The 57,671-nt window shown below is 43.4% G+C and carries 54 protein-coding genes, 1 tRNA gene and 1 pseudogene (2 of these 56 running past the window's edge); 36 read left to right on the top strand and 20 right to left on the bottom strand.

Going from position 1 to position 57,671, the window contains the following annotated elements:
• From MUK70_RS26125 to MUK70_RS26095, 7 genes are all read right to left on the bottom strand, one after another.
• Positions 1-975: the 5' portion of a c-type cytochrome gene (locus MUK70_RS26125; RefSeq protein WP_234657225.1), read on the bottom strand. The gene continues 51 nt to the left of window position 1, outside the view; 975 of the gene's 1,026 nt are visible here — the first part of the coding sequence; it begins with the start codon at positions 973-975; the stop codon falls past the left edge of the window.
• Positions 968-1,297: a DUF3817 domain-containing protein gene (locus MUK70_RS26120; RefSeq protein WP_234605335.1), complete on the bottom strand. Its 330-nt coding sequence runs from the start codon at positions 1,295-1,297 to the stop codon at positions 968-970. Before MUK70_RS26120 ends, MUK70_RS26125 begins: the two co-directional genes overlap by 8 nt.
• A 13-nt stretch (positions 1,298-1,310) precedes the next feature.
• Positions 1,311-1,775, bottom strand: a complete 465-nt coding sequence (locus MUK70_RS26115) for a hypothetical protein (protein ID WP_234657226.1) — start codon at positions 1,773-1,775, stop codon at positions 1,311-1,313.
• Between the two features lie 237 nt (positions 1,776-2,012).
• Positions 2,013-2,618 carry a DinB family protein gene (locus MUK70_RS26110; protein WP_234657228.1) on the bottom strand — a complete coding sequence of 202 codons (606 nt, stop codon included), beginning with the start codon at positions 2,616-2,618 and terminating at the stop codon, positions 2,013-2,015.
• A gap of 235 nt (positions 2,619-2,853) precedes the next feature.
• Positions 2,854-3,288: a RidA family protein gene (locus MUK70_RS26105; RefSeq protein WP_234657230.1), complete on the bottom strand. Its 435-nt coding sequence runs from the start codon at positions 3,286-3,288 to the stop codon at positions 2,854-2,856.
• A 145-nt stretch (positions 3,289-3,433) separates the two neighbouring features.
• A complete protein-coding gene (locus MUK70_RS26100) occupies positions 3,434-4,246 on the bottom strand; it encodes a helix-turn-helix domain-containing protein (protein ID WP_234657232.1) in 813 nt (270 codons plus the stop codon).
• Positions 4,247-4,452: 206 nt separating this feature from the next.
• On the bottom strand, positions 4,453-5,223 hold the full coding sequence (locus tag MUK70_RS26095; RefSeq protein WP_234657233.1) for an isocitrate lyase/PEP mutase family protein: 771 nt from the start codon (positions 5,221-5,223) through the stop codon (positions 4,453-4,455).
• Positions 5,224-5,440: 217 nt separating this feature from the next.
• Here MUK70_RS26095 and MUK70_RS26090 point away from each other — a divergent pair, with 217 nt between their 5' ends.
• The 3 genes from MUK70_RS26090 to MUK70_RS26080 all read left to right on the top strand — a co-directional run bounded on the left by MUK70_RS26090 (position 5,441) and on the right by MUK70_RS26080 (position 10,100).
• Positions 5,441-7,018, top strand: a complete 1,578-nt coding sequence (locus MUK70_RS26090) for a carboxylesterase/lipase family protein (protein ID WP_234657234.1) — start codon at positions 5,441-5,443, stop codon at positions 7,016-7,018.
• 222 nt (positions 7,019-7,240) lie between these two features.
• Positions 7,241-7,729 (top strand): GtrA family protein, encoded by a 489-nt coding sequence (locus MUK70_RS26085; RefSeq protein ID WP_234657235.1) that lies wholly within the window; start codon positions 7,241-7,243, stop codon positions 7,727-7,729.
• 103 nt (positions 7,730-7,832) lie between these two features.
• Positions 7,833-10,100: a transglycosylase domain-containing protein gene (locus MUK70_RS26080; protein WP_234657236.1), complete on the top strand. Its 2,268-nt coding sequence runs from the start codon at positions 7,833-7,835 to the stop codon at positions 10,098-10,100.
• Positions 10,101-10,529: 429 nt separating this feature from the next.
• On the opposite strand, the gene MUK70_RS26075 is transcribed toward MUK70_RS26080, so the two are convergent.
• The 3 genes from MUK70_RS26075 to MUK70_RS26065 all read right to left on the bottom strand — a co-directional run bounded on the left by MUK70_RS26075 (position 10,530) and on the right by MUK70_RS26065 (position 14,081).
• Positions 10,530-11,993 (bottom strand): hypothetical protein, encoded by a 1,464-nt coding sequence (locus MUK70_RS26075; protein WP_234657237.1) that lies wholly within the window; start codon positions 11,991-11,993, stop codon positions 10,530-10,532.
• Between the two features lie 332 nt (positions 11,994-12,325).
• Positions 12,326-13,054 carry a LytR/AlgR family response regulator transcription factor gene (locus MUK70_RS26070; protein WP_234657238.1) on the bottom strand — a complete coding sequence of 243 codons (729 nt, stop codon included), beginning with the start codon at positions 13,052-13,054 and terminating at the stop codon, positions 12,326-12,328.
• 7 nt (positions 13,055-13,061) lie between these two features.
• Entirely contained in the window at positions 13,062-14,081 is a 1,020-nt protein-coding gene (locus MUK70_RS26065) for a sensor histidine kinase (protein WP_244784545.1), read from the bottom strand.
• Between the two features lie 238 nt (positions 14,082-14,319).
• On the opposite strand from MUK70_RS26065, the gene MUK70_RS26060 reads away from it, so the two are divergent.
• Positions 14,320-15,723, top strand: a complete 1,404-nt coding sequence (locus MUK70_RS26060) for a carcinine hydrolase/isopenicillin-N N-acyltransferase family protein (protein ID WP_234657240.1) — start codon at positions 14,320-14,322, stop codon at positions 15,721-15,723.
• Positions 15,724-15,733: 10 nt separating this feature from the next.
• Here MUK70_RS26060 and MUK70_RS26055 read toward each other — a convergent pair whose 3' ends face one another.
• The 6 genes and pseudogenes from MUK70_RS26055 to MUK70_RS26030 all read right to left on the bottom strand — a co-directional run bounded on the left by MUK70_RS26055 (position 15,734) and on the right by MUK70_RS26030 (position 21,014).
• The gene (locus MUK70_RS26055; RefSeq protein WP_244784543.1) at positions 15,734-17,908 is read right to left on the bottom strand and encodes a T9SS type A sorting domain-containing protein; all 2,175 of its coding nucleotides are present in this window, start codon (positions 17,906-17,908) and stop codon (positions 15,734-15,736) included.
• 434 nt (positions 17,909-18,342) lie between these two features.
• Positions 18,343-18,620, bottom strand: a pseudogene (locus MUK70_RS31300) (transposase); the annotation flags it as partial.
• Between the two features lie 139 nt (positions 18,621-18,759).
• Positions 18,760-18,833 (bottom strand) — tRNA-Asn (locus MUK70_RS26045).
• An 84-nt stretch (positions 18,834-18,917) separates the two neighbouring features.
• A complete protein-coding gene (locus MUK70_RS26040) occupies positions 18,918-19,199 on the bottom strand; it encodes a hypothetical protein (protein WP_234605358.1) in 282 nt (93 codons plus the stop codon).
• 22 nt (positions 19,200-19,221) lie between these two features.
• Positions 19,222-19,842: a 16S rRNA (guanine(527)-N(7))-methyltransferase RsmG gene (gene rsmG / locus MUK70_RS26035; RefSeq protein WP_234605360.1), complete on the bottom strand. Its 621-nt coding sequence runs from the start codon at positions 19,840-19,842 to the stop codon at positions 19,222-19,224.
• Positions 19,833-21,014 (bottom strand): glycosyltransferase, encoded by a 1,182-nt coding sequence (locus MUK70_RS26030; protein ID WP_234657243.1) that lies wholly within the window; start codon positions 21,012-21,014, stop codon positions 19,833-19,835. The genes rsmG and MUK70_RS26030 overlap by 10 nt, the downstream gene beginning before the upstream one ends.
• 59 nt (positions 21,015-21,073) lie before the next feature.
• On the opposite strand from MUK70_RS26030, the gene tgt reads away from it, so the two are divergent.
• The 12 genes from tgt (at position 21,074) to MUK70_RS25970 (ending at position 37,105) form a co-directional block, all read left to right on the top strand.
• A complete protein-coding gene (gene tgt / locus MUK70_RS26025; RefSeq protein ID WP_234657245.1) occupies positions 21,074-22,207 on the top strand; it encodes a tRNA guanosine(34) transglycosylase Tgt in 1,134 nt (377 codons plus the stop codon).
• A gap of 224 nt (positions 22,208-22,431) precedes the next feature.
• Positions 22,432-23,886, top strand: coding sequence for an OmpA family protein (locus MUK70_RS26020; protein WP_234605366.1), 1,455 nt, complete (start codon positions 22,432-22,434; stop codon positions 23,884-23,886).
• A gap of 104 nt (positions 23,887-23,990) precedes the next feature.
• Positions 23,991-25,094, top strand: coding sequence for a UDP-galactopyranose mutase (gene glf, locus MUK70_RS26015; protein ID WP_234657247.1), 1,104 nt, complete (start codon positions 23,991-23,993; stop codon positions 25,092-25,094).
• A 143-nt stretch (positions 25,095-25,237) separates the two neighbouring features.
• The gene (locus MUK70_RS26010) at positions 25,238-27,574 is read left to right on the top strand and encodes a GumC family protein (RefSeq protein WP_234657248.1); all 2,337 of its coding nucleotides are present in this window, start codon (positions 25,238-25,240) and stop codon (positions 27,572-27,574) included.
• 18 nt (positions 27,575-27,592) lie between these two features.
• Positions 27,593-28,597, top strand: a complete 1,005-nt coding sequence (locus MUK70_RS26005) for an N-acetylneuraminate synthase family protein (protein ID WP_234657250.1) — start codon at positions 27,593-27,595, stop codon at positions 28,595-28,597.
• A 140-nt stretch (positions 28,598-28,737) separates the two neighbouring features.
• The gene (neuC, locus tag MUK70_RS26000; protein WP_234657251.1) at positions 28,738-29,733 is read left to right on the top strand and encodes a UDP-N-acetylglucosamine 2-epimerase; all 996 of its coding nucleotides are present in this window, start codon (positions 28,738-28,740) and stop codon (positions 29,731-29,733) included.
• Positions 29,733-30,458, top strand: a complete 726-nt coding sequence (locus tag MUK70_RS25995; protein WP_234657253.1) for an acylneuraminate cytidylyltransferase family protein — start codon at positions 29,733-29,735, stop codon at positions 30,456-30,458. Before neuC ends, MUK70_RS25995 begins: the two co-directional genes overlap by 1 nt.
• Positions 30,398-31,813 carry a CDP-glycerol glycerophosphotransferase family protein gene (locus MUK70_RS25990; protein ID WP_234657255.1) on the top strand — a complete coding sequence of 472 codons (1,416 nt, stop codon included), beginning with the start codon at positions 30,398-30,400 and terminating at the stop codon, positions 31,811-31,813. The genes MUK70_RS25995 and MUK70_RS25990 overlap by 61 nt, the downstream gene beginning before the upstream one ends.
• Positions 31,801-33,204: an O-antigen ligase family protein gene (locus MUK70_RS25985; protein WP_234657256.1), complete on the top strand. Its 1,404-nt coding sequence runs from the start codon at positions 31,801-31,803 to the stop codon at positions 33,202-33,204. Before MUK70_RS25990 ends, MUK70_RS25985 begins: the two co-directional genes overlap by 13 nt.
• Complete coding sequence (locus MUK70_RS25980) at positions 33,197-34,183, top strand: glycosyltransferase family protein (protein WP_234657257.1); 987 nt, start codon at positions 33,197-33,199, stop codon at positions 34,181-34,183. Before MUK70_RS25985 ends, MUK70_RS25980 begins: the two co-directional genes overlap by 8 nt.
• A gap of 342 nt (positions 34,184-34,525) precedes the next feature.
• A complete protein-coding gene (gene dnaG, locus MUK70_RS25975) occupies positions 34,526-36,529 on the top strand; it encodes a DNA primase (RefSeq protein WP_234657258.1) in 2,004 nt (667 codons plus the stop codon).
• A gap of 24 nt (positions 36,530-36,553) precedes the next feature.
• Positions 36,554-37,105 (top strand): DUF4136 domain-containing protein, encoded by a 552-nt coding sequence (locus MUK70_RS25970; RefSeq protein WP_234657259.1) that lies wholly within the window; start codon positions 36,554-36,556, stop codon positions 37,103-37,105.
• A gap of 55 nt (positions 37,106-37,160) precedes the next feature.
• Here the strand turns inward: MUK70_RS25970 and MUK70_RS25965 are convergent, their stop codons facing one another.
• On the bottom strand, positions 37,161-37,463 hold the full coding sequence (locus tag MUK70_RS25965; RefSeq protein WP_234605400.1) for a YtxH domain-containing protein: 303 nt from the start codon (positions 37,461-37,463) through the stop codon (positions 37,161-37,163).
• A 57-nt stretch (positions 37,464-37,520) separates the two neighbouring features.
• Between MUK70_RS25965 and MUK70_RS25960 the strand changes: the two genes are divergently transcribed.
• On the top strand, positions 37,521-38,648 hold the full coding sequence (locus MUK70_RS25960; RefSeq protein ID WP_234657260.1) for a WD40/YVTN/BNR-like repeat-containing protein: 1,128 nt from the start codon (positions 37,521-37,523) through the stop codon (positions 38,646-38,648).
• Positions 38,649-38,650: 2 nt separating this feature from the next.
• Here MUK70_RS25960 and MUK70_RS25955 read toward each other — a convergent pair whose 3' ends face one another.
• A complete protein-coding gene (locus MUK70_RS25955) occupies positions 38,651-39,658 on the bottom strand; it encodes a YpdA family putative bacillithiol disulfide reductase (protein ID WP_234657261.1) in 1,008 nt (335 codons plus the stop codon).
• A gap of 124 nt (positions 39,659-39,782) precedes the next feature.
• Between MUK70_RS25955 and MUK70_RS25950 the strand changes: the two genes are divergently transcribed.
• The 12 genes from MUK70_RS25950 (at position 39,783) to MUK70_RS25900 (ending at position 51,569) form a co-directional block, all read left to right on the top strand.
• Positions 39,783-40,784 carry an aminodeoxychorismate synthase component I gene (locus MUK70_RS25950; protein WP_234657262.1) on the top strand — a complete coding sequence of 334 codons (1,002 nt, stop codon included), beginning with the start codon at positions 39,783-39,785 and terminating at the stop codon, positions 40,782-40,784.
• Positions 40,762-41,364 carry an aminotransferase class IV family protein gene (locus tag MUK70_RS25945; RefSeq protein WP_234657263.1) on the top strand — a complete coding sequence of 201 codons (603 nt, stop codon included), beginning with the start codon at positions 40,762-40,764 and terminating at the stop codon, positions 41,362-41,364. The genes MUK70_RS25950 and MUK70_RS25945 overlap by 23 nt, the downstream gene beginning before the upstream one ends.
• Positions 41,365-41,406: 42 nt before the next feature.
• Positions 41,407-41,637: a hypothetical protein gene (locus MUK70_RS25940; protein ID WP_234605405.1), complete on the top strand. Its 231-nt coding sequence runs from the start codon at positions 41,407-41,409 to the stop codon at positions 41,635-41,637.
• Positions 41,628-41,927 (top strand): type II toxin-antitoxin system RelE/ParE family toxin, encoded by a 300-nt coding sequence (locus MUK70_RS25935; protein WP_234657264.1) that lies wholly within the window; start codon positions 41,628-41,630, stop codon positions 41,925-41,927. Before MUK70_RS25940 ends, MUK70_RS25935 begins: the two co-directional genes overlap by 10 nt.
• A gap of 85 nt (positions 41,928-42,012) precedes the next feature.
• Positions 42,013-44,505 carry a replication restart helicase PriA gene (gene priA / locus MUK70_RS25930; RefSeq protein WP_234657266.1) on the top strand — a complete coding sequence of 831 codons (2,493 nt, stop codon included), beginning with the start codon at positions 42,013-42,015 and terminating at the stop codon, positions 44,503-44,505.
• 28 nt (positions 44,506-44,533) lie between these two features.
• Complete coding sequence (gene pyk, locus MUK70_RS25925) at positions 44,534-45,973, top strand: pyruvate kinase (protein WP_234605411.1); 1,440 nt, start codon at positions 44,534-44,536, stop codon at positions 45,971-45,973.
• 145 nt (positions 45,974-46,118) lie between these two features.
• On the top strand, positions 46,119-46,766 hold the full coding sequence (locus MUK70_RS25920; RefSeq protein WP_244784541.1) for a Uma2 family endonuclease: 648 nt from the start codon (positions 46,119-46,121) through the stop codon (positions 46,764-46,766).
• 133 nt (positions 46,767-46,899) lie between these two features.
• Entirely contained in the window at positions 46,900-47,022 is a 123-nt protein-coding gene (locus MUK70_RS30895; protein ID WP_255716686.1) for a hypothetical protein, read from the top strand.
• Positions 47,023-47,168: 146 nt separating this feature from the next.
• Positions 47,169-47,543, top strand: coding sequence for a BlaI/MecI/CopY family transcriptional regulator (locus tag MUK70_RS25915; RefSeq protein WP_234657471.1), 375 nt, complete (start codon positions 47,169-47,171; stop codon positions 47,541-47,543).
• A 10-nt stretch (positions 47,544-47,553) separates the two neighbouring features.
• Entirely contained in the window at positions 47,554-49,023 is a 1,470-nt protein-coding gene (locus MUK70_RS25910; RefSeq protein ID WP_234657269.1) for a M56 family metallopeptidase, read from the top strand.
• Positions 49,024-49,047: 24 nt separating this feature from the next.
• Positions 49,048-50,415 carry a M56 family metallopeptidase gene (locus MUK70_RS25905; RefSeq protein WP_234657270.1) on the top strand — a complete coding sequence of 456 codons (1,368 nt, stop codon included), beginning with the start codon at positions 49,048-49,050 and terminating at the stop codon, positions 50,413-50,415.
• 128 nt (positions 50,416-50,543) lie between these two features.
• A complete protein-coding gene (locus MUK70_RS25900) occupies positions 50,544-51,569 on the top strand; it encodes a Gfo/Idh/MocA family protein (protein ID WP_234657272.1) in 1,026 nt (341 codons plus the stop codon).
• Between the two features lie 4 nt (positions 51,570-51,573).
• Here MUK70_RS25900 and MUK70_RS25895 read toward each other — a convergent pair whose 3' ends face one another.
• Positions 51,574-51,966 carry an ExbD/TolR family protein gene (locus MUK70_RS25895; protein ID WP_234605422.1) on the bottom strand — a complete coding sequence of 131 codons (393 nt, stop codon included), beginning with the start codon at positions 51,964-51,966 and terminating at the stop codon, positions 51,574-51,576.
• Positions 51,967-51,981: 15 nt separating this feature from the next.
• Positions 51,982-52,665 (bottom strand): MotA/TolQ/ExbB proton channel family protein, encoded by a 684-nt coding sequence (locus MUK70_RS25890; RefSeq protein WP_234605425.1) that lies wholly within the window; start codon positions 52,663-52,665, stop codon positions 51,982-51,984.
• Between the two features lie 273 nt (positions 52,666-52,938).
• On the opposite strand from MUK70_RS25890, the gene MUK70_RS25885 reads away from it, so the two are divergent.
• The 7 genes from MUK70_RS25885 to MUK70_RS25860 all read left to right on the top strand — a co-directional run.
• Positions 52,939-53,751 (top strand): MbnP family protein, encoded by an 813-nt coding sequence (locus tag MUK70_RS25885; RefSeq protein ID WP_234657274.1) that lies wholly within the window; start codon positions 52,939-52,941, stop codon positions 53,749-53,751.
• Positions 53,752-53,885: 134 nt separating this feature from the next.
• Complete coding sequence (locus MUK70_RS31020; RefSeq protein ID WP_310590019.1) at positions 53,886-54,203, top strand: cytochrome-c peroxidase; 318 nt, start codon at positions 53,886-53,888, stop codon at positions 54,201-54,203.
• Positions 54,169-54,900: a cytochrome-c peroxidase gene (locus MUK70_RS31015; protein ID WP_310590018.1), complete on the top strand. Its 732-nt coding sequence runs from the start codon at positions 54,169-54,171 to the stop codon at positions 54,898-54,900. Before MUK70_RS31020 ends, MUK70_RS31015 begins: the two co-directional genes overlap by 35 nt.
• A 142-nt stretch (positions 54,901-55,042) precedes the next feature.
• Positions 55,043-55,372 (top strand): DUF6787 family protein, encoded by a 330-nt coding sequence (locus MUK70_RS25875; protein ID WP_234605430.1) that lies wholly within the window; start codon positions 55,043-55,045, stop codon positions 55,370-55,372.
• Positions 55,373-55,504: 132 nt separating this feature from the next.
• Positions 55,505-56,827 (top strand): signal recognition particle protein, encoded by a 1,323-nt coding sequence (gene ffh, locus MUK70_RS25870; RefSeq protein WP_234657277.1) that lies wholly within the window; start codon positions 55,505-55,507, stop codon positions 56,825-56,827.
• Positions 56,828-56,859: 32 nt separating this feature from the next.
• Complete coding sequence (locus MUK70_RS25865; RefSeq protein WP_234657278.1) at positions 56,860-57,360, top strand: hypothetical protein; 501 nt, start codon at positions 56,860-56,862, stop codon at positions 57,358-57,360.
• A 92-nt stretch (positions 57,361-57,452) separates the two neighbouring features.
• Positions 57,453-57,671 carry the start of an alkaline phosphatase family protein gene (locus MUK70_RS25860; protein WP_234657280.1) on the top strand. Its footprint extends 1,023 nt past the window's final position, so only the first 219 of its 1,242 coding nucleotides appear in the window; its start codon is at positions 57,453-57,455; the stop codon falls past the right edge of the window.

The raw sequence follows: 57,671 nt of genomic DNA, 5'->3' as shown, positions 1-57,671 counted from the left end.
GACTCCTTCGTCATCAAGGACCGTAGTGCCTATTTTGGGCATGTGGTACGCTCCCATTGTACTCATCCTGATCAGAATGTTCTGCTTGTTAAAATCTATTCCGGTCTCTTCGAATGAGGTGGAATAACCCAGGTTCAATGAGGTCTGTGAGGCCGCGCCCGCTGGCTGGTGACAATGGGCGCAATTTATATCAAAATAAGCCCTGGCACGCATGGCCACGTCCAGAGTGGTGTCCTTATAGCTGGGCAATGCGCCAATCGCTATGAGATCCGCAGGATTAAATATCCCTTTTTTTATAAAATAATCCAATTGGTTCTGACGCTTTCCTTCAGCGGTTACCGTCATATTCAGATTTCGGGCTTTTGGGCCGATAGGGCTCAACTGGTCACCGGATCGGTGACAGGAACTGCAATCATTTTGCGATGGAATCTTGTATGCTAACTTTCGCTGTATTCCGGAATGGTACTCGAAAGCAATGGGAACAACAGCTCCACTGGTGAGCAAATTTGCATTTGTTTGCATTACATTCCACTGATACGTCGCCGCATTCCATTTTCCGTGTTTAAGAATGAGCAAACGGGTTTCCAAAATGCGCCTCTTTTTGTTCCCGGATTTGGAATAATAAAACGTCTTTGCAATGATCGTCCCATCCGGAAATAGGGGCAATCCATTACCGTCAATGGTCGCTTTTTGTCCATCTGGTATCTTGATCAGCCTCTGTTTTTCAGCATAATCCGTGAACAGCGGTGAAGCAATATCAAACATTTCTACCCCTTTTTCAGGGTTTAGTTCTGACATGCCGGATTTAAACAGCCCGTATTCTGAGAGTTTATCATGAAAAGAAATATTGTTAGCAATAGTCTCCGTGTCAGAATTACAGCTGGCTGCATAAAGCACAGCCGCGATCAGTGATACGTAAACAGAGAGAACCGATCTTATCTGCCCAGTTACGCTCCATCTTAATTTTTCAGCCATCCTGACTTTCGCTAACAGTTTCCTGCGGTTTTAGAATATGCTTATCGATGTAAAAAGTCCCGAAAGGAATGATGCAGGCGAGCAAAACTTTCCATGATGTTTCGGAAAACTTCCAGCGGTAGGTTACTCCTACACTTAGCGTCATAAATACAAACAGTGTAAAGAGTAAGCCATGAATGGGTCCTATCAGCTTTACTAATGCAGGCTGATCCGCCCAATATTTCAATGGTACGGCTATAAATACCAAAAGGATCAGAGAGATTCCCTCTAAGAACCCGATGATTCGTAAACGGCCTATAGGAGTTTTGAACAGATGTAACATAAAAGATTTTAATTTAAAACGTTCTGAAATAGGGCCTGCCGACCAATGGCGAGAAAGGCCATGGGATGGCGATAAGTATGATCAGCAGTGCAATGGAGAACCATATCAGTACTGTCTTAAATTTCAAATGGTCATTCGCTGCCCGCTTCGCTTTGGCGGATCCTATTGTGATGATCAGGACAGAGACAACCATCAGGGAAATGTGGATAAGACGAAAAAACAGGTGCTCGCTGACAAGTCCCGCGTCCTCTCCTTCTGCAACATTGAACTTGACTATAGGGCTTATCATATACAGATAAAGGCCGAGCAGTAATTGTACATGAGATATCGTTGCTGTAACGTGCCTGACAGTATTGTCGAAGCCGGAAAATTTTTTCCTTGACCGGTAGCCATTCCAGCAGATGGCAATTGTGAACAGGAGGCTAAGTAAAACGAGCCATCTGTTAACGGAATGTAATGTCAGAAGCGTTTGATGCATTGTCATTTTTGTTGAAATGCAAAGATATCCAAAAACATACTAGTTAGTATGTTTTTGGATAAAAATATCAGCATTCCCGGATGGCAATGCTGTTTTGGTTGGAGCTATTATCGAAGAAAATCTGGTATGAACCCGAGGACTTTACCAGGCAAAAATCGTCCCCTGGCGATTAAAGAGTTTACCGGCACACCAGTGCAGTAAGTCAGACTGGTGCAGCCGGTAATCTCTACGCTGGACTTATTTTGGAAAGTTTTTGTCCGCTTTAACTTTTCGTATCTGCCTTAAATGCCTGTCGACATGCCCCCATTGATAGATGTAAACCTGGTGCATATTTCTTGGGTTCGGCGTAGCAGTGAGCTCAAAGTGTGCTCTCATATCTGCATCAGTCTTTTTTAGAAAGGCAAGGTTCTGCTCACGGCGACTCAGAAAGAATGTAAGATTGTCCTTTCCTTTAATAAAACCTGTCGGAATGGCGATATCTGCTGCTGCGTGAGGATTAGTTTCCATAATAAAATCCGAGTAGTAGCTGTCGGGCCTGGTTGATTCGTTTAATTCCGGTTGCGGCTTGCTACGCGAGCCCATACTGATTTCCCGCGCCCAAATGATCTCCCACAACGCAAGATGCTCCACAATTTCTCCGATGGACCAACGATCAGCCGATTCACGAAATGCCCATTGATCGGGTGTCAGATTTTCCGTCTCTTTGACCAATTCATCACGGGTCCGATTGAATTGGTCGATGGTAAACTGACGGTCCTTCTCTGTCCAGCGCTTTTCCTGAGCCAGGCACGGACAAGCAAGCCATATCAATAATAGTAAGCTAAAATAGTTTAACGGTTTCATTTCTATTAGTTTATATGTTTACCCGAAACTAATGCAAAGCGACAACCGTGGAGAATTAATTTGTGCTAACGGCGGTTTTATTTAGCAAGCGTAGATTGTTGGATATGCTTGATCAGTAAATGGTTGGCTTTGAAAAGGAATTCAAAGCAATAGTAGATGGGCTCCGATGCAATGCGGAACTAATCAAGGCAATATATCGAAGGGGACACGGTTGTTATCGTCGGAGCGCCCATTCTCATTTTGGCAGATGTGCAGTTAACTCAACTTCCAATTTCGCTTCACTCATGTAAAGTCTTGATACTTGAACCCAAGTTGCCGCTGGAAAATCTCCGTTATAAAATGCTTTCCTTATAGAGTTGTGTTTCTTCATTGCTTCAATGTCAGTAGTATATAAGTTTTCTTTTACTACGTTTTGAAAAGTTGCGCCAAAGCTTTTTAACGACTTTTCCAAAGCATTATAAACTTGTCGTATCCCTTCTGGTGTAACTTCTTTTGTCACGGCGCCAGAGATGTACAGCATGTTGTCTACTTTTAGAACTTGCACATATCCAGCGCTTGTATCCTGTCTGGAAGGGTTATCCCAATGCCATTTTTCTTTTTTAATGCTATTATTCTGCGCATGGCATAGGAAAGTTGTACAAGCAAAAAACAGAGATAGTATGATTTTCATGGTGTTACAGGGCTAGAACTCATTACTTGTTCCGCTCGGATGGGCAATGAATAGAAATTTAAAAGTAAAAGTTAATAAACAAAAGATCAATAGCGCTGGAACCGGTTGTGTTTGAGAAGGTGGGATGCAACCCCGAACTCTTAAATTATTGAAGCAATAAGTTGTTAACCGGCGTCATATTTTCCATATACGCAGAGGGTGTCTGGCCGGTGAATGATTTGAAATCACGGATGAAATGCGACTGGTCAAAATAGCCGCAATCGTAAGCAATGGAAGTAAGGGGTTGTGCTTTGGCCGACAGCATTTTAAGGCTCAGCTGAAACCTGCTGATCTTGTTGAACGACTTGGGGGACAGCCCTGTACACTGCTGGATGAGCTTATGCATATAGCGAGGCGTAACATTGTATTTGGAGGCAACCAGGCTCAAATTCGTGTCTGAATAATTATTTTTTATTGTCCGTAAAATGCTCCCAACCTTTTCTATTTTATCTGTTTTCCGTTCGTTGCTAATAAGCTTCCGGATAAGAAAATCTTCTATAAGACCGATTTTGCTTTTGATATCTGCGGTTTCCAACATCTGTGCATGCAATATTTTGACCGGATCACCGATGATATAGGCCAGATCCAAAACCTGATCATTGAAAACACCCATTTCTTCATTCAAAAAATAAGCGGCTGAATGCGTGAAAAACCTGATTCCCAGCATCGAATGCTTTCCTTTCGAACGGATTTGTAACGGTTTTGTAACTTGGCCCCACAATTCAATCTTAGGATTAATGCGAAATTCATCATCCACGGAAGTTTCCCAAACGCCGCCGCCCAGATTAAAAATCATCTCCATATCCCCGCTTGGAAATACTGTATCCACAAACTCAGCATCCGAATCCGACTCAAAAAGATAGTAATGCCCTACATAAGGCTTTAAAATATCCGACGGAAAAAACTGCTTGAATTCCATACTTCAAAATAAAAAACCTTTCGGCGTTGATCACTAGGTAACATAATATCAGCAAAAATAGTACGGCCCGCCGGACAAATCATACATAATCAGCACGTTATCAAGATCTTTGTTGTTGGCCGCTGCAAGTGCTGCGTGGCATCTTCTGCTCTTTTAGGTAAGATCATTTATAGAAAATTTTAAGTGGTTGAAATAAATAGTGGAAATCAAGAAAATATGGGGCTGAAACTTTGCTCGCTGCGGATGGCATCGGCCACCTTTTCAGCGTCGCTGTAAATCCTGTTGAAAAGGAATGGCCCAATGCTGATTCTCTTTACGCCCAATTGTCCTAATGTTCGGAAATCGGGCAGGTTTGGCATGCACATGACATTAAGGGGGAGTTTCGTTTCATTAACGATTGCCTTGATATCCTCTTTGGCCGTAATACATGGTACAAAAATACCTGACGCGCTTGCCTCTTCGTAAATCCTGATCCGCTTCAATGTCTCTTCAAGCGCATTCGGTAAACCTAACAGGAACCCGTCAGTACGCACATTGACAAATATTTTCAAATTGTTTTGAGCAATAAAATTCGTCACTTCCGAAAGCAATGCTCCAAATTCCTCAGCCGGCAATAGATCACGGCTCTTCCCAGAAACCGTGTCTTCTAAGTTTATACCCACTACGCCTATGTCGTGGAGTCTGTCAATATTTTGGGTTATTCCTTTCACTTTGCGGTCGTAACCGCCTTCCATGTCAACGGTTAGAGGGATTTTCACAACCTCAACAACTCTTTTCGCCAATGCCAGAAGTGTCTCGAAAGGCAATTTTTCTCCATCTTCATAACCATTTGCAACCGCAACTGCCTGGCTCGAGGTTCCAATGGCAGCATAACCAGCCGCTTCGAAAACCTTCGCGCTCTGGACGTCCCAAATGTTGCCTATTAACAATGGCGACTGCTGGTAGTGGAGCTGGTTAAATTTTTCAAAAGCATTCATATATCTGAGGTTTCGTATTTGTTTATTTTAATTTTAAACAAAACTAGACCTTACGGAAACCCCGAAATTGTATAAACCGGAACAACGAATTGTGCAAGACAGTCCTGGCGGGTTACATGGAACGGAGAACCTGAATGCTGTTGTTCAACGGCTATCTTTGAAATTCCTTATGAAGGCAATGAAGCGTCCTGACTAAATCCCTTTCGATTCTTAATTCATGTCAACACAACCCAAATCTCAGCACAAAACGCCGATCATTGCGGATTCCAGCACCGTTGTTGTACAGACTTCCAGCGGCAAGATCCGTGGTTATATTCACCGTGACATTCATACATTCAAAGGAATTCCATATGGCGAGGCAAGAAGGTTTATGCCGGCTGAAAAACCGGTGGCCTGGGAAGGAATCCGAAGCTGCCTGTGTTACGGCCCAACCTGCCCGACGACTCAAGCTCCCGAATTCTCGGACGAACTAGAATTCGCCTTCCAGCCCAATAGGGGCTATCGTGTTGATGAACAATGCCTTACATTGAATTTATGGAGCACAAACACGGCTGTTCATGCGAAAATGCCGGTGATGGTCTGGCTGCATGGCGGTGGTTTTGCAAATGGCTCAGCTATTGAATTTCCGTCACAGGATGGTGAGAATCTCGCGCAAAATGGGGAGGTTGTGCTTGTAAGTCTCAATCACCGGCTTAATGTGCTGGGGTTTCTTGATCTGTCTGCCTATGGCACAAAATACAAGCATTCGGCCAACGTCGGGGCTGTTGATATGGTCATGGCATTGGAATGGCTTCATGAAAACATTGCCAATTTTGGCGGAGATCCTGGTAATGTAACAATTTTCGGACAGTCAGGGGGTGGTTCCAAGGTTATGTGTTTGATGAATGCGCCTTCGGCGAAGGGATTATTTCATAAAGCCATTGTCCAGAGCGGGACTTATCCGAATCATTTTACTGATAAGCATATTTCTCAAAAAGTCTCCACCGCCTTGCTGGAAGAACTAAAACTTGGCCCCGGACAAGTCCAAGCGTTAGAAACTATGCCTTATGAACAACTTGCGAACGCCGGAACAAAGGCGTTGGAAAAAGTGCAAGCAAGTATGCAACCGGATGAGGTTCCGGCGCTTGGTTTGGAATGGAATCCGGTTATGGATGATTTTCTGCCTTATCAAATAGGCAGTCCGGCAGCAAATGCGTTTTCTGCTGTCATTCCGTTATTGGTTGGGTCTGTAAAAAACGAGTTTGTGCCCTTTGAAATGGATCTCAGAAAAGTCACTGAAGAGGATGCGCAATTCATGTTGCAGGAAAAATATGGTGATCAAAAGGCCGCCTACAAAAACGCTTTGCAGAAAGCTTATCCAGAGGCAAAAAAGGCTTCCGAGTTGATCGACGTGGATCTGCTTTACCGACCTTTGGTGATTCATTTCGCGAACCAGAAGTATACGGCTGGCGATGCGCCGGTTTATACTTACCTTTTCACCTGGCAGTCGCCGGTTATGGATAACTCGCTCGGGGCGGTTCACTGCATGGATCTACCCTTTGTTTTTGACAACATTGCCCTGTGCGAACAAATGACCGGTGGAGGAAAAGAGGCTTACATCCTCGCCGAAAGAATAAGCCAGGCCTGGGTGCATTTCGCCAGAACCGGCAATCCCAACCACAATCTATTGCCAAACTGGCCTGCCTATACGCCAGAAAACGGAGCCGTAATGATCTTCGATAATGTATGCATTTTAAAAAACCATCACGACAAAGCATTAATGCAAATAGCCATCAGGGCAAAGTCTAGAAAATGACTTGCGGGACATTTCGGTGGCATTTGAAACTGCCCAGATTTTTCCACTTCATTCAAGAAAGAATTTGGCGTAAATGCGTCGGCTTTATCGTATGAATAAATGCTTATTGCCGTTGATAGTCATTACATTGAAGGCAGGACTGTTATTTGGGGGCCATACGCTTGTTTTCCAGCTTTATGATACCTACTTCTTATACGTCAACAACTTATAACGGCACAATGCATGCAGAACGACCTTTTTAATCCCCGAGATCTAATTGCCTACTTTATTGTCGCCGGCATTGGATTTCTCATTCAGCTTTTAGCGGGAAGTATACTGCAAGATTGGTTTGCCTTATCATATCAGCAAGCGCTTTTTATAGGATACGGAGTAGCCTTTGTGTCTGGTTTCTTTCTAACAAAGTTGTTTGCATTCAATACAAAAAACGCTACTCAGTCAAGACGGCAAGTCGTAAAATTCTCCCTAGTAGCGATTATTTCCTGCCTGATTACTGTTTACGGAGCTTCAACCCTCTTTCAACTCTCAGTTGATATACTTGGCGACCTTAAAAGAAAAATACCGTATTCACATAAGTTGATAGATATAAATAAACTGGGTTCGCAGAACGTTGCAATGGGAGCAAGTTTCATTAGTAACTACATTTTGCATAAAAGATTCACTTTTGCCGATACTGGATTTTATGACCGCTTAAAGCAATTATTACGGTTATGAGAGCCAATGCCGCACAAAAGTGACTGTAATGCTTATTTAGTATGTTCATATGTGGGTGGGCATTCCCGTCTAACTTTTAACATTCGTTTTAGATTATTTTGACATGATCGCATTTCAACCAGGCAAATACAGACGCACAATCATAGGGATCTGGAAAATTACCGGCATATCCATCGGCCTTCTCGTCTTCCTGATCATCGCAGTTAGGGTTAATCTTCTTTGGCTGTTTGGCGGCATGCCCGATTTGGCCATGCTCGAAAATCCGCAAAGTGAATTGGCGTCAGAACTAATTTCGGAAGACGGCAAGTCACTCGGAAAGTATTATTCCGAGAACCGGATACGGATTGATTTTGACCAGCTCTCCCCCAATCTAATTCATGCACTGGTAGCCACCGAAGATGCGCGATTTACAAATCACTCCGGAATTGATGGACGTAGCATGTTGCGCGTAGCCAAAGGCGTTTTTACAGGCAATTCAAGTTCAGGTGGGGGCAGTACAATTACGCAACAGGTTGCCAAAAATCTCTTTGAAACCCGGTCTAAGAAATACCGTGGCGTCCTTGGTAAAGTTCCTTTGGTTAGCACTGTGATAATGAAGGCCAAAGAATGGATGTTAGCAGTGATTTTGGAGCGGAAGTACACCAAAAATGAAATCATGATGATGTACCTGAACACGGTTTCGTTCGGGAATAATACGTACGGAATTAAAGTCGCATCGAAAAGTTACTTCGGCAAAGAACCATTCGATTTGACAGTTCCCGAGGCGGCCCTTCTGGTTGGAATGCTGCAAAATCCATCTTTACACAACCCTCGGAGGCGACCGGCAAATGCAACCAGACGCAGGAATGTAGTGATGTCACAAATGGTGAAATATAATTATTTGACAAACAAAGAATACACTGCATTCCAGAAGAGACCCTTAGATCTCAAATTCCAATTAGATGGGCCCAATACAGGGTCAGCTCCCTATTTTCAGGAATCCATGCGCGGTTATCTGCAAGCCTGGCTTACAAAGTACAATGAGGAAAACGATACGGATCTGGATTTGAAGACCAGTGGCCTTCACATTTATACGACCATTGATTCCCGTTTGCAAAAATACATGGAGGCTGCAATGCGAGAGCACATGCGCGAGCAGCAACGACTGTTCGATGCCCATTGGAAAGGTCGCAATCCATGGGCTTATCCCACTGGACGTGAAGTACCTGGATTTATAGAAAAGGCAGTCGAGTCGCTCCCTCAGTTCATCGCCTTGAAAAATGAATTGGGGAAAGCGGAAGCCTGGAAGGTAATGCGTAAACCATATAAAATGAAAGTCTTTTCGTACGATGGAGAAAAGGAAATGCTCATGAGCCCAATCGATTCAATTCGATATTACAAGCGTTTTCTGCACGCCGGAATGATGTCCATGGACCCGCGTAACGGACACATAAAAGCATGGGTTGGCGGGGTTGATTTTAAATACTTTAAATATGATCACGTCAAACAAGGCCGCAGGCAACCAGGCTCGACTTTCAAGCCGTTCGTATACGTTTCGGCATTGCAAAAAAACTACCTGACACCTTGCGATCGTATTACGGATCAGCCCGTCGAAGGAAACTGGAACCCACCTTCAAGCCAATATACATATCGATCACTTACACTTCGGCAGGCGCTTGGGCAATCTGTAAATTCGATCAGTGCCAATATTATTCAAATGGTGAAGCCGAATACTGTCGCCGATTACGCGCACAAATTAGGTATTACCAGCCAGCTGGATGAAGTGCCTTCACTTTGCCTCGGTATCAGTTCCGTGTCGGTATATGAAATGGTCAATGCCTACTGCTCTTTTGCCAATGGAGGTTACCGCACCGAGCCGCTCGCCATTTTACGGATCGAAGACAGGAACGGAAATGTTTTGCAAGAATTCCATCCGAAGCAAAACCAGGAGTTGAGTGACGTGATGGCCTATAACATGCTTTATTTAATGCGCGGTGCTGTTGAAGACCCTGGTGGGACTGCTGGTCGCCTGCGGTCTTATGGTGTTACACAAGGAAACGAAATTGCAGCAAAAACCGGGACTACACAAAACCATTCGGATGCATGGTTCATGGGTATGACGCAAAACCTGGTTTCAGGGATTTGGGTTGGTGGTGAAGATATGCAAATTCATTTTAGAACGATGGATCTTGGTCAAGGGGGGCACGCAGCATTACCGGCTTGGGGGCTTTATATGAGAAATGTATATAACGACGGCACGCTGGAACAGTATCGAAAGGCGGCCTTTACTAAACCCACCAATTTCACGATTGCATGTGAGGAAGTTTCAAATGATTCCACGGATACCTACAGCCCGCCTTCCATTTCCAGTGATGAAGGTGCTCTGTTTTGATTTCCCGTCGCAGAATTGGCATTTTTACGTAAACCCTCGCGGCTGTTGCATAAACCATAATTAGCGTACCTCAGCCTTGACATATTTGCCATAATGACACATATTGAAAGCTGAATCAAAAGTCAGAACAGGCATAGCTCGGAGTAACCCCCTGCAAAACCAGGACTCCTAGAATATCGTATGACCGATTATTCGGATATTATTTGGTATATACGATTCTCCGGCCACCGCATTTGCCTACAAAGTAGAACGGGCAAAATAGGATGATCAAGGTCCAACGGATCAGCTTTTTCATACTAACAAGTTAATTTTTAGCAAGATAATAAAATGCTGGAAAAACAATGCCCCCTCAGGATCCATAGCAACTCCACTGCAATTCTGAGTTAGGCTTTCCACCAGCCAGGAAGCGTCTTACGACCCTTTTTAATGCTACCTACTAAGATATTTCTCATAAACCGAGTTTTGAGAACCTAAATACTGTTTTGCTCCTTCGGGATCCCCGTATCCGTTGAGCAAGCCCTGATAGATATTATCATATTCCGTATAAGGATATTCCCTGTATTGCACCTTTTCTGAGTTTGTCCACATCGCAATTTTGTTTTCCCTTAAAAGATTCGATTTGACGTATACAAGGCTTATCGTTAAAAACAACAGTAAGCAAGCAGCCATATAAAAAAGCTTCTGAGTTGGCCATTCCTTGGTTCTAATCGCAGCTTCGGCTCCCTTCAAAACCCCGATGTACAAAATGATGCATAGAGGAATAGACCCCCTGAAGAACAGGTCATTGTATATACCCATTCGGTAGAGGGACAATGCGAACAGTAACCCAAAAATTGTGTTGACAAACCATGTGGGAAAAATATTGAATATCCTATTGAAGGATATAATGACAATATAAAATATAACAAAGTCTAATAGCAATCCTGTTGCATAACTTAATATAATATGTCCCGCAGGTTTGAATTGCCAAAGAAGACCCTGTATAGCCAGAGTTTGAGAGGAAAGAAAATACGTTAATGTAGGCAGAAAAACCAATCCAGGTAAAAGATATGAAGCTATGATCATCCGTTTGTCAATCGCTCTCCATCCGTCATTCAGTATATATTTATGGATAAAAATTGCCCCAAAGACCGCAAGCAATGAAAGTGCAGGAAAAACACCCCATACAAAGACCAGTATCACTACGAAAAAGGTCTCATCGATTTTTCTTCGGTGCATAAAATCGTATACCAATATACCTGAACCGATCAAGGAAGGAATAACCTGATGAGGAGCAAAAGCGCTCTGTTCGAAAATAGATCTGATAGATGGATTAAATATTGGTGCTTCGATCTGTGATATTTTCAGGATCTTAAAGGCGGAGAATACCAGTTGGCCCATCCCGCGCATGAGCAGAAATAGTACCAGCATCAATCGGCTTTGACCAAGAAGCAAAAGCATCCACGCGAAACCCAGAAAAAAGCCTAGAAATGTCCATAAAATAAACACGGAGGGCAGCAACTGCCCATAAATTTTGGAAACCAGCGCAGGAACGAGATAATATCCATAGTAATAACATGCATATCTGCCCACCTCAGGAAAGTAAATTGGCCAGTCATTCTTGAATAGGTCGTAGAATTTTATATTATGAGCAAGCCAGTCAAACGATGGTTTACTAAACGCGTCAATTCCACAAAAAAATACGCATATCAGGGAAAACAAAAAAAGGAATCCCAGGCTTTTAGCGGTCAGTTTATTCGTTGAATCCTCCTTCTTGAACTCTAAAAAAAGTAAGTAAGATAGCCCGATCGCAAGCAAGGCAGAATATGGCTGCCTAAACCAGCCCAGCCCAAATAATAAATTGGGCAACAATAAGTAAAAAACAGAACATTTACGTAATACGCCTGCATTCATATAACCGTATTTGGGCCCGCTTGTTCAATTGGCTATCAAGCGGGAATTTAAGCATATAGTTGATACTGCCTAAAAGTTTAGTCCAGCAGCCTCCGCTGCGAAAAAGTCAACATGGTTAAAGTAGCAATGTTACGGGTATATCGTCACATATTCGATATCCATCATAGCCATCTTTAAGATACGTTAAGGTTGAGGAACTGACAATCTACCTTTGCAGAAGTTACGTTCGCAAATACATTGATATGTTCCAGGCAAATGTATAATTCCGATGTTATGTGCATTACTATCCCTAGCCAACATTATTCTTGGTAAAAGCTTAGTTAACAAACCAGTCAAATACCGGTATTGCGTATGACTGCATCTTTGTACGAGTCGCCAATGGGGATCACGGCGTTTTCGATAAAGATCCGCTGGCGCTCAATGAAATGGATTTTGTTAACAGCCACCAAAAAGGATTTGTGCACACGCAGGAATAAAGGCGCGGGCAGTGCTTCTTCAAACTTTGTCAGCGAAGTAAGGCTCAGAAGCTTGTCTGTGCGTGTAAAAATCGTTGTGTAATCCTTCCCACCCTGTAAATAGAATACATCGTCATGGTTCACCCTGACGAGTTTGTGTTCTGTTTTTATAAAAATAACCCCGTGCGTGGAAGCCGGACCTAATCCTTCCTGGCCATTCGAAACTGGTGCTTTTAACTGAAACAGACGTTGCACTTTTTGAAATGACTGGAAGAAGCGGTCAAATGATATGGGTTTGAGCAGATAATCGATCACGTCGTGTTCGTAACCTTGCAAAGCATATTGCGGGTAAGCCGTGGTAAGGACTATTTTCGATTTATCACTTAGCTGTTTAAGCAATTGAAATCCGGTCAGATCGGGCATCTGGATGTCCAGGAAGATAATGTCCACCTCGTGCTGCAAAGCAAATTGCAAGCCTTGGACTGCATTGGTAGTCGTCTGTACCAAATCAAGCTGACTGATCTTTTGAGCATGTGTTTCGATCACGCGCAACGCGATCGGTTCATCGTCGATGGCCATGGCTTTAAAATTTCTGGAACGGTTCATCGGCGCGTTAATTGGATTGGTTTATATTGATTTCCAGCCTCACACGAAATGTATCCTGTTCTTGCCATACGCGTAATAAGTGTTTGTCGGGATAAAGCAGGGACAAACGTCTTCGGACATTTCTTAGACCGATCCTGCCGGAACTATCATGTTGCTGAGTGACTAACCGGTTTTGTGTTTCAAAATGCAATATTTCCTTCGAAACGGAAAGTTCAATCCTTACTGGAAATTGTGCTTCATGCAGCTGCCCATGTTTGAAGGCATTTTCGACGAATGAGATCAGCAGGAGAGGCGCTATCAAAACACCGTTTACATTTCCCCCAACTATAAAATCGACATTCGTTTGCTGGGCATAACGCAGCTTTTCGAGCTCGATAAATCCGATAACATACTCAATTTCCCTGGTCAGCGGCACATATGTTTCATTGGACTCGTAGAGCATGTAACGCATCATTTCTCCTAACCTGAGGACCACATCGGGCGTCCGGGCCGGCTCAGTCAGCGACAAACCGTACAGGTTATTCATGGTATTGAATAAAAAATGTGGATTGAGCTGGGCCCTCAGATAGGCAAGCTCCATCGTTACCTTTTCATGCCGTAGGGTCTCCTGATGGAAAAAATCGTTGATCGTTTTTAATAGAAAACATAAAAAAATACCGAGGGCACTAAAAAAGACTGTTTCTCCAAAATAAGCCCAGATCCTGATCCCGGCAGGATATTGCCATATGCCAAATACCGGTCCAAGGAAAAGCTGTTCAATACAATATCGTAAAAGAACATCCAACGCAATTAGACCCAATAACACGATCACGGCCAGTCCATGAAAATGCTGCCGCAGCAGGCGGTCAAATATCCAAAGGCTCAGGTAGCACATCAGTATCGTCCGTGCATACCCGATTGGTGTTAGCGGGTCAACAAGGTCGGACCAGAACAAAGGGAAGGTAACACGCATCTGGTTATGCAGTGCCACATTGAAAACAACCCCAAAGAAAATGAACATCGTCCAGAAAAGGACATGTATCCGCAAAACCGGGCTGCTTTTAAGACGCGACAACATACTACAAAATAACACTTATTTCAAGTTTGGTAACAATGAAAATCCGCCAACAAGCAAAAACGAGCTGCACGATCCTAAAAACATCCGCCAAGGCCGTATTTACATGCAACCGCAAAAATGACCTTGCGGATAAAAATCCGGCATTCGCAGATTTCTTTATTCTGACAGTTAAATGCCGCTGGATATTTGATCAAAAAAATTGACCGATATGTTTGCTCGCAAGTTTACTTTGCTTTTGATGGCCTGCTGTCTTTTCTACCAGGCTACGTACGCTTGTACCATCTTTACTGCTTCGGACGGTAAAACGGTTCTAGTGGGAAATAATGAAGACGCATCGCCCTCCCTGAAAAGCAATTTATGGTTCTACCCCGCCCGCCAGCATCAACACGGCTTTGTGACCTGGGGTGCAGAACGAAAGTTGCCGGAAGGCGGAATGAATGAAAAAGGGTTGTTCTGGGATGCTGCTGCACTTCCGACGGAAATCCCGATCAAGCGGGACGCCTCGAAGCCGGATTTCAAAGGATATTTCGTAGATAAAGCATTGTCCGAATGCACTACTGTCGAAGAAGTTGTGCAATTGTTGGGAAGATATAACCTCGTCTGGCAGCAGCGCGCGCAGATACTGGTAGCCGATGCAATCGGCGATTATGCAATCATCCACGCCAACTACATTATCCGCAAATCCGACAAAATGAAGCCCTACCAGGCTGTCGCCAATTTTAGTTTACTCAATAACAAGCCTGAACAAAACCAATGTCATCGGTACCGCACCGCGGAAGCAATGCTGGACGGGCAGGCTGTGACGGAAGCGTTGTTTAAGACAATCCTTGCCAAAACCGCGCAGCACTCCGTCGATAATGCTACGATCTATTCTCAGATAGCCAATTTGACACAATGTAAATTCACCCTTTTCCAGCGCCATCGTTTCGAGCAGCCGGTTACGATTGTTTTAACCGATGAATTAAAGAAAGGTGCGCACCAAGTTGAGATGAAGAGTCTGTTTCCGCTCAGTATCAGAGAAAAACTGGAACCCATTGCGGCAAAACAAGGCGCTAAAAAAGCCGTTGCAACATACCACCGCCTGAAGAACGCGGAACCAGGCGGCTACGATTTCGGTGAAAACGAATTGGATGAACTTGGATTTGCTTTATTGGACTCGGGTAAACTGGATCAGGCAGTGGAGATATTTGCTTTAAATCAATCCACTTATCCTGAATCTGACCGCGCGCTGAGCAGTCTCGCCCAAGCCTACCTTGTGCTAGGAAACCGGGAAATGGCCGGACAACTATTTAAGCGGGCCTTGTCGATCAATCCAAGTAACCTGGTTGCCGGGCTTTTCACCAGTCAGCCCGATGGCAAGGTAACTTTCCGTATTAGTTCTCTCGAATACGCGCAGAAAATCAGCCTGGTTGGTTCATTCAATAATTGGGACACCCATGCAAATCCATTTACAAAAACCGCCGACGGGCAATGGGAATGTAAGCTTAGCCTAAAACCAGGCACTTACGAATATGTTTTTTTGGTAGGAGACAATAATTGGATGACCGACCCTGGCAATAGGTTAGCAAGCAAGCCAGGACAATATTGGCGATCCATACTTATTGTTCACTAATACTGCTAGTCTATTGTTTAAAAATCTTCACCGTCTGCATTTGCGTATGTGTGCTCACGCGCAGCAAATACATACCTGTTTGCTTTTGGACCATTGTGATCGATTCCTGAAATTTTGCTGAACCTGCATGCATTGTTTTGTCTGAAATCGTGCGACCGGATAAATCCATGAGTGTTAATCTGACTTCTTCACCCGCTGCACCTTGAATAACGACGGCGAAATGGTCCACCACCGGATTTGGAAAAGTGGTAACATTAAAATCAACTTCATTTTCCGAAACCTTCTCCACCTCTTCGTCAGAATTAAGACACCCCGAACATCTCATGGCCTTTGGCGGATCAGAAAGTACGGGTGCTTCTGCGAAAGGGGATGTCATCAAAAGTCCTGAAATGCCCACAGCAAAGAATTGGCCATTACCAAACGTAATTGAATTCAGGACTTTATTTGTCTTATAGTTTGTAACGTTATCCCAAAAGTTGGGACTGATGGAGGTATAAACGTTGCCGGACATGGTCACCGCTACAAACTGTCCGTTTGCATAACAGATGTCATCGAAATGATCATTTGAAGGCGAAAATTGCTGTGATTTCCAGGTGCTGCCATTGAGCGACGTTACTACAGTATTGTAAGTCCCGACTGCTATCCATCTGCCGTTTCCATAGGCTACGCTCCGGAGTTCGTTTTTGGTCCCGGTTGGTCTGAAATTCCAATTTATACCGGTTACGGATGATGCGAGTACGCCTTCACGGCCAACCAGTGTAAATTGTCCGTTGGTGAAACCGACGGCATTGTACGAAATTGTTCCTGCCGAATTCGCTTTTTGCCACGTTTTGCCGTCCACAGACCAAAGTATCAGTCCATCATAACCCACGGCCACGAACCGCCCGTTTCCGTAAGCCACTCCTGTAAGCTTTTTTCCAAAGATTACGTGGCTGTAATTCCATTTAATGCCGTCGGTGGATGTTTGGATGATCGCATCGTCACCCACAGCTACAAACATTGAGTTTCCAAATGTGACGTCATTGAACGTTTTGGCACCACCCACAAGATGACTGGTTTCGGACGGACTGAAATGAATGCCGTCTGTTGAATTGATGATCAGGTTGCTGTAGCCGGCACTGCCAGCCCCGGTTATTAAAGGCTCATTTCCCACCGCTACAAACCGGCCATTGCCAAATGCGGCCCCTTTCATATTCATTCTTGCATAATTGGGAACGGGTGAGCTCCATGTTTTACCATTGTCATAGGAAGCTCGCATTCTTCCATTCACCCCGGTTGCAAGGAAATGATTCTGAAGATAACGTAACCGCAATGTCACGCCGTCACTTCCTGAATGAATCAGTGCATTGCCCCAATAACTTCCATCAGCAGATGTGGCGACCATATATCCGTCGTTGATCGCTACAAATGCCCCTGTAACAGGATTAGCGGCAACCCCCATCCAGTAGAATTTTGCGGAATTGGCTGGTCCCGCCTTAACCTGCCAATTATAGGCATTACTGGTGAAAACAATGGTTCCCTTAGCACCTACTGCGACAAAAGTTGCACCTAAACCGTCTGCGACAGCTACCAACGTATTGGTTGTTCCGGAAGCTCTTTGTGTCCAGATGTCTAGGTTTTCAAACTTGGAAGTTCTGATCTCACCACCATTCCCTACGGCAACAAAGGAAATTGCGCTAAAAGCCACATCGTTGAGATCCGTCGTGGTCCCAGACGGGCGTCCTGTCCAGTTGTTACCATCCGGGGATGAAACGATGGTGCCGTTTATGCCCACGGCAACAAAAACACCATTTCCAAAAGCGATGCCATTTAATGATTGATCCGTTCCCGAATTCTGCTTGTTCCAGACAGAGCCATCCGAGGATGTCAGGATAGTGCCATCTTGTCCAACGATCACAAATTTGCCGTTGGCGAAAACGATCGAGTTTAGGGAGTAATTGTCTATGCCCGATTGCAGCGTTTCCCAAACGACCCGGTTGGTAGAAGTACGGATGAGTCCGTTGGATCCGATCTGGACATACTTTCCATTTCCATAAGCTACGTCGGCAAGTTGCTCAAACGTCTCGGCACTCGGGAAATTCCAGTTATTTTGTGCCGTTGCGGCAAATGTTGAAAATAGTAATGCGATGGCGAGCAAAGCATTGCCGAAAATTGATGAATGTTTTTTTGCAATCGTTTTTTCCATGACTAATAAATGAATATTGATAGATAAAAATGGCTCATTTCCAGGTTGATTAATCGTTTTCCGGAAGACAATGCAAACTTAGGTGGAAGAATAAGCGACGGCAATAAAAAGGAGGGTACAAAACGTAAACGGCGCGTACTACAAGGTTTACAATTGGTATACAGTTGGCAGAAAGTGCAATTGTTCCCCAGCTAAATGCAGATGTGTTCGGCGAAATGATTCTCTTTTTGCGACTTTGGGATGGGAAGAAGCCGTGACGACTGCGGCCTATTTAAGAACGCTGTCGGCACACATCCGTTTGGACTTCCAGTTAAATGCTAAACCACTTTCGGTGCTCCTGGTGCATGACAGCCCGCCGGATCAACGAATATCCGTTTGAAGACCGCGACGAAAAAAGTATGCTTCGGATCATGGAGCAGGCCAGTGCAGATATAATCGCGGCTGAATTCCTTTTTATCTTTCCAGACCATATACTTACAACTTTTCCGGATCTGCGGGGCCGCCCGGCGGTGGACGACACAAATCTGGGTTGCCTATTTAGAAAAAACAGACCGGATTGTTTGGGTGAAGCCGTTGAGATTGTCGGTGGCTGTGATCTGAATATTTTGTAACCCTTGGGCTTTCATATCTGTCAAAACACTCATTCAATAGGCAGCAGACTCATTTTGCCAAGCCACATGCCTAAGATTTCCTTATAACCATCGCGTTTAAGAACGTGAAGCATTAATTCTCCAAAAAACCGGAAATTCTTGTAGCAATATTAACGATTGCAACTTTTATTGCAACAAACAAAAAAAGCACCTAGCAAATTAATGCTAAGTGCTTCCGCAGCGGCGGACCGCATTTTCAGGCTCCCGAAGTTGGGCTCGAACCAACGACCCTCTGATTAACAGTCAGATGCTCTAACCGGCTGAGCTATTCAGGAATTTCAAATCCGATTAACTATCTGAATTCTGGTGCAAATCTAAGAATTTGAATTATACAGCGCAAGGATAACTTAAAAAAAATGTCAGCCCTGCACGTGTTGAAGGATTAACTCCTTGACTCTCTTAGCATCTCCTTTTGTAAAATTATTGATAATAATTTCCGGACGCATTCTGGGAATGACCCTTATCGTGGAAAAGAACATCCCACTTTCAATCTCAACGCCGGAAATATCAGCGTAAAAGACAAAATTGTCGTTGCTTTTAAAAAGCTTTCTTACCTTAAACGTCACGCCCTTTTCGCCGAATGTTACTTCGTCCGGGAAAAATGGATTCATCAGGCCGCTGGCGCTATATCGTTCGTTCATATTATTAGGTTATTAGATTAAGTTATAATGGTACGTAAACGACTTTTTTAGTTTGGAAAAATTCTTCTTCAAAAAAGCCGGAAAGCTCATAAACCCGCGACTTTTGATTCAATTCAGAAAGCTCTTCGGCCAGGTCTCCGCCTTTTAAGTATAAAATTCCGTTCCTGAGCGAGTGAAAAGAGTTTTTACTGATGTTATTTTTAACCCAACCTACAAATGGGGTGATTCTCGTCACCGCCCTGCTGACCACAAACTCATAAGTATCGTCTAGTTTTTCTGCCCTGATTTGCTCAGCTTTAACATTGTTCAACTTCAATGCGTCTGCGATCTCCTGCACCACCCGGATCTTCTTGCCAATGCTATCAACCAGGTGAAACTGAGCTTTTGGAAAAAGAATTGCCAGCGGAATTCCAGGAAACCCCCCTCCCGTGCCTACATCCAGAATGCTGGTTCCCGACTTAAATTCGAGCACTTTGGCGATGCCTAATGAATGCAAAATATGCCTTTCATACAATGTATCAATGTCTTGCCGGGAAATTACATTGACCCTGGCATTCCAAAACTGATACAATTCCTCCATCTGGCCGAACTTATCACGCTGATCGGCAGTCAGATCCGGAAAATATTTATTAATTAATTCCACGACTTACGAGGTTTTCTTTTTGTAAAGGTCAGAAATCCAAAGACGACATAATAGATAAAAAGCGCAAAGTCCATAAACAAAAAGCTGAACCACTCTACTGTTTTGTCTAGCTTCACATTAATGACAGTAAGCAAAAACCACTGGATAAGCCATCTTGCAACGAATACAACACCCAGGCCTTGCAACAGGAAAATGTTCCTTGTTATCAGTCCAACCAACAAAATGGCTATTCCCGAAACCCACACGGCAATGTGCGCACCTGAAAGCAAACCCAGTAATACCTTATTTCGCTTCCTGTAAAATCTGCTGACCGACATGTGCCGTTGTTTTTGCCTGTACCAGGTCTTCCAGGTTGTTTTAGGCAAAGAATATATAAAAGAATCCTCCTCTATAGATATGGCTGTATTGGAACCCGTTGAAACCTCATTGAGGAAAATATCATCGTCCCCGCCAAATATATGCTTATGCTTGTAAAATCCTTTGTTGGCAAAAAAAACAGATCGTTTATATAAGATGTTACGCCCTACACCCATATAGGTAAGGCCTGCGAGCGCGAAAGAAAGATACTGGACAGCTGTATAAAATGTTTCGCAGCGGATAAACCAGTTCAGTAGCCCCGGCTGCTTTATATAAGGCGAAAAACCGAGCACAATGTCTTTTTCTTCGCTTACCCGGGAGGTCATGGCGGTAATCCAGTGATTGGAGGTGGGGCGGCAGTCGGCGTCGGTCATCAGCGCAATGGGAAATCTTGCCTGCTTCATTCCAACGGTTAATGCATATTTCTTGGGGGTTACGTGATCAAACTGGTCATTGATCCGGATGTATCTGATGTGCTTCCACCTGGATATATTTTCTCTTATAAATTCTTCACTTCCATCGTCGGAGCGGTCATCGAGCAGGATCACTTCGAAGTCCGGATATTCCTGGGAATCGAGTAGCGGGAGCAGCTGAGTAAGGTTGTCGTGCTCGTTCCATGCGCACACCAGCACTGTTACGCCAGGCAATTCGTTATCATAGTTGGCACCTTTACCGTAAAATGCGAGTCTTGTGAAGAAGTAGAAATAATAGCATAATTGAACGAACACAAACGCGCCGAGCGCAAAAAGTAAAGAATCGGCCACAATGGAAGGGAGTTGTAATATTTTTTCATATTCATGCAAATATAAGGTCATTGTCAGCAATGTTCGAGACCTTAACCCTATTTTTGCACACCACAATTTAAAACCTTTTAATGAAGTTTACATTACAAGTTGAAGATCCCGCATCGAAAGCCAGGGCGGGATTTATTGAGACAAGTCACGGAACAATTCAGACACCGATATTTATGCCTGTGGGCACTGCCGGTACGGTGAAAGCCGTGCATCAGCGCGAGTTGAAGGAGGATATCAAGGCACAAATCATATTAGGTAATACATATCATTTATATCTGCGTCCGGGACTGGACATTCTGCAGAAAGCGGGCGGACTTCATGGCTTTAATGGTTGGGACAAACCGATACTTACAGATAGCGGCGGTTACCAGGTTTACTCCCTTGCAGGCACCGGCAGAAAGATCACTGAAGAGGGTGTGGTATTTAAGTCACACATTGACGGTGGCGTACACACATTTACCCCAGAATATGTGATGGACATCCAGCGCATCATTGGAGCTGACATTATCATGGCCTTCGACGAGTGCACACCCTACCCTTGTGATTTTACCTATGCCAGAAAATCCATGGAAATGACGCATCGCTGGCTGGGGCGCTGCTGCGCGAGATTCGACAGCACCAGCGACCTCTACGGCCACAGCCAAACTCTTTTCCCAATTGTGCAAGGAAGTGTTTACAAAGATCTTAGGGTGCAATCTGCGGAAACAATCGCTTCATATGGACGCGAGGGAAATGCAATCGGCGGACTATCAGTAGGCGAGCCGGCCGAAATGATGTATGAGCTAACCGAGGTGGTCTGTGATATTCTTCCGAAGGACAAACCAAGATATCTCATGGGTGTGGGGACACCCGCAAATATTCTGGAATGCATTGCTCTGGGTGTGGATATGTTCGATTGTGTGATGCCGACAAGAAACGCGCGCAATGGCATGATTTTTACGACAGAGGGTGTAATCAATATTCGTAATGAGAAGTGGAAGGACGACTTGTCACCGATTGACGTTGGGCTTGGAGGTTATGTGAGTACATTCTATAGTAAGGCTTACCTCCGGCATCTTGTAAAATCGGATGAAATGCTGGGCGCACAGATTGCAAGTGTACATAATCTTACATTTTATCTGTGGTTGGTTAACAGTGCACGGGAGAAGATCATTGCCGGAGAATTTGTTCCATGGAAAAAAGAAATGGAAAAAAAATTAAATCAACGGCTTTGAAAGTTCAAAAAAGGACGTTTCTTTCGGGTAAAATTTGACTGAAAAAGCAGGAAAGTTTTTCAATTGTGTCAACTTCGGTTGATTAAATGATATTGTTAACCTATTTTTGTGCGCACTAGGCATTTGGTTAAAGTACGTTTGGCCATGAATAAATTCATAATTTTTTACTCATAATTGACTATAGATCAATCCTAGTTAATCTTAATAACGCTAACTTGAATAGTATGAAAAAAGTATCCCAGTTGATTTGTTCGTTTGCCCTGGCGGCAATGATGGCGCTGCCTTCATTGGCACAACCACTAGAGCAGCCGAATTCTCCGGATTACAATCCTAAAGCAACTTATGACGGCCCCTACAAATTGAACACATGGTCAATTTCCGCACACATTGGACCGTCTATGTTCTTTGGTGATTTGAGAGAATATGATTTCTGGCCTGTGACGAAAACAACTTCTGACAGCCACAAAGAATCCGGTACTTTTCAAGGAGGCTTGACTTTAAATAAACAACTTTCGTATTTATTCGGTGCAAGACTTGATGCTTCTATCGGTAATTTGAGAGGTATGAAGCGCCGGAATTATAACCGCTATTTTGAAGGCAACTATTTCGACGTCTCTGTTGCAGGAACCGTGAATCTTAAAGGTCTTTTAATGGGACCAAACAAGATGAAGAGATGGAAAGTTGATGCGTATGTTGGTGTTGGTCAGGTATTTTATGATGCAACTGCATATGACCTGACAGGCGGGGTTAAACTTCGTGAAACGGGTAACATGAACGATTGGATCATCCCGACAGGTCTTAATGTGAATTACGAGCTTACAAAACGCTTTGACATTGGTCTTGACTTCCGTTTGAACCACACAAACTCTGACTATATGGATGCAACCTATGGTGGTGATTATGACAGAACCCCAGGCAGCTTCGATATCGCGGAACAAAAAACATCCCGCAAAGGAAATTCTGAGCTTGACAGCTACGGCTACGGATCGGTTCAGGTAACTTACAAATTAGGTAAAAACCCATTGAAAGTTGCGAAAGTGGACGGCAAATGGGATTACAAGCCTGACGAAGGCGGATATTACCACTTGCGTTACACAGATCCTAAAGTGTTGATCAAGCCACCAAAGATTCTTACGCTTGAAGAAATGGACTCAGTTGCTAAGGCAAACCGTCCTAAGGATATCGATCCAAGATTGTTACTTGATACAGATGGTGACGGTGTTTCTGACTTCTTCGATAAAGAGCCAAACTCACCAGCAGGAAGCATTGTTGACGGTGGTGGTCGCGTTCTTGACTTTGACGCTTACGTTAAAAATGCACTTAAAAATGGTGCGGCTTGTGCAGAGATCTTCGCTAACGTAATGTTTGACACAGACAAAAACGTAATTAAGCCCGAGGCGCAGGAAATGCTTAAAAATGTGGCTCGTTTAATGAATTTGAACGGATGCCGTTTGCAACTTGCAGGTCACACAGACCGTCGTGCCACAGATCGTTACAACATTGCTCTTTCACGTCGCCGTGTGGATGCAGTTAAAAACTATCTGATTAACGAAGCGGGTTTAACTGATCCTAGCAAAGTGATTGTTGACTACTTTGGTTCATTCAAGCCAATAGCTGACAGCTCGAAACGTGAAGGTTTGTTGAAAAACCGTCGTGTAGAATTGAAACTTCTTCCATAGAAGATTTGAAATATATTGAAAAGAGAAAGGCTCCCGATGGGAGCCTTTCTCTTTTCACAAAACCATAAAAAGTCAATCTCAACTGTAACAGGGTATAATTCAAAATGAAACAATACGATTATTTGATAGTTGGTGCAGGATTATGGGGTTCGGTTTTTGCACATGAGGCAACAAAAAGAGGAAAGAAATGCTTAGTCATTGATCGCAGGGATCACACGGGGGGAAATATTTTTTGTGAGAATGTCGAAGGAATTAATGTTCATAAGTACGGCGCACACATTTTTCATACGAATGATAAAGACATTTGGGATTATGTGAATTCATTTGTTGAGTTCAACAGATATACCAATTCTCCGGTTGCCAATTTCAATGGCGAATTGTACAATCTTCCGTTCAATATGAACACCTTTTACCAGCTTTGGAAAGTAAAAACGCCAGAAGAAGCGAAGGAAAAGATCAGGCAACAAGTGGAGGAAGCTGGGATCAAAGACCCTCAAAACCTGGAAGAACAGGCCATCTCATTAGTAGGGACAGACATTTATTACAAGCTCATAAAGGCATACACTGAGAAGCAATGGGGCCGGAAAGCAACCGAACTGCCGGCATTCATTATCAAACGACTGCCGGTAAGGTTTACCTTCGACAACAATTATTTCAACGACCGTTACCAGGGAATTCCAATCGGCGGTTATAATAAATTGACAGAAGGACTTCTGAAGGACATTGAAGTGAGGACCGGCGTTGATTTTTTCAAAGATCGTGAGGAGCTGAGTGCGCTTGCCGAAACAGTGGTGTATACGGGTCCTATTGACGAATATTTCGGTTTTCAGTTTGGACAGCTCGAATACAGAAGCTTGCGTTTCGAAAATCAGTTGCTGGATCAGGAAAACTATCAGGGCAATGCAGTTGTAAATTATACCGACGGCGAAACCCCTTTTACCAGGATCATTGAGCACAAGCATTTTGAATTTGGAACACAGCCTAAAACGGTAATCACCCACGAATATCCCCAGGAATGGGAAAAAGGCTCAGAGCCATACTATCCTGTAAATGACGATAAGAACTCTGCCATTTTTAACCAGTACAAAGATTTGGCAGCGCAGGAAGCCAATGTTATATTCGGAGGTCGCCTGGCTGAATATCGTTATTATGACATGCACCAGGTTGTAGGATCTGCACTGAAAAAAGTAAAAGTGCATTTCAATTAACAAAATAATTTTTATTACTAAATCCCTGATTTGCTTACACATAGCAAGTCAGGGATTTTTTATTTCATTTTTTTTCAAAAATTTTTGAGATTTCCTGTGACCTGTTTGAAAGGTCTGCGTCTAAACTAAAAATCACCAGACGCATGCAGGTAAATAGGTTGGATATTGATACAAATAGCAATTCTGATAACCTCAGGAATGCCATGCTTCTGCTGCACAGCGCGCGGAACCACTGGCGATGGATTGCATTTTCTTTGGTGCTTAGCCTTGCAATCGCCTTCATTTATCTCCGCTATATCACTCCGCAGTATTTGATAACCGCGTCCATTCTTGTACGTGATGATGCAAAAGGCTCCGAATTTGGCGACACCGCTTTTCTGGAAAGTATGGGACTGTCGTCAGTGAAAAGTAGCGTTGACAATGAAGTCGAAATTTTGAAAAGCCGCACGCTGATGGAAAGTGTAGTGGAAGATCTGCAATTGAATGTCCGCTATTTCTCAACCGGCCGCTTGAAGACGACCGAATTGTATGACAAATCTCCGTTCAAACTAACATTAATACATCCGACAAATTCCAGAAATGCTAAATCAGCAACCTATTTTCTGACCATTGGAAAGAAGAATCACTTCGAGCTTCATTACACTGCTCAAACTTATAAAGGGACTTTTGGAACCGCAATAACAATTCCGGATGGCCAAGTCACGCTTGAACGGACATCGAACATATTCAATCCTGACGATCAATATGCTATTGAGATTCAGGATCAGGAGCAGCTTGTAGACCAATATAGAAAAGCGCTAACCGTCTCTCCGACCAATAAGCTGGTCAGCACTGTGAATCTTTCCCTTAATGAGATGCTTCCTAAAAAAGGAGAAGCAATTTTGGAAAGGCTTTTGATTAATTATTTCAAAACGAGTATTGAGGAGAAAAATAGGATTGCAGACAGCACGCTGGCTTTTATTAATAAAAATTTACACGAGGTTTCCATTGAACTCGCTGACAGCGAGCGGGCCATCGAAATATTTCAAACCTCACACCACATTACTGATTTTAGCGAAGACATCCGCCAGTTACTGACTCAATCCGGTGACTATCAAAGGGAGGAAAATAAGTACAATGTTCAATCGCAAATTGTAAATGCATTACTTCACTTCCTGCGCACAAACCCAAAACACATTGTCCCAGCGCAACTTTTTGTACAGGACCCCGGCTTTCTTCCCCTTATTGAAAAGTATAACGAGTTGCAGTTGGCAGTAACAAAAGGTCTGATAACGATCAATAAATCCCACCCAGACATCAGATCCCAGCACGCTCAGCTAGACCATCTCCGCAAAGATCTGATTGCAAACATTATCTCTCAACACAATGACTTACAGGTCGGCTTGACGTCCATCGCTAATTATAAAGCTAAAGTCAGTCGGAAGCTGGATCAAATTCCCGCCACTGAACGGAAGCTTCTCGAGGTGAAACGGCAGCAGCAAATCAAACAGGAATTATATATTTTACTCTTAAAAAAGCGCGTTGAGACCTCCATTTCTAAATCCTCCACGCTCGCCAACGCGCGAATTATCGACAAACCCAAATCAGGTGCAAATCCGGTCAAACCGAACAGGCAACTGGTCATTCTAATGTCAGGGTTTATAGGTATAGCTTTTCCGCTAGCCGTTGTCCATTTAAAAAACATTCTCAATACCAGAATTACGGATATATCCGACATTACCACACAGCTTAATCTCAATGTTCTGGCAGAAATAAGTCATGAACATGGTCCGGAGAAAAGCATCCTTTTTAATGCTCAAAGTCAGGTTGCCGAGCAATTCCGTGTTTTGAGAACCAACATTCAGTTTTTAGGCATAGCAAAGCAAAACCAGGTTATCCTCTTGACTTCCAGTATGAGCGGTGAAGGGAAATCATTTATAGCGGTTAACCTGTGCGGTTCATTGGCACTTACCGGCAAAAGCGTGCTGCTACTGGAATTGGATCTCAGGAGGCCCCGAATGGCAAAAGAGCTCGCCTTACAAGAAGAGGGCTTTACAAATTGGCTTTCATCCGACCGGGATTTGCAAGCTTTCACGCAGAAAGCTCTTTCAAATAACACCTTTGACGTGATTACCGCAGGTCACATCCCACCCAATCCATCGGAATTGCTCGCGTTGCCTAAGGTGAACGAAGTAATCCAGACATTAAAAGTAAAATATGACTTCATCATTCTGGACACCCCTCCCATTGGGCTGGTTACAGATGCCCGCTTACTAAGCCACATTGCAAATTTGTCATTATACATTGTCCGCCAAGGGCTTACGTATAAAAATCAGCTGGGTATTATCAGGGAAATCCAGAACCAGAATCAGTTGCGAGGTTTGCACCTGATCCTGAACGACATTCGGGAAACTCCCGGATATAACTATGGCTACGGTTACTACGCATCTAAAAAGCCCTATTTTTTTACTGATTTGAAACGAAACCTTTTTAAATCTTAACACAAATATGACCACACTATGAATGGAGAAATTTACATGATCGCGGAAATTGGACAGGCGCATGAAGGCAGCCTGGGGCTGGCGCACTCCTATATTGATGCGCTCGCCTCGAGTGGCGTGAATGCTATCAAATTCCAGGTCCACATCGCAGAGGCGGAGAGCAGCATTTACGAACCATTTCGAACAACATTCTCCTATGAAGATTCTTCCAGAATGGATTATTGGAAAAGAATGGAATTTTCCAACGAAGAATGGATTGGCTTGAAAGCAAATTGCGAAATGAAAAAGCTTGACTTTATAGCCAGTCCATTCTCGATCAGCGCTGTCGGATTAATCGAGAGAATTGGTGTTAGCACAATTAAAATCGGGTCAGGGGAAATGAACAATCTTCTACTCCTGTCTGCTGCCGCAAAAGTTGCTGACAGGATCATTCTGTCTTCGGGTATGAGCTCGCTTTGTGAACTCGACGACGCAATGGCTGTGCTAAAAAACAAATGCAAAACTTCCCTCCTGCAATGCACTTCGTCGTATCCCACAGGTCCGCATCAATGGGGATTGAATGTGATTTCTGTATTAAAAAACCGTTACTCAATCCCGATAGGCTTCTCGGATCATTCGGGAGACATTTTTGCCAGCCTCGCGGCCGCAGCCAGCGGCGCTCAAATTCTTGAATTTCATGTGACATTTGATCAGAGAATGTTTGGGCCGGATTCAACTTCATCGATCAACATTGATCAGGTAAAACAGTTGGTTAAGGGAGTAAGGCAAATAGAAACTGCTTTGAAATTTCCTGTCGATAAGTCCAATTGTTCTGAATATGGAACATTGAAAACGCTTTTCGGCAAATCTCTGGCAGTTAATAACAATCTGGAAAAAGGGCACATTTTAGCGCTGCCCGACCTGGAAGCGAAGAAGCCTGCGGGATATGGCATCCCTCCCACACATTTTGAAACGATTGTAGGCAGGCAATTGAAGCACGATCTTACAAAATGGTCATTCCTCAATTTCAGTGATCTGCTATGAAAAGGAAAATTTGTGTAGTCATCACTGCCAGAGCCAGTTACAGTAGAATTAAAACGTTGCTTGTCGCTATCAAAGCGCACCCCACTCTGCACTTACAACTTGTGGTTACGGGAAGCAGCCTGCTGGAAAAGTTTGGCTGATTGCCTAAGTTAATCCGCCAGGACGGTTTTCGTCAGATCATTAAGGTTTCGAACCTGCTGGAAAATGAAAATCCGACGACGGCTGCGAAAACGACTGGCCTCGGCATCATTGAACTGGCTTCGGTTTTTGAAAATATCCGTCCTGACATTGTGGTAACCATTGCCGACCGATATGAAACCATGTCGGCCGCTATTGCAGCTTCTTTCATGAACATTCCGCTGGCCCATGTGCAAGGCGGCGAAGTGACTGGAAATATCGACGAGAAAGTACGACACGCTGTTTCAAAGTTGGCAGACGTTCATTTCGTTGCCACCGCGGCTGCCCGTAACCGATTGATTTCCATGGGAGAAACACCTGAAACGATATGGCATACAGGATGTCCGTCCATTGACTTGGCGATTCAGGTTAAAAACAATACATCCATGCATTTCGATTATGAAAGTTGCCGATCTATCTTGCCTGCAAGCCAATATCTGGTGGTCATGCAACATCCTGTCACCACAGAAAATGGTTTTACAAAAAATCAATTTTGCAGCCTGCTGAGCGCAATTGAAGCTTTAAATGTTCCCACCTTTTGGTTTACGCCCAACGCGGATTACGGAGCCGCACAGATATTTAAAGAGATTCAGCGATATAGTGAAAAAAGCAAAAATCCGAAAATCCATTTTCTGCGAAACCTCTACCCGGAGGCATTCCTAAGGCTCATTAAACATTGTGCATGTCTGGTAGGCAATTCAAGCACGGGCATCAGAGAAGCGTCTTTGCTCGGCATACCGGTTGTGAACATCGGCAGCCGGCAAGATGGCCGTGAAAGGTCCTATAATGTATTGGATATAGATTTTGACCCAGATGCAATTATAGATGCCGTCGAAAGCCAGCTTAATCATGGACCCTATGAAAGTTCGTTTTTATATGGAGACGGCAATGCTGGTATTCAAATCGCTGATTTGCTGGCGAGAATGAAGTTAAGTGTCAATAAACAAATCACTTACTAATGGAAACAAACAAGACAATCCTGGCGGTCATTCCGGCGCGAAAAGGTTCGAAGGAAGTTCCGGGGAAAAATATGAAATTACTTGGAGGCAAGCCGCTCATCCAATATACAATCGAATCTGCCTTGCAATCAGAACTTCTGACAACGATTGTGGTGTCGAGCGACTGCGAAGAAACTGTTGCTTTTGCAAAGACTTGGGAACGGATTGAAGCTCCGTTTATAAGGCCAGCTGCGATTTCCTGCGATGACACGCCGTCCATTGAAGTAATGAAGCACGTCATGAAGTTTTATAAGGAGCGCCAAATAGAGTTCGAATATGTATGTCTTTTGCAGCCCACTTCACCTTTCCGAAGTCCCAATCTGATTGACGATGCCATTAGGCACATGCTGAAAATGGATGCTGACAGTTTAACCACAATTCAGAAGACGCCGGACAAATACAATCCGCTCTGGGCTTTTCACTTGTCGAATGGTCAACTTGCGCGGTTCATATCCGACGTTGCTATGCCCTCGCGCAGGCAGGATTTGCCCGATTCGCATTACCGCGACGGTAATATTTATCTGCTCAAAACCGCATTGCTCAGTCGGAACCGTTTACTGGGCGGAAGGTGTATCGGATACCAGGCTAAAAATGAGATAGATCTTAACATTAACACACTACAAGAATGGAAGCTGGCCGAATTGCATATCGAAATGCACAACAGGGAACAAAAAAGCACATCCTGATCCTAATCACAAACAGCTTTGCCTGTATCAACATCATTCACAGTGGTTTAGCAAAAAAGTTGGCATCAGAATACGATGTGCATTTATTATCAACAATGATCCGGTCAGAACAACTCTTGCAAGTCAACAGTCATTTTGATCTCGATTTGAAGCTTATAGATTTGGATCTTCCACGTGAACCCACCTGGATTACTTATTTGCGCAGATTTGAAAAGATACTTTTTGCAGAGCACTTTGACATTGTTACGCAGCAAATTAAATATCAGCGTAAAGGAAAATGGACACAGTTCTGGGTGAAGAACTTGCTTTGGCTCATCAGTCATAAGAACGCTGCCAAAATAATGTTAAAGGCTATAAGACGCCTCATTATCTTCCTCACTTCTTTTTCCATCAAACTCAAAACCCTCCTTCCCTACCATTTCGAAGGTGTCATTTCCTCTTCACCGCTGGATCCGCGGGAGAATCGGATTGTCAATTTTTGCAGGAAGAACCGTATGAAAAGCCTGGCTATAATTATCAGCTGGGACAATATGACCTCCAAAGGGGTCATTAACGCGGATCATGACTATACATTGGTTTGGAATAATTTCATGAAAAATGAGTTTCTGCAATTTTATTCCATTTTCAACATTGCAGGGCCCAAGGTCATCGCTACCGGAATCCCGCGGTTTGACTGCTATTTTCAAGACCGTGCTGAATATCAAAATGCCGAAACCAGGAAAGGTTTGGATATTTTACCAGGCAATCGCGTGATTTTGATTGCTACGAGCGCACTTCGTCACTTTCCCAATCAGCTTGAAATCATTTTGGACGTATTGCACTTCGCAGAAGTTGAAGGCAATGTACACGTGGTTGTAAGATGCCACCCGGCCGACCCTTTCAATGCTTACAATCAATTAACCGATAAGAAATCGGTTACAATTTGGCACCCGAAAAATTTACCAAAAGCTGGTAAAGACCGATTTTACACGTGGTTTCCGGAGCTGAATTTTCTCGATTCACTTGCCGAAACGCTTCGGATTTGCGACGTCTGTATTCAGTTTGCTTCAACTATGAAGCTGGATGCGGCTGCTTGTGGCAAGCGTGTTATCAGCATTGCTTATGACGGAAATATGCCGCTTCCTCATCACAAATCCGTTGCGAGGCTATATGACTACAATCACCAGATTCCTTTGAATGCGTTGCAACTGGATGAACTGGTCAGGAGTAAGGAGCAATTGTTCATAGCATTGAAAAACAATTTAGACCACCGGGGCGCAAACAGCGAGTTATCGTCTATCAAACCATTCATTCATTTTACAGAAGCTAAATCGGTGGATTACACCGCAAATGTTATCGCAGAATGGTTGGATTAGTCTTTGAGATCTTCAAAAAGGCATTGGCAGCACTAGTAGTCGTTTCCGTTCTCGGAAAATTATTCGACCAACTGCTGACCTTTGGCGAGGACGAATTACAGACTGCCGTGGTCCTTGCTTGTTATGTATACTTCGTGATAAGCCTGTTTGCTGCTTCCCGACACAAACTTTTCCACGTCCTGGCAGTTCCTTTTTTGACACAATTTCTGCACTTGTTTCAAAAATATTCTTTTCCGGCAGGCGCTAATTCACTCTGGCGATTGGCCCCCTTTCTAATTTTGGATTCCTACTTTCTTTATGTTTTTATCCAAAAACCTGTATGCCTAAGCAAAGGAGAAAAGCTGTTTCTGACGTTCTGGATAATCACTCAGTTATTCTTTTTACTCATCTCACCTAATTTAGAGAACATTGTTTTCGGTGGTCTTCTCTTTTTTTCGTTGACCCTGCCCTGCTACTTCATTTACCTGAACTTGGTGAACACAGCGAAACACTTCCGGGAAAATCTGGAAATGTATTTATGCACATTATATATCATTCTCGGACTCGGCACATTTGGGTTAGTAATAGTTGGGGCCGGTTATAAGGGATCCGATAACTTGCTGGCTACGAGGAACATTACGGACACAAATGTAACAATGGCCTATTTTATTCTTCTCTGGCCATTCGTCTTGCTTTTCGCCGAACGACACGCATTAAACAGTTTGATCAGACTTGTTCTCTACAGCATTTTATCCGGCGTCGTCATCTTCTCATTTTCTCGCGGCGCTGTGCTGCTGGTTATGCCCTATATGCTTATAACAACGTTTCTCATAGGAAATGTAATGCGATTTTGGTGGGTGGTAGCGCTTTTGACATTAGTCATAAACGTTTTCCCAGACCTGATTTTCGACTACAAAGATTGGGATATGGCGTATTTCTGGACACTGCGCTTCGGTGGTGTCATGGCGACCGATTCGGTATTGGATAAATTACAACAGGCCAGCGGCCGAGCAGAAATCCATGAAATCGCCTACAATTTGTTTTTATCCAAACCCTTGGTAGGCCACGGAACGGGAAGTTTTGAAATGCTTGGTCCCGGTTACCGTGAAGCACATTCGCTTTTTTATACATTACTCGCTGAAAACGGGCTTCTCGGCTTGATCTGCATGTATAGTTTACTCTTTTTCCTGCTGATTTCGACTTTGTCAGTTTGCCGCAGTAACCAAAAATATGCGCTATTGCCGCTTAGCCTCATCTTTTATCTCGCATTTAACCATACTGTAGGCAGTGTTTTCGTGATCCTGCCGGCCAGAAGTGTGACCATTAATTGCTTGGCTCCCATGTTGCTGCTATGCCTCTTTTTTTATGCTAAGAGCATCCAAACTCATGCTGCTGCCCCTAAATATGAGTAAGATTCTTATCATAGGAAGGATTCCGCCACCAATCGGCGGTGTCACAATGCATGTAAGCCGCTTACTTGAAAGTCTGACAGCAAATGGTTTCCAACATTTTTCTTTCTGTGATCTCGCAAACGAAAGTCCATACCGGATAATAAAGAAGATTGTCAAGCACAGGAGTATACATTTGCATATTTCCAATCCATTCTTCCAGTTTTTACTGGCAACATTTTGCCTCCTTACACGGAAAAAACTGCTTTTAACCTATCATGGAAATTGGGGCCGCTATGGAATGTTAGGAAACGGAGCTGTAAAGTTGTCTGCCTGGCTATGCTCGATTCCGATTGTGCAGAATAAGGAAAGTCTGGTGATGGCTAAGCATTTTAACAGGAATGCACTGCTTATCTCGACATTTATTCCACCTACGCACACAATTCCAGTGGATCCGCAGCTGGCTCAACAGTTAAATAATTTCAGGAAGCGTTTCAAATTTGTGTTTTGTACGAATGCTTGGAATCTGGTCTTCGATAAAAATGGCCGTGAGACTTACGGCATTTCGCATATCATAAGCAGTATGCGTAATGTAAATTTCGGCGGTTTAATCATTTCAGATCCGTCCGGAAATTATCAACCGTTCATTAACAGGACGCTCGGCCTGGTCCCAGACAATGTCATTTTCATTGAAGGACCGCACGACTTCGGCAATGTGCTGCACATGTCGGATGCATTTATCAGGAACACAACCACAGATGGTGTTTCCTTATCTATATACGAGGCCCACGAACGGAATGTAGTGGTGCTTGCTTCTGCCAACGCTTCGCGCGCAGACTTCTGTAATGTTTATAGAGACATTTCAACAATTGACCTTGTTAAAGCACTGGAAAAAGGGCGAAGTCGTTTGCAGAATGGGGAAAAAACAGCGGGACCTAATGTAACAAATCAGTTAATCAGGCTGTACAAGCATTGCATCGAACTGAATTTTAGGCTCTTATAAAAAAAAACAAAGGCATAGAAAAATTTCCATGCCCTGTTTCACACTATACACACACTATATTTTAAATATCTATATATCGATTGATAATTTCCCGGATAACTTTCAACACCGCAAAATAACAAATTAAAGTAATTAGAAAAAAGCTTTCTAATATGATTTTCTTGGCTAAAATTAGAAAATGCTGGACAATTCTTTAAAATTATTTTACTTGTTAGCGTTGGCTGCATCAAATTTACGGAATTATTGTTTAAAAATTGTTCAAGGTGTCACACCTAGTTAAATTCGTAAAGCGAAACATCCTGTAACATTGCACAACTATGTGCTGAATTTAAATAACAAGAAATGCGTATAAATCCCGAAACCGTTGAACGGATCAAACAAGCCACCGACATTGTCGAAGTGGTAGGGGATTTTGTGTCTTTGAAAAAGAAAGGGGCTAATTATTCGGCGTGCTGCCCGTTTCACAATGAAAAAACTCCTTCGTTTAATGTCAATCCAGTCAGGCAGATCTATAAATGCTTCGGATGTGGCGCTGCAGGGGATTCGATCAAGTTTGTCATGGACATTGATGGCATCGGTTATGGAGAGGCATTGCGTTATTTGGCCGATAAATACAATATTGAGATTGAGCAAGAGGAAGTTACGGATGAAGAAGCCCTTCGCCAGAATGAGCGCGAAAGCCTTTACATTATTCTGAATTTTGCAAAAAACTTTTACGTGCAACAATTGCACGAAAGTGATGAAGGCCAGGCTGTGGGCCTCAGTTATTTTAAAGAAAGAGGTTTTACCGGAGAAATTCGGAAGAAATTCGAGCTGGGTTATAGCTTAGATACATGGGATGCCTTCTCAAAAGTTGCCTTGGAGAAGGGCTATTCTTCCCAATTACTTGAAAAAGCCGGCTTATTAATCCATAAAGAAGGTTCTCAAACCGCTGGATATGACCGTTTCCGGGGAAGGGTTATTTTTCCAATTCACAATGTCGCCGGAAAAGTCATTGCGTTTGGTGCCCGAATTCTCAAAACCGACAAAAGTAAAGCTGCCAATCAGCCTAAATACCTCAATTCACCGGAAACTGATGTTTATCATAAAAGTGACGTCCTATACGGTATTTTCCAGGCGAAAAATGCGATCAGGCAGCTGGATCACTGTTATCTGGTGGAGGGTTATACGGATGTCATTTCGCTGAATCAAGGCGGAATTGAGAATGTTGTTGCCTCGTCCGGAACTTCATTAACATTTGAGCAAATCAGGCTTATCGGACGGTTCACGCCGAATGTTACCATTCTTTATGACGGCGACATTGCAGGGATAAAAGCTGCATTGCGCGGGCTTGACCTTGTTTTGGAAGAAGGCCTTAATGTCAGCATCGTCCTTTTCCCCGACGGCGACGATCCCGATAGTTACGTTCGGAAGGTTGGGGCGGAAGCATTTAAAATCTATTTGAAACAAAATTCAAAGGATTTTATCACCTTCAAAACCGAAATGTTGCTGCAAGACGCTGGGAATGATCCTTTCCGGCTGGCTGCTGTGATTGGGGATGTCGTTAACAGCATTGTTAAGATTCCCGATGCCATCAAGCGGCAGGTGTTTTTCCACCGGACGTCAGAAATGCTGAAAGTGGATGAGCAAATGCTTATCACAGAAGGTAATAAACTTTTGCGTAAGCTGCACACGCAGAAACCACAGGAACGTCCGCCCCGCCAAAATCAAGCGTTGGAAAGTCCGGCAGATCTGGATGCATTGTTTTCAGGTGATTCCTTTTCCGGTAGTAATGAACCGCCTTCCGATTTTTTCGCCCCGAATGTTGGTCACACAGAGGTTCCGCAGCGTAGTAAACTGTATTATCAGGAAGAAGCGTTTATAAGATTACTGGTCGTACACGGAACGCGCGAACTTGAACCTACTATTACAGTTTGTCAATATGTGTTGAGCGAGATTGAAGGCATAGATTTTAAAGACTCCGTTTTTCATCATCTGCTGGTGCTGTTCCGCGAAAATTTCAACCGGAACCATGTTCTGCCAACGGATTATTTTCTGCATCACCACGAGCCGGAGATCAGAAACCTGACCATTGACTGGCTTGCCACCAAATATGAATTGAGCGAATTATGGTCTGAGAAGTATGAGATCTTTGTTCCTTTTGAAACTGATGTTTTAGATAAAACAGCCTTTATCAACATTCTGAGGCTCAAAAAAGCTTTTATTGAAGAAAAAATGAAGGTGTGTCTGCAACAAGCTGTTCACGCCAGAACAGAGGAAGAGCAGACTGCCATTATGAGTGAATTTATGTACTACAAAGGCATTAGTATGGCTGCTGCTAAGGAATTGGGCAGCGTAATTGGATAATTATCACTTTACATTTCTAATGTTATGGAAATCTTTCGGTTATCTTCTGTTGTACTGCTCTTTCTAAGTGTTTTCACAAGTTGCAGCTCATCTTATAAAATTCTAAAATCTCAACAGGAGGATAACTTCAAATTGTCGGATTATGCCACTTTCGGGTTTTACGACATTGAAGCAAAAGGAGATACTATTTCACAGAATTTTGAAAAGAATATTGGCATCATCAAAACGGCAATTGCACAAAATTTGCAGTCGAAAGGTCTTGACGAGGCCCGAGACGCGAGTTTGATAGTGAACATTGCTTTGAATGTGCAAGAAAAAGCACAAACCCGCCAGACTGACTTTCGCACAGACGGACTTCCTCGCTACATGGGCCAACGGCGTTATTCGTGGAAAAGCGAAGAGGTTGTAGTAGGGAAATATCGCGAGGGGACCATTATGATCGATTTGGTGGATGCCGCTACTAATAAGATGGTTTGGCAGGGAGGAGCGGAAGGGATTATTCCGGAGAAAAGCCAAAACTTTGAAAATGACGTTAATCAGGCTGTTAAGGAGATTATTGAAAACATTCCAAAATAAAAAAAGGGCTGCTTCGGTAAAGAAACAACCCTTTCAATATTGTTGATATCGGAGCTTAACCATTATTATTTACTACCCCACGTACTCTTTCATTCACATTATCAGCAACAGAACCTGCTTTGTCCTTCACAGAACCAACATTTTTCAAAAACCCGTCCTTCAATTTGTCGGCTAGCACGGACAACTCTTCCAGGCTTTTTTCGTATTTGTCTTTTGCATTTCCGCTAAGATCATTTGCTTTGTTCTTAATCAGTTTGCGTGTGTCTTTTCCATCATTAGGAGCAACTAAAAGACCGATTGCAATACCTGTCAGAAGTGCCCCGAGTGAGCCTATCAGAAATTTTTGATTCTTGTTCATATGAATTTCTTATTTTGTGAGAATAATACGTTTGAACTCAAAACTAGTACAAAAACTGTGCCATCAAACATTAGCATTTACAAACAGCTTATATTCATTGTAATACTCCTTGCGCCGCAATTGACTTCCGCACAGTGGAAGGTGATTGACATAAAAACGACCATTCATATGCGGGCAGTCCATGCAGTTTCGCCAACTGCCTGCTGGATTGGGGGTTCCAGGGGAACTGTTCTGAAAACTGTCAATGGTGGCAAGAAGTGGCTGACATCCAAGGTCCCCGGTGCAGATTCGCTGGATTTCCGGGATATTCATGCGTTTAACAAGGATGTCGCCATTGCTATGAGTGCCGGTGAGGCGCAGAAGGATAAGGCTAAAATTTACCGCACAGACGACGGCGGATTAAGCTGGTCGCTTGTGTACCAAACTACACAAAATGGGGTTTTTCTGGATGGAATCGACTTTTGGGATAAAAATAAAGGCATTTGCTTAGGTGACCCAATCGATGGAAGACTCTTCATTTTAACTACGGAAGACGGCGGGAAAAGTTGGCAGGAGCTGCCCTTTGACAAAAGGCCTGTTGCAGAACCGGGTGAAGCTTGTTTCGCTGCAAGCGGAACCTCTATTCTCGTTGCGGGAAAAGATAAGGTTTATATTGGAACGGGCGGAAGCAAAATGGCGCGCGTTTTCCGCTCCGAAGATTACGGACGTTCCTGGCAAGTTTCCTCCACTACCCTGCCAGCCGGCCCTACTAGCGGGATTTTCGGATTGAGGTTTTGGTCAAAGAAAAGCGGGATTGCCGTAGGTGGCGATTATAAAAAGACGACAGATTCAACGCAAAATGTGCTCGTAACGCGTGATGGCGGCATAACCTGGGAATTAGCAGGCATGACCAAACCCACCGGATTGAAAGAAAGTGTTGTTTTATACCATAAAACAGATGCAGTCTGGAACGGCGAATCAGAGATTCGTTCCGATGACTACGCGCTGATTGCCAGCGGACCGTCGGGAAACAGTTATTCGCCTGATTGGGGGAAAACATGGCGAGAGCTTGGAAAAGAAGGATTTCACGCCATGAGCTTTGCAGGCAATGTTGGGTATGGCGTTGGAGCCAATGGTTTAATCGGAAAAATTGAAAAATTTTCTACTAAGAAAAAGAAACGCAAACTTGTGCTGGTCGAGCAATAGGGTCAAATGCGGTCTATCAGCTCCCTGACCTTTCTGACTTCCCGGCCCGACAAATGATCCGCTATTGCGGCAGCATGATCGCGGCCGTTTTCTATAAATACTTTTTCCGTAAAAACGCCCGCCATAACGGTTCCGCAGAGATAAAGCCCCGGCACATTAGTTTCAAATGTTTCTTTGTCGAATGTTGGAACCTTGGTTACCTCGTCCAAAGCAACCCCGCAGCGGGAAAGTAAATGTTCATCCGGCAAGTAACCCACAAGTAAAAACACAAAATTGGCTGGTAACCACTCTGTTTCGCCTGTTTCCAGGTTTTCAATTTCTATTCTGCCCGGCTCAATGCGCTTTGTAATGCTGTTAAATCGCGTGTGGATCTTCCCTTCCTTTACCCGGTTTTTGACATCAGGAACAAGCCAATATTTCACTTTTGTACGAAAATCTGCCTCCTTGTGCACGATTGTCACGTGCGCATCGTGCCTGTAAAGTTCTAATGCTGCCTCCACGGAGGAATTGGACCCTCCTACCAGGACCACGTTAGTAAAAGAATATTTAAAAGGCTCGTCATAGTAATGCGAAACGTGCGGCAGGTTTTCACCCGGCACATTCAACATTCTCGGCACATCAAAATAGCCCGTCGCTAAAACAACATTTTTCGACTGGAAAATTTGTCCGTCATTGGAATAAGTCAAAAATGTTCCGTCAGACTGTTTTTCCGAGCGATCTACGTCGATAAACAGTTTGAAATTCAAATGATAATAGCCCGCAACCTTTCTATAATATTGTAATGCCTCGTTCCGGTTCGCTTTAACCTCGGATATTGCAAAGGGGATTCCGCCGATCTCAATGTTCTCAGCCGTCGAAAAAAACCGCATGCGCCTTGGATAGCGCCTGATGGATTCTGTGAGATTCCCCTTTTCAAGGATCAGATAATCCAGTCCGCTTTTGGCCAATTCAACGCCCATTGCCAGGCCGCAAGGCCCGCCGCCGATGACGATTACATCATATATATGCATTGCGATAATCTCAATAATTGTTTATTCTCTAATCCAATAAACCCCCTAACTTAGATATTGGTTTCTGAACTTTGTAAATTAGCTGACTATTGAAAATGCTCATTAAATCCTTCACAATAAACATTTGGAAGATCTAAAACGGAATTTTGCGGAAAAGCTGAATGCATGGGGGAAATCAAAAACTCCTTTCGTTTTTCTCGTGGATTACCGGATCGAAAAGCCACTTGCCTGGACATTGGACGATGAAAATTTAGGCGATATACGCTTCAATTTGAACGGTTTCGGTAACAGAGATGATGTTGATATCGAACCGCTTTCAGATTTTCAGTTTCACAAATTCCCTGTTTCCTTTGAGACTTATTTAGCCAGATTTGACTATGTTGTCAGCAATTTAAAGGCTGGAAATTCATTTTTGGTCAACCTTTCATTGCCTACCGACATAACGACAAATTTGAGTCTTGCAGAAATATTTGACCATAGCGAAGCGCCTTACCGGTTTTTGTATAAAGATGAGTTTGTCTGCTTCTCGCCTGAGGTTTTTGTCAAAATAAAAGGCAACCGGATTTCTTCGTTTCCAATGAAGGGCACAATCGACGGGTCTGTTGCCGATGCCGAAAATGTGATTCTGTCTGATTCCAAAGAAGCCGCCGAACATGCTACGATCGTTGACCTCATCCGCAATGACCTGAGTATGGTCGCCGAAAAAGTCTGGGTTGAAAAATACCGCTACATTGATCGCATTCAAACGAATGACAAGACATTGTTGCAAGTCAGCTCTGAGATTGCAGGCATTTTGCCCGATGATTTCGATGGGAAATATGGTGATTTACTATTAAAAATGCTTCCCGCCGGCTCGATTACGGGTGCACCCAAACCGAGCACGTTAAAGATCATAGAAGAAGCCGAAAATTATGATCGTGGCTATTACACAGGCGTAATGGGTTATTTTGACGGCGAAAACTTCGAGAGCGCCGTCATGATCCGGTTTATTGAAAACCAGAATGGAAAATTGGTTTTCAAAAGCGGCGGCGGGATCACGGCTCAAAGCAATGCACGAAATGAATATCAGGAATTAATCGACAAAGTTTACCTCCCCTTTTCCCATGTCCCGCACATTATGTTTTGAAACGATTTGTTGTGAAAATCGTGAACTGAAAAATTTGTCTTACCACGAAGCCAGACTTAACAGAACGCGTCATGAGTTATGGGGTTATTCCGATTATTGGAATCTGTCCGAACGCATTGTGATCCCCGATAGCGTCGACAACGCGCTATATAAATACAGGCTTTCATACAACAAAGAAATCGAAGCAATAAAATGGGAGCCCTACACACCCAGAACCATCCAAAAAATCCGCCGTGTATATCACGACACCATTGATTACCGTTACAAATACGAAGACCGCAACGAATTGAACACACTTTTTGCCCAAAGAAAAGACGCCGACGAAATCCTGATTATCAGAAACGGCCTGGTTACTGATTCGTTCTACTGCAATGTTGCTTTTTATAATGGAAACGACTGGTTTACACCCCGTTCGCCATTGTTACCCGGCACACAGCGGGCATTTTTGCTAGACTCAGGCGTCATTCGGGAAGCTGATATAAGGGAAAGTGATTTGAGGGAATATAGCAAAGTGAAGCTGTTTAATGCGATGGTTGGATGGGAAGATGCGGTGGAGTTGGGGATTGAAAGTATTGCTTAATGTCGATTTATTAATTTAAAACAAAAGCGTAAATTTGATCATATGGACATTCAAACTGAAAAAATCGAATTAGCAAAACGACTTCTGGACACCGAAGACAAGAACATCATTGATGCGGTTAAATCTGTTTTTAAGACTTTTGACTCTGATAATGCATGGGGTGATCTTCCTGAAAAGGTGGTTTTAGACGTTCAGGAATCAATCCGACAAATCGACGCCGGTTTGGAAATATCTCATGATAAAGCGAGGGAGACGTTTAAAAAATGGCTTTAGAAATTGTTTGGTCGCCGAGAGCATTGGACAATTTTCATGGCGTAGTTTCCCATTTAGAAGAAAATTGGTTTGAGTCTGTGATAAAAGATTTTGTAAAAAGGACAGAACATGTATTGCATATGATTGCTGATCATCCGAACATGTTCAGGCAAATCTCAGAAGATAGCCTTATCCGCGAAGCCGTTATTACGAAACACAATCTCTTGATTTATAAAGTAACAGAATCCAAGGTAATTGTCCTGGCTGTTTACGATACGCGCCAGCATCCTAAAAAGAAGCAAATTTTCTAGCGAACAGCGCTTCCCGGCAAGTCCAGCAATCAACACGTTGGATCGCAACTTGCCGCTTCATTCATAACCTTCGTCCCAGCAGCCAATGACCTCCCTTTTTGAGGAAGAAATTACTTTTTTTGCCGATCTGATTTTACCTGTTCCGATTCCTTCTTTGTTTACTTACAGGGTTCCCAGGGAAATGAGCGGGATGATCAAGGTGGGTGCGCGGGTAATTGTCCAATTTGGGCAGAAAAGAGTGATAACGGCTGTTGTCGCCCATATACATTCCAATCCGCCTTCCAAATATCAAGCCAAATACATTCTCGAATTGCTTGACGAAGAGCCTATTGTCACTACCCGCCAACTGGAATTGTTCAACTGGGTTTCTGACTATTATCTCTGCAACATTGGCGAAGTGCTTAATATTGCGCTGCCGGCCGGATTGAAAATTACAAGTCAGTCGAGAATTCAGATGAATCCTGAATTTGAATATGACGATTTGCTGACAGACCAGGAAAGGGTTGTCGTAGACGAGATTAAGAAGCATCAAACCCTTTCTTACGAAGAGGTGGAGCGGCTTTTACAGCGTTCCAACATTACGGCGATTATCAAATCGCTGGTTGGAAAGCGCGCGGTGATCCTTTTCGAGGAAGTTAAGGAACGATATAAGCCAAAAGTGGTTAGGAAAATCAGGTTAAATGCTGCTTACACGTCCAATGACGCACTTTCTAAACTGGCTGCCTCTCTCGACAAAACACCCAAGCAGCAGGAAATTCTATTGAAATATCTGAGTTACATTCCGGTTTATAACAATCCCGAACTGAATCAGAAAGGGCTGGACAAAACTATTTTCAGCCAGGATGACAATGTCTCAGACGCTTCGCTGAATACACTGCTTAAAAAAGGGGTTTTCGAGCAATTCGAGATTTTCATTTCAAGGTTCGACGACATTCCCGCTAGCAATGCCGTCATTACTTTGACCGAAACACAAAAAGAGGCATCCAAACAAATCCACGAACTTTTCGCGGAAAAGGAAGTTGTTCTTTTGCACGGAATTACAGGCAGCGGGAAGACGGAAGTTTACATCGAGCTTATCAAGCAGGTCCTGGAAAGTGGCTCGCAGGTGCTTTTTTTGCTGCCGGAAATTGCTTTAACGACGCAAATAGTTGTCCGGCTGCGGAAAGTTTTTGGCGACGTGATGGGCATTTATCATTCCAAATTTTCTGATAATGAGCGTGTTGAGGTCTGGAAAGGCATTCTGGATGGAAAATTTCAATTTGTAGTCGGCGTGCGTTCGGCTGTTTTCCTTCCATTTGATAATCTTGGACTGATCATTGTTGACGAAGAGCACGAAACTTCCTACAAACAACATGATCCTGCGCCTCGCTACAATGCGCGCGACGTGGCCGTAATTATGTCCTACATGCACAAAGGTAAAACGTTGCTCGGATCCGCAACGCCTTCACTGGAAAGCTATTACCATGCACAAACGGGCCGTTATGGCTTCGTGGAAATGAAACAGCGCTTTGGAAATGCTGCATTGCCGACATTTGAATTAATTGATACAAAAAAGGAGAAGAAGTCGAAGAAGATGAAGAATGAGTTTTCGTCTGTGCTGATTGATCATTTAAGACTGAATCTTCAAAATAAAGAACAGACGATCCTCTTCCAAAATCGCCGCGGTTACTCGCCTTATTTGCAATGTGAAATCTGTAACTGGATTCCCGAATGTGCGAATTGTGACGTGAGCCTAACTTATCATATGAAGGCTGGCGAGGTGCGTTGCCATTATTGCGGTCATAAAGAAGAAGTTCCGCGAATTTGCCCGCAATGCGGCTCTACGCAGGTGAAAACGATGGGTTACGGAACTGAAAAGATTGAAGATGAGATTCATTCCATGTTTCCGGAAGCGCGGGTGCAAAGGATGGACTTGGACACGACCAGGGCAAAAAACGCCTATCAGCAGATCATTTCAGAGTTTGAAGAAGGTGGCATTGATATTCTTGTCGGGACACAAATGGTAAGTAAAGGACTTGATTTTGACAATGTCAGCATTGTCGGGATTTTTGACGCTGACCGCATTATTCACTTCCCCGAATTTCGCGCTTCAGAACGGGCGTTCCAAATGCTTACACAAGTGAGCGGACGGGCAGGCAGGCGGGCAGAAAAGCCTGGAAAAGTGCTCATTCAAACCAATAATCCAGCGCAAAGATTGCTTGAGAGGATCGTTAATAACGATTACGAAGGAATGTATGCCGCTGAAATTGAAGAGCGCGAGAAATTTCATTATCCACCATTCACCAGGCTGATCAAAGTGACGGTTAAGCACGTCGATGAGGCCACTTCCAGCAAGGCAGCGAAGGTTTTGGCGGAGAAACTTACAGCCAACTTGGGAGCCAGCCGGGTTCTCGGACCACAGCCGCCATTGGTGGAAAGAGTAAGAAATCAGTTTTTGTTCGACATTCTCATCAAACTTGAACGAGAAAAGATTAATTTTAAGGCGGCAAAGTCATTTATACAAGAAAAGGTTATTGATATTTTAACCGATAAGACGCTCAAAAGCATCCAGGTCGTGATTGACGTGGACTGTTTATAAAAAAATCATTTTTACTGCATATTAATCTATGTCTTCCAAAAAAACCAGAATTGTTGCTACCGTAGGTCCAGCCTCCGAAACAAAAGAAACATTGTATGCATTGGCCAAAGCCGGGGTAAACGTTTTTCGCCTAAATTTCTCTCACGGTACTCATGCTGATCACCTCCAAAGATTAACTACCATTCGGGAAATCAACGAAGAACACGGCTTAAATCTCGCGATTCTACAAGATTTACAAGGACCAAAAATCCGTATTGGAATGGTTGCCGAGAAAGACGGTGTCTTGATCGAAGCCGGCAATAAACTGATCCTATCCAACACAGAAGTGCTTGGCACAGCTGAAAAAGTGAGCACGCCTTACGATGGCATGTATAACGATGTAAAAATCGGCGACCGCATTCTGATGGACGACGGTAAACTGGAAGTGCTCGTAACCGGAATGGACGGAAGTGACGTTATCACGGAAGTAATCTATGGCGGTTATTTGAAATCCAAAAAAGGTGTAAACCTACCAAATACCAAGGTTTCCATGCCTTCGGTTACTGCAAAAGATTACGAAGATTTAGATTTTGGTCTTGAAAACAATGTGGAATGGGTGGCATTATCATTCGTTCGCACAGCTTCGGAACTGATCAAAGTAAAAGAATACATTGCCAGCAAAGGCAAAACAGCTCGCCTGGTTGCGAAAATCGAAAAGCCGGAAGCAATTCTTAACATCGATGAGATCATTGAGGCAACGGACGCTATCATGGTGGCCCGCGGTGACTTGGGCGTTGAACTTCCGGCAGAGGAAGTGCCGATGATCCAGAAAATGATTGTTGACAAATGTAATAAGGCTGGGAAACCAGTAATTGTAGCAACCCAAATGCTGGAAAGCATGATCGACAGCCCACGTGCCACACGTGCTGAGCTGAACGACGTTGCGAACTCGGTTTTGGATGGTGCTGACGCTGTGATGCTTAGCGCGGAAACAGCTTCAGGAAAATATCCGTTGTTAGCCGTTGAAAGTATGACAAGAACAATCGAAAGAGTTGAATCGTCGACAAACAGCATTTATTTCAAACATCATGCTGCTGTAAGTGAAAGCACTAGCGTCAACAAAATAAATGATTACGTGGTTATGAGCGCTTGCCGTCTGGCCCGTGACACGCAGGCAAAAGCGATCATTGGGATTACACGCTCGGGTTACACATCTTTCCGTCTATCTCACCACCGCCCAAAAGCTGGTTTGCTGATTTTCACTTCTAATAAGGTGTTAATGAACCAGCTAGCATTGTATTGGGGAACAAAAGTATATTATTACGACCGCGACCAGGATGCTTCCACCGACGACCTGATCGAAGATATCAAGCAAATTTTGGTTGAAAAAGGGGAATTGCAAAAAGGAGATGTGTTCATTAACACGCTTAGCATCCCGGTTTCAAGACAACGTAAGACAAACACTGTTAAATTGAGCGTTGTAGAATAGAATAAGACGAATATTCAATATGCGAGCAGCAGGAGGCAACTTCTGCTGCTTTTGCTTTATATGGCAATGATTACCGTTAGAAAAATGGCGCTAACCGCAGGAACAATCCTTTTCAGCTCCAGAGTAAAAATCATTATATTTACTTATGAGCAAATCAATAGGACATATGATAGCTTCTTCCAATCCGCAAAAGGTTTTGCCTAAAAACATTTCTGCGAAAAATATCCCTGACGTTCTGATCCATGAAATTATTGACGGCGTACCCTTGTATCGCAAAGGTTACCGTGAAGTACTGGCCAAAACGAAAACGGTAGAAGAGATTATGGGTTGCAGCTCATTGCAGTTTTTTATTATTGATTACATCCTGGGAATTTTATATCCCGTCATCAACAGACAAAAATATATCATTGCGACAAACGAGGCCGGCCTCCATTTGGATAGAAGGAATAACCTGTCGGGAGACATTATGATCTTCGATAAAAATGTCCTCACCATCGATAAAATTGATACGCATTATTCGCAGGTGCATCCGATGATCTCCATCGAAATTGATCTGGATGTCGAATTGGAAAGGTTTACAGAGAACGGCTATATAACAATCAAAACGCAAAAGTTGCTGGACTTTGGAACTGATAAAGTGATTTGGTTTCTGACAAAACCAAAGAGTGTAATGATCGCTACCAAAGACAATGACTGGCGGACATTCAGCTGGGACCAGGACATTGAAATGCTGGATGGGATCTGTTGTAATGTAGGTAAATATCTGAAAGAGAAAGGTTCGGAGTTTGCCTGATCAGTATTCGTGCTACTAAAAGTCAGCCAGATCCTGCTTCAAAGCTTGCTTGCATACACAATTCGCTATATTTACTGATGAGCAAATCAATACTGAGAAGGTAATTTGGTTTTTGACCGAGTCAAAAAAGGTAATGATCGCAACGAAAGACAATGTCTGGCAGACATTAAGCTGGGACCAGGACGTTGAAGTACTGGATGGAATTAGCTGCAATGTAGGTAAGTACTTAAAGGATAAGGGCTCAGAGTTTGCTTGAACGAACTTAGTCCAAGGAAAAGCGAAGAAATAATCCTCTTCGCTTTTTTATTTTCTTTATATAACTAATAAAATAGTTTTGAAACTAAATAAATAGTATTACTTTTGAATGAGTAGTTCGAAATACTAGCAAGACAAATCAATATGATGGAAATACGCACATTAACGCGCGCCGAAGAAGAGATTATGCGGATCTTATGGCAACTGAAAAAAGCCTTTGTGAAAGACATTCTGGCCGAAATGCCCGAACCAAAGCCTGCTTATAACACGGTGTCTACAATTATCAGAATCCTCGAGAAAAAAGAGGTTGTCGGCTACACTGCTTATGGTAAAACGCATGAATATTTCCCGCTGATCAGCGAAGAAGAATACAAGCGCCATGAAATGCAGCAGCTTATGGTCAATTACTTTGATAATTCACTTCCTAACCTGGTTTCCTTCTTCGTAAAGGATAATGATCTCAAAACCAAGGATCTGGATGAAATCATGAAGTTGATCAATGACCACAAAAGCGACCAATAATCTGTGAGCCATGGAAACGCTATTATACATCGGAAAGGTTAACCTGTATTGGATATTGCTGATTGCCTGTTATCAGCTCATGCTTCGGAACCATACATTCTTTCGATGGAACCGCTATTATTTGCTTGGGTCCTTAATAGCGGCTTTTCTTCTTCCGCTCTTGATCTATCCGGATAGTGCGCCCACAATTCCTGTTGTATACCAGCTCAATGCAGCGACCTTTACAGTCGGAGCAAGCCAAGCCGAAGTGGCTCCGGCCATCACCTGGACGCAGGCAATCTGGACGATTTATGCAATCGGATTTATCGTTGCTGCATTCCGTTTTTTTAGGCACATTATCGAATTGGGGAAGTTTTTGAAAGCAGGTGAAATTATCGAGCTTGATGATTGCACTGTTGTGCTGATCGACTCGAATAACACCGGCTCTTTCTCCTTTTTGAAATGGATTGTAATCAACCGAAATGATTACGAACAGCATTTTGACGCCATTTTGAGACATGAAATGGTTCATACGAAGCAAATGCACAGCCTGGACATTTTGCTAATCGAGGTTTTAAAAATCTTTTTCTGGTTTAACCCATTTCTATTGCTTTACAAGCGCTACGTGCAGGAAATCCACGAATTCCTCGCCGATGCACAGGCACCCAACCGGGATAATTATGCCCGATTCTTGGTGTCCTATGCTTTGAAAGCGCCCATAACTTCCTTAACAAATCATTTTTTCAAGCCATCGCAAATCAAAAATCGAATTCGTATGATTTACAAAAACAGAACATCGAAATGGATGATCAGCACTTACGTGATCGCCTTGGCGCTGATCGGCAGCACCGCGTTATTTGTAGCAGGATGCGAGCAAACTGAGCAGTATGAGGCCGAAATTGCTGCAATAAACAAGCAAAAAGCAGAGGAGAGTTCGCCTATAAATGGTAAAGTTTTCACTGTTGTTGAAGAACAGCCAGAATTCCCCGGAGGCAACGAGGAGATGTTTAAATTTTTGGGCAGAAAGATTAAGTATCCAACAAAAGCTGCGAATGCCAATGTTCAGGGAAAAGTGATTTTACAATTTATCGTTACAGTGGAAGGTGATGTCAGGGACATAAAAGTCCTAAAAGGCATTGGCTCGGGTTGTGATGAAGAGGCTGCACGTGTGTTGGCGCTTTTTCCAAAATGGAAGCCCGGTCGTCAAAACGGAAAGCCGGTTAATGTTAAATATCATTTGCCGGTTAATTTTCAATTGGAAGAGAGTGATACTGAAAAAATCAGCAGCCAAATTAAATTGGACAAAAAAATGGCCACTGTGGTTCACTATGCATTTTCTCCGCTTTACATCCTGGATGGAAAAGAAATGAAAAACAGTGATTTTTTGAAGACTTTGCCTGGTGAAAAAATCGAGAGCATGGACGTTTTGAAAGGCTCACAAGCGGAGGAAGTTTATGGCGACAAAGGGAAAAATGGTGTAATTAAAATTACTACCAAGTAGGATATCAACGTTCAATTAAAGGAAATGGAAACACTGCTGTATTTCGCAAAGGTCAATCTGTATTGGGTGTTGTTTTATCTCACTTATCGGCTTTTACTTTGTAACCATACATTCTTTCACTGGAACCGGATTTACCTGATCGGATCGTTATTAATTGCATTTCTATTACCGTTAGTAACGTTTCCTGAGGCAATTGTCACTTCTCAACCAGCCATATACGCAGCCGCAAGCCTTCCCTACATGGCAGCGACCGAGCCGGTTTCCTTGCTTTCTGATTGGATTTCCATGCTAATGAGTCTCCTAGCAGTGGGTTCTCTTTACTTACTTTCCGTTTTTACTAAGTCGATAAGGGCCGTATTTAGGATGATTAAGCAACATGATGTGTTGGACATGGATCGCTTACAACTTGTCCTGCTTCCACACAATGACGTTGGTTCTTTTTCATTCTTCAAATGGCTGGTCATGAACCGCCGCGATTATGAACAAAATTTTCAGCCGATCCTGAGGCATGAATCCGTCCACATTCATCAAATGCATAGTTTGGATATTTTATTTATCGAGCTGTTAAAAATTGCATTTTGGCTTAACCCTGTGCTTTGGTTTTACAAGCGCTCTTTGCAGGAAGTTCATGAATATCTGGCCGATGAGCATGCGCCGGATCGGGATGGATATGCCAGATTTCTGGTTGCTTATGCATTCAATGCACCGGCTGCGGCCTTAACCAATCATTTTTTCAATGGCCCGCTGTTAAAAAGCCGTATCAAAATGATTTACAAAAATCGCAATGCCGAGTGGCTGCGAAGCAAATATTTCATCGTATTGCCGCTGGTATGCATTGTATTAGTAACCACGGCGGCAAGAGAAAGAATTATAGAATCGATCGAAAAAATAACACCGGCTGCGGTTGGCGCAATGATTGTTGAGCAAGAAAAGCTTGCCGACCTTGAAGCGGTAAACCTACCAATTAAACATTCCAAAGTTGAAAAAGCAGCTTCAAAATCGATTAAGAGCGCAAAAACGAAAAAGTTCAATGCAAGTTTTGCCAGTAGTAAGTCTTTAACTTCCTTAATGCCAGACACACTACCGGAATCATCCACGAAAAAAGCGACCTTTTCAAATTATCGCTATGCAGCCAACATTGGCCCTATTGCTAAAATGGACTCTTTCCCAAAAATTGGTGCTACAATAACCATCAGAGGTTACAATGGTCCGGGAAGCAACGCCTTAATTATTGTAGATGGCGCCAAGCAGGAGCGGCGGGGGTCCATGGGTTATAATCAAATTAAGCCGGATCAGATAGAGTCGATTAGTGTGCTTAAAAATCAAAGTGCGATTGATGTTTATGGTGACGAAGGAAAAGAGGGTGTTATTATTATCAAAACAAAAAAGTAAAAACGTTTGACTTGATCAACAGCATATACATTAAATCATGATGCCTGGCCTGTCCGGGCATTTTTTGTTAGACATTTCGGGACGATTTGATACATTTGCCTTCCTAGCATTCATTCCGGACCCTACTTATGCCAATCCTCAAAGCAGCCATTATTGGCGGCGGCCACATTGCTGATCAAAACCACATCCCTGCATTGAAATCGCTTCCTGAGCGTGTTGAACTCATTGCGGTGTGCAGTCGGGACATCCTAAAGGCACGTGCGCTGGCTGACAAGCACGCAATTCCCCTCGCCTTTGACAACGCAGCTGAGATGTTTGAAAGCGAGAACAAGCCTGACATGATCATTAATTGCACGGCAAATAATCTGCACTATCCGTTCACCATGCAGGCTTTGGAAAACAACTGCCATGTGCTGTGTGAAAAACCACCGGCAATGAATGCAGCGCAAGCGCTTGAAATGGCGGATCTGGCTAAGGAACGAGGCAAAGTGCTAGCCTATAATTTTCAACTCAGGCACACACCGGAGTATAGTTTATTAAAACGTTTTCTGGAAAATGGCCGATTGGGTGAAGTGTATCACATTAAAGCCAATTTTTTACGCCGACGAGGCATTCCCAGCTGGGGAAATTTCACTAACAAATCCATTCAGGGCGGCGGTGCATTGATGGACTTAGGCGTTCATGTGCTGGATCTTGCACTAGGCCTGCTCGACTACAGTGAACCGGACCGCCTCATTGCCAACACGTACGACTTCATTGGCAAAGCGGGAGGAAAAGGGCTTATGGGAAGTTGGGATCCTGAGAAATTTGAGGTCGAAGATGCTTGTTTCGCCCATTTATCATTTCCTAATAATGCAAGCATTACATTATCCGCTTCGTTTGCACTGAATACAAAAATGCAGAAGAATGTTAATCTGGAAGTTTTTGGAACAAAGGCTGGCGCAGTGCTTAACCCATTTTCCGTATTTAGTGAAGTGGACGGAGAGCTCCTGGATATGGAATTCCCGCATCTTGAAGAAGCGGATATTCAGCTTAAAAATACAATCGCGTTTTTAAATGCCTGTGACGGAAAGTCGAGTAACATTTGCGATGCAACACAGGGTGCTATTTTGCAAAAAATCGTAGAAGCTATTTATAAGAGTGCAGAAAAGTGATGGCTTACTTTGCAGTGGCCATCACCATTTTAATTTCGTTTTTCGCACCCAGTTCAAGTACATCCACAAGATCCTGAACGGCGAGGTTTTTATCGACCCTCAATACAATGGTCTTGTCCTCAACATTGGCAAAGATATTTTGCAATTCGGTTTCTAGCCGGTCAAAGGGAATAGGCTCTTTATCAATAAAATAGCCCTTATTCTCGTCAATGGACAGGGTGATCTGCTTCTTATACATTTGCTGCGTTGCAGATGCTTTCGGCAGCATCAGCTTGATCACGTTCGGATTGGACATCGTGGAGATGATCAAGAAGAACAGCAAAAGAAAAAACATAATATCGTTCAGCGAGTGCGTGAACACCTCTGGGGCAAAACGAGCCTTACGACGTATTTTCATATTTGGGAAATAATATTAGTTTTTTGCAGCAACAGGTTTCTGCAATACGTCAAGGAAATCGGAAGCGGCCATTTGCAATCGCAAAGCAAAACGGTCAATTTTCATGTTCAGCAAGTGATAACCCGCGTAAGCTATCAAACCGATGATCAAACCGGAGCCTGAAGTGATCATCTTTTCATACATACCACCCGCAATGGTGCTGATATTGAAGTCATTGGAAATAGAAATATCGTAGAAAATCCGGATAATCCCTGAAATCGTTCCGACGAAACCAAGCATAGGCGCGATACCCGCGATAACCCCCAGGTAAGGAAGATTTCCTTCCATGCGCTGGATTTCTATCTGGCTTGCATTCTCAATGGTTGTTTCAATGTCCTTAATTGGATAACCGATGCGTCCGATTGCTCTTTCCAAAATTCTGCCCGAAGCATTGCGTTGGTTGCGGCAAAGCGATTCAGCAGATTTCAGGTTTCCTTGCTGAATAAAATCTTTCACATTATCAATCACTCCCGGATCAATTTTCCCATTGGCTCCAATGCCCAGAAAACGCTCAATGATAAGGAAAAGCGTTGCCAGAAATAATAGTCCGAGCGGTAACATAACCCAGCCTCCTTTTGCAAGAAGATCAATAACAGAAAGCCCTTCTGTGGCAACGGGTGCGGCCAAAGTAGAATCAGCAAGTGCTTGTAGAAGCATCATATTGGTTATAAAAGTGAATGTTAAGCTAATGAAATAGAGGTCGATCCGGTCAAAAAACAGCTTTGAACATAAACGGCGTTAGTGCCCCCTTATTGTTTAAAGGGCAAATATAGGAAAATTACTCTTCGCGATTCCACGGAGAATTTATTCCACGCAGGTTTCTGTGCATAAAGAATATTTTTAAATCTTCCGCTAGGCAGTTTTCGCATAAATCCGCCTACTTTTCTGTTTAATATAATATATAAACTCTCACTTTTACCCAACCTGAACGGCATGAAAAGAAGATTTTCATATCTGTTACTGGCCTTTATGGCAGTTTTCGTCAGCGCCTCTCTCAATTCTTGTACAGATGATCCCGTTCCACTTCCAACAGGCAGTATAAAAGTCAAATTCGATAATGTAGTCGGCTCGCAAGACCTGAAACTCAACGCGGAAACATATGCCAACGCGTCAAAGGAAAATTTCACTGTCAGCAGGCTTAATTATTACATATCGAACATTAAATTCATTGCCTCGAACGGGAACAATTTCACCGTTCCGCAAGATTCCAGCTATTTCCTGATTCGCGAAGGAAATGTTGATTCACAGCAAATTACGATTAATAATGTTCCGGCAGGCAACTATACGGGCATCGAATTCGTCATAGGCATTGATAGCCTGAGGAGCGTATCTGACATTTCGAAACGGAAAGGGATCCTGGACCAAACCTCTGGCCCTACCAATGAAGAAGGCATGTATTGGAATTGGAATCCCGGATATATCTTCTTTATGCTGGAAGGCGATTCGGATTCTGCGACTTCTTCGAATGGCAAATTTTACTACCATATCGGTGGCTTTGGCGGGCTTACGCTGAAAACATTAAACAACATCCGCGTAACAAAAATCGACTTTGGAGCTCAGCGTGCAACTGTATCGAAAAATGCAGCGAGTCAGATTAACCTCAAAGCAGATATTTTGAAAATGTTCAATGGGCCGACGAAAGTAAGCATTAAGGAAAATTCAAGTGTGATGTTCACACCGTATTCGAAAAATATAGCCGACAATTACGTTAGTATGTTCAGTCTGGATCAAATTATCATTAAATAAGGAAGTTGATTTAATGAAAAAGGCAATATGGCTTTTTGGTATGTTTTGTCTCCTTTTTCAGGGAACAATTTCCTGTAATAAGGAGACAGCAACGCCTGAACCAAAGCCTCCTATTGACAATAATCCGCCGCCTTTTGGAATGGAAGAAACCTGCCTACTTTCCCGATCCGGTTTACGATCTTTCCAAAAACCCATTGACTGCCGAAGGCGTTGAACTGGGACGTTTCCTTTTTTATGATGGCATTCTTTCGCGGACAGACAACATTGGCTGCGGAACTTGTCACCAGCAACAAGCCGCTTTTACGCATCACGGACACGATTTAAGCCACGGCGTAGATGATCTGCTGGGTACCCGAAACTCCCCGGCTGTTCAAAATATGGCATTCAGCCCCAGTTTTTTCTGGGACGGAGGCGTGCATGATATGGACCCTTGTGCCACCCGTTCCGATTGAGAATGAGGTTGAAATGGGCGAGCGTGTAGGGACCGTCATTGAAAAATTGCGCAAAACGCCCGTTGCAGGAGCGGCTAAGCAGGTTGATTATCCCAAAATGTTTAAAGCGGCATTTGGAACGGATGAAATCAATGCAGACAGGATGATGAAAGCATTGTCACAGTTTATGACGACGTTGGTTTCAGCCACTTCGCGCTACGATTATTTTTTGCAGGGCGATGCATCGGCTCTAACAGATTTGGAAAAACAAGGATTAACGGTCTTTAAGCAAAAATGCGCTTCCTGCCACAGCAGCGAGCTTTTTACAGATTTCAGTTTCAGGAATAATGGTTTGATTCCCAACAAAATCAAGGACCAGGGAAGATACGCAATCACATTAAATGAGGCTGACAGGCTTAAATTCAAAGTGCCAAGCCTGCGTAATGTGGGCCTGACTGCGCCATACATGCACGATGGGCGCTTTACGACATTGCAACAGGTTCTAAACCATTATGCCAATGATCAGAGCGGAAGTAAGGATAGCATTTTTGCTTCGCCTACACTTGATCCGTTACTGCAAGTTGCCGGCCAAAAACGCGGGATTAAGCTTTCTGCAACCGAAAAGCAGGCAATCATTGCTTTTTTAAGGACTTTGAACGATGAGCAGTTCATTAATGATAAAAGGTTTTCCGATCCCGGCATAGGAACGTCGTTATAATGAATGAAAGCTATTTTACACGAGAGTAAAAATGATCTTGGTCATGTCTTTAACCGTGATTAAACATTCATTAAAATAGAGGAAAATTGCCCGATGGGTTGTTACTTTGTGAAATATATTAATGCTGTCAATTAGATAAAATATGCAAAGCGGAGAAAAAAGCGCACAGCCTTGGTTGGGGAAAATGCAGGAAAAGTGGGGATTGGAGACAACCAGACAAGTTCTTTTGGTTTTAGCAGTTTTTAGCTTGGCGGGTTCGTCTGTGGTTTGGCTTAGGAAAGGGCTTTTCTTTCTGCTGGGTTATGATGAGCTGACACCCATGTGGCTGAAAACCATCACTTACATTCTTTTTATTTTTCCAACTTATCAAACGCTTTTATTGATGTACGGCTTCCTGCTGGGCCAGTTTTCATTTTTCTGGGAAAAAGAGAAAAAAATGTTCCGCTGGATCAAGGCAAAATTTAGCAAATAACAGTCATTTCAGAAGCCTAGGCTTCAAACCAAATATTGTAGGAGTGCCGGAATTAACCTTCCTGTACTCCTTATTTTATTTATACCTTTGTGTTTTATTTCAATTAAGGTTTAGAATCATACATATCATTCCATGTTTGAAAACTTACAGGACAAGCTAAATAACGCCTTTCGCACACTAAAAGGAAAGGATAGGATATCGGATATAAATGTTGCTGCAACCACGAAGGAAGTACGCAAAGCGCTTGTTGATGCCGACGTTAACTTTAAAGTTGCTAAGGAAATTACAGACCGGATCCGCGAAAAAGCGCTCGACAGAAAGATTCTGATCTCTGTTGAACCGGGACAAATGTTCGTTAAAATCGTTCAGGAAGAGCTTACGGAGCTCATGGGCGGCCAAGCGGAAGGCATCAACATTAAAGGTGATCCGGCCGTGATCCTGATCGCAGGTTTGCAGGGTTCGGGTAAAACGACTTTTTCCGGTAAACTGGCAACATTGCTCAAAAAACAAGGCCGTCAGGTTTTGCTCACGGCTTGCGACGTTTACCGTCCTGCTGCGATTGAACAGCTGAAAGTGCTTGGAGAGCAGGTTGGTGTAGAAGTTTATTCAGAACCAGATAACAAAAATGCGGTCGACATTGCCAGAAATGCAGTGACGCACGCGAGGAAAGTTGGAAAGAAAATCGTGATCGTCGATACGGCCGGACGTTTGGCTGTGGATGAGGTCATGATGCGAGAGGTTGAGGACATTAAGTCTGCGGTTAAGCCTTCTGAAATCTTGTTCGTCGTGGATTCTATGACGGGCCAGGATGCGGTTAACACGGCGAAAACCTTTAACGAACGCCTGAATTTTGACGGCGTCGTACTTACCAAATTAGATGGTGATGCCCGCGGTGGTGCGGCACTGTCCATTCGTCAGATCGTTGACAAGCCTATTAAATACATCAGTACGGGCGAGAAAATGGAGGCGCTTGACTCCTTTTATCCTGATCGTATGGCGAGCAGGATCTTAGGGATGGGTGACGTTATTTCCCTTGTAGAGCGCGCGCAGCAGGCTTTTGACGAAGATGAAGCCAAACGCATTAATGCTAAAATGCGTCAGAATAAATTCGATTTTGACGACTTTTTAGGTCAGTTACAGCAGATTAAAAAGATGGGTAATGTAAAAGATCTGATTGGCATGATCCCGGGAATGGGCAATGCGATGAAAGATATGGACATTGATAATGAGTCATTTAAACCCATCGAAGCGATCATTCAGTCGATGACCAAAAAGGAGCGGGAGAACCCTGATATGATCGATGGAAGCCGCAAAAAACGCATCGCAGCCGGAAGCGGAACGTCCATTTTGCAGGTCAACAACCTGATCAAGCAATTTGATGAGATGCGCAAGATGATGAAGAAAATGAATACGATGCAAGCGGCTGGCAAGCTGGGCAAGGCACTGCGCCGCTAAAATTGCAAGTGTCACTTACTCATCCCTCGTTCATGAAACGCATCATTTTTGTACTAACGTTACTTTTTTTACTTAATCAACAAAAACTCAGGGCGCAGGCTTCGGTGGGTTATTATCCATGGAGCAGCTTGCTAACCATCAGCACCAATTCAAAAAAAGCAATTTGGCTGGACGCGAGGTTTCAGACCAATTCACTTTTCAGCAGCCTGAGCGTTGATTTGCTGCCTATGATTAATCTGAAAAGGGGCGAAGTGGTGCAGTGGTATTTAGGTGGCGGACTGCGATTGAACCCACTTTACCGCATTGCAGACGCAGATGCAGATTTGATTACCATTGACGGTTACTCACTTAATGTTGGCGTTCGTATTTCCCCTTTGCCTCAAAACAGGCGTTTCCAGGTTGCATTGGAGTTGAATCCTTATGTTAAAGACAAATTTGACAGTGGGGTTTTGAAGAGTCACCTCGGCCTGGTTTATGTTTTTGGTAAAAGAAAAAAGGAAGCACCTGTTCCCGAGACGCCAGCGAATCCATAAAATATAATCATTTCATAGCATAGCAATGCTCTCAAATCCGGCCATTTTGCGGTTAATTTGAGAGCATTTTTATTTCCTGTTCAATCTTACCCATGAAAAATCCCCTTCATCTGCTCAGCTTACTAGTAACAATTTGCTGCATAGAAACTCATGTTTTAGCCCAGGCAAAAACAAAAAAGACGCTTTTTATTATTGTGGATGGCATTTCGAGTGATAGCAAGGAAAAAACACCCACCCCTAACCTCGATCTGATCGCCAAAAAAGGTGGTTACGCGCGCGCCTATGTGGGCGGAGGAAAAGACACTTATTCG

The sequence above is a fragment of the Dyadobacter chenwenxiniae genome (assembly GCF_022869785.1).
Taxonomy (GTDB): domain Bacteria; phylum Bacteroidota; class Bacteroidia; order Cytophagales; family Spirosomataceae; genus Dyadobacter; species Dyadobacter chenwenxiniae.
The sequence above is the reverse complement of the archived record's forward strand: the minus strand, read 5'-3'. Positions and strand labels throughout refer to the sequence as shown.

Coding starts and splice junctions, on each gene's coding strand:
- MUK70_RS26085 (WP_234657235.1), top strand. CDS start 7,241: ATGCAGAACGACCTTTTTAATCCCCGAGATCTAATTGCCTACTTTATT.
- MUK70_RS26090 (WP_234657234.1), top strand. CDS start 5,441: ATGTCAACACAACCCAAATCTCAGCACAAAACGCCGATCATTGCGGAT.
- MUK70_RS25905 (WP_234657270.1), top strand. CDS start 49,048: ATGGAAACACTGCTGTATTTCGCAAAGGTCAATCTGTATTGGGTGTTG.
- MUK70_RS25965 (WP_234605400.1), bottom strand. CDS start 37,463: ATGAACAAGAATCAAAAATTTCTGATAGGCTCACTCGGGGCACTTCTG.
- MUK70_RS25895 (WP_234605422.1), bottom strand. CDS start 51,966: ATGAAAATACGTCGTAAGGCTCGTTTTGCCCCAGAGGTGTTCACGCAC.
- MUK70_RS30895 (WP_255716686.1), top strand. CDS start 46,900: ATGATCGCAACGAAAGACAATGTCTGGCAGACATTAAGCTGGGACCAG.
- MUK70_RS26095 (WP_234657233.1), bottom strand. CDS start 5,223: ATGAATGCTTTTGAAAAATTTAACCAGCTCCACTACCAGCAGTCGCCA.
- MUK70_RS26105 (WP_234657230.1), bottom strand. CDS start 3,288: ATGAAAATCATACTATCTCTGTTTTTTGCTTGTACAACTTTCCTATGC.
- MUK70_RS25935 (WP_234657264.1), top strand. CDS start 41,628: ATGGCTTTAGAAATTGTTTGGTCGCCGAGAGCATTGGACAATTTTCAT.
- ffh (WP_234657277.1), top strand. CDS start 55,505: ATGTTTGAAAACTTACAGGACAAGCTAAATAACGCCTTTCGCACACTA.
- MUK70_RS26010 (WP_234657248.1), top strand. CDS start 25,238: ATGCAGGTAAATAGGTTGGATATTGATACAAATAGCAATTCTGATAAC.
- MUK70_RS25985 (WP_234657256.1), top strand. CDS start 31,801: ATGGTTGGATTAGTCTTTGAGATCTTCAAAAAGGCATTGGCAGCACTA.
- MUK70_RS26005 (WP_234657250.1), top strand. CDS start 27,593: ATGAATGGAGAAATTTACATGATCGCGGAAATTGGACAGGCGCATGAA.
- dnaG (WP_234657258.1), top strand. CDS start 34,526: ATGCGTATAAATCCCGAAACCGTTGAACGGATCAAACAAGCCACCGAC.
- MUK70_RS25955 (WP_234657261.1), bottom strand. CDS start 39,658: ATGCATATATATGATGTAATCGTCATCGGCGGCGGGCCTTGCGGCCTG.
- MUK70_RS26100 (WP_234657232.1), bottom strand. CDS start 4,246: ATGGAATTCAAGCAGTTTTTTCCGTCGGATATTTTAAAGCCTTATGTA.
- glf (WP_234657247.1), top strand. CDS start 23,991: ATGAAACAATACGATTATTTGATAGTTGGTGCAGGATTATGGGGTTCG.
- MUK70_RS25940 (WP_234605405.1), top strand. CDS start 41,407: ATGGACATTCAAACTGAAAAAATCGAATTAGCAAAACGACTTCTGGAC.
- MUK70_RS25865 (WP_234657278.1), top strand. CDS start 56,860: ATGAAACGCATCATTTTTGTACTAACGTTACTTTTTTTACTTAATCAA.
- MUK70_RS25885 (WP_234657274.1), top strand. CDS start 52,939: ATGAAAAGAAGATTTTCATATCTGTTACTGGCCTTTATGGCAGTTTTC.
- MUK70_RS25980 (WP_234657257.1), top strand. CDS start 33,197: ATGAGTAAGATTCTTATCATAGGAAGGATTCCGCCACCAATCGGCGGT.
- MUK70_RS25945 (WP_234657263.1), top strand. CDS start 40,762: ATGTCCCGCACATTATGTTTTGAAACGATTTGTTGTGAAAATCGTGAA.
- MUK70_RS31015 (WP_310590018.1), top strand. CDS start 54,169: ATGATATGGACCCTTGTGCCACCCGTTCCGATTGAGAATGAGGTTGAA.
- MUK70_RS25910 (WP_234657269.1), top strand. CDS start 47,554: ATGGAAACGCTATTATACATCGGAAAGGTTAACCTGTATTGGATATTG.
- MUK70_RS26075 (WP_234657237.1), bottom strand. CDS start 11,993: ATGAATGCAGGCGTATTACGTAAATGTTCTGTTTTTTACTTATTGTTG.
- MUK70_RS26115 (WP_234657226.1), bottom strand. CDS start 1,775: ATGCATCAAACGCTTCTGACATTACATTCCGTTAACAGATGGCTCGTT.
- MUK70_RS26120 (WP_234605335.1), bottom strand. CDS start 1,297: ATGTTACATCTGTTCAAAACTCCTATAGGCCGTTTACGAATCATCGGG.
- pyk (WP_234605411.1), top strand. CDS start 44,534: ATGTCTTCCAAAAAAACCAGAATTGTTGCTACCGTAGGTCCAGCCTCC.
- MUK70_RS25970 (WP_234657259.1), top strand. CDS start 36,554: ATGGAAATCTTTCGGTTATCTTCTGTTGTACTGCTCTTTCTAAGTGTT.
- MUK70_RS25995 (WP_234657253.1), top strand. CDS start 29,733: ATGGAAACAAACAAGACAATCCTGGCGGTCATTCCGGCGCGAAAAGGT.
- MUK70_RS25890 (WP_234605425.1), bottom strand. CDS start 52,665: ATGATGCTTCTACAAGCACTTGCTGATTCTACTTTGGCCGCACCCGTT.
- MUK70_RS26055 (WP_244784543.1), bottom strand. CDS start 17,908: ATGGAAAAAACGATTGCAAAAAAACATTCATCAATTTTCGGCAATGCT.
- MUK70_RS25920 (WP_244784541.1), top strand. CDS start 46,119: ATGAGCAAATCAATAGGACATATGATAGCTTCTTCCAATCCGCAAAAG.
- priA (WP_234657266.1), top strand. CDS start 42,013: ATGACCTCCCTTTTTGAGGAAGAAATTACTTTTTTTGCCGATCTGATT.
- MUK70_RS26110 (WP_234657228.1), bottom strand. CDS start 2,618: ATGAAACCGTTAAACTATTTTAGCTTACTATTATTGATATGGCTTGCT.
- MUK70_RS25900 (WP_234657272.1), top strand. CDS start 50,544: ATGCCAATCCTCAAAGCAGCCATTATTGGCGGCGGCCACATTGCTGAT.
- MUK70_RS26030 (WP_234657243.1), bottom strand. CDS start 21,014: ATGACCTTATATTTGCATGAATATGAAAAAATATTACAACTCCCTTCC.
- MUK70_RS26080 (WP_234657236.1), top strand. CDS start 7,833: ATGATCGCATTTCAACCAGGCAAATACAGACGCACAATCATAGGGATC.
- MUK70_RS25990 (WP_234657255.1), top strand. CDS start 30,398: ATGGAAGCTGGCCGAATTGCATATCGAAATGCACAACAGGGAACAAAA.
- MUK70_RS25875 (WP_234605430.1), top strand. CDS start 55,043: ATGCAAAGCGGAGAAAAAAGCGCACAGCCTTGGTTGGGGAAAATGCAG.
- tgt (WP_234657245.1), top strand. CDS start 21,074: ATGAAGTTTACATTACAAGTTGAAGATCCCGCATCGAAAGCCAGGGCG.
- MUK70_RS26040 (WP_234605358.1), bottom strand. CDS start 19,199: ATGAACGAACGATATAGCGCCAGCGGCCTGATGAATCCATTTTTCCCG.
- MUK70_RS26070 (WP_234657238.1), bottom strand. CDS start 13,054: ATGAACCGTTCCAGAAATTTTAAAGCCATGGCCATCGACGATGAACCG.
- MUK70_RS26060 (WP_234657240.1), top strand. CDS start 14,320: ATGTTTGCTCGCAAGTTTACTTTGCTTTTGATGGCCTGCTGTCTTTTC.
- MUK70_RS25915 (WP_234657471.1), top strand. CDS start 47,169: ATGGAAATACGCACATTAACGCGCGCCGAAGAAGAGATTATGCGGATC.
- MUK70_RS26020 (WP_234605366.1), top strand. CDS start 22,432: ATGAAAAAAGTATCCCAGTTGATTTGTTCGTTTGCCCTGGCGGCAATG.